This window comes from Pseudomonas sp. BMW13, assembly GCF_013357275.1.
GTDB lineage: Bacteria > Pseudomonadota > Gammaproteobacteria > Pseudomonadales > Pseudomonadaceae > Aquipseudomonas > Aquipseudomonas khazarica.
Window position 1 is genome coordinate 110301 of record NZ_SUKD01000013.1, and the last position, 55039, is coordinate 165339.

Here is a 55039-nt window from a genome sequence, read left to right on the forward strand (position 1 = left end):
TGGGCATCTACTTCGACATCCGCCAGTAGTTGCGCCTCGTACTCACGCCCGGGAATGGTCTGCATGACGCAGCCTTGGGCATTCAGCGCACCTTTCAGTACATTGCCTTCGGCAGGTTGCAGGCTGAACGGGATATTGGCATCGAGGCACTCGCCGTTGTCCCATACGAAACGGATACCAACCAGGCTGGTATTTGTCGCGCTCGTCGTTCCTTCAACCGTCCTTGCTGGCTGGGTATTGAAGTCGCCGTTGTAAGGCGGCGTTGGTGGTGGTTTGCGCTCGTCGCGATTATTGGGAACGTAACCGCTCATCGTCCGGTGCTCCATGCGATGGCCAGTGCGCAGGGTAGTGCTTGGCCTGATCCTTTTCAGCGTCTGATCTTAATCAACGGCCTATGTGCAAAGTCTTGCGCATCGCATAGTGGATGCTCGGTTTTGTGAGCGATGCACGTAAAAAAGCATCGCCAAAGACCAGGCGTAATCCAGTTCGCAGTGCCGTAGGGTGGATAAGGCCTTCTTCATCCACCGCTGCGGCGGATGGCCTGGCTATTTGCTATCGACAAGCAGCGGACGTTCAGCGTCGAGACGTAAATCCGCCTCCCTTCAGACCATTGCCGTTCAGCCCGCAAGCCCTTTTTCGGTTCGTGGCCTAAGCTTCTGCACGAAGCGAGCTGACTCGGCAGCTCAGCCCTCAAAGTACTGCTGCATATACGAGCCAAGGAAGTGCATATGCCTTATCTGTACCACGCGACGAACAAGGCCAATCTGGTAGGTATCCGCGACGTTGGGATGGCGCCTGCATCCAGGCGTCCGGCTTCCAGAGCCCTAGGCGCCACGCAGCAGAACCGGATCGACAAACGCGAAAGCAAGCTCCTGGCTGGCTTCAAGAAATTCCTGAAAAAGTTGGCGGAGCAGGGCTACGCCCACCACACGATCCTCCAAAGCACGGTGCGGGTAAGAATCGCGTTCTCCAACAGGGATTTTGCCGAAGTCGAAGAGGTCCCCTATGCCCCGGGCGCGGACATTCCAGAAAACAAGGGCCTCGTTGCAGCGGACGCCGACCTTGAAGAGATTCTTACTGCGTACATCGGCGCACTCCGACACGCTCGCGTGCCTTTTGACGATGACCTGATGGATGAGAGGCAGGCTAGGCTCGACGCGAGGGCAAAATTGGCAAACAAGAAGCAAAAGCCATTGCCCAAGGATCTACCCAACCTGAATAAGCTGGCGAGGGCGAAGCCCCTCCTGGATAACGAATATCGGCGTATCGACACCCTGGACTTGTCAAGGTACTACAGTCATTTCCTCAGTGAGCTCTCCTATGCTTATCAAGAACTGGTAGCGGATAACGAACAGGAGATAACCCGGCATCGTGTGTACCTATTTGCCGAGAGCCAGTTCAGAACAGAGTACTCCAGCTACGCGACCCATATTGCCAACGGCCAGTACGAAGCCCTGGCGATACTGCGGGTGGATCTCGCCCATGTCGTCAATCCGATGGTCGATGTGTCCCAGGGAAACGCCGCCACCACCAAAGAGACCATCAGCGCTGCTCATATCCAGTACAAGATCGGCGCGACCTTGGCATCGGTGCAAGATGGCAGCGCTTTTACGGAGGGCTGGAGCGAGCTGAGCGGCTATGTACCGCCCACCGCACCGCTCCAGCTAGGCCTCGAGTAGCCAGGGGAATGGCCTCGAAGGCGGCACGATTTAAGGCTCGCCCGAGCCGCTAGGTATAAGTGGATAGACCTCTGACTCCGACAGCTACAACCTCAATTCCGTCCGCAAGGCAAGGTGCCCGCCGCCTTGCGGCGAGCACAGGCGTTGTTGGATGCGGCTGAGAAAGCCCAGCTCGAAGGCATGGCGCTGTGCGCCCGGCGGGTACAGCTGCCGCTCCAGCAACAGATTGGCCCAGAGCCAGCCGCTGTTGGTGTCGTCCAGCCAGGCCTGGGCTGTTTGCACGCCGTGGCCGAAGCTCGCTTGGCAATCTGCATTCCAGCCAAATTCGGCAGGCGGTTGCCCATCATGGCCGGGCAGGTGGGTGAGGTAGCGTTGCAGCTCAATCATGCTCGGCCCTCCCGGCTGCCTGGGCGATGGCCCGGCGGTAGAGCACGATCAACTCGCTCAACAGCGCACTGGTGGTACTTGCCAACTCCGGCTCCGGCATCCGCCGCAACAGCTTGGTCAGCAACGCTGCTCGATACTCGGCTGCTGCCTGCAACGGACACTCGTCGGCCACATGGCTATGCAACGGATTGCGTGGCGTAGGGAAGGGGATAACGACGGATTCAGACTTGGCCATGTAGCACCTCCAGAATGGAAGTCGACACGACAGCCAGCAGCCCAGGGCGGAGCCCTTGGGTAAAAGGGGGATAGTGCATTTTCCTTATGCTCCTTCGTGGATTTAAGGAGCCGCGTTCCATTCGCTACCACACGAAATGGAGGCGGACCGTGCAAGGGTGGTAGACCGACCCACGAAGGACGCCGGCCAGGCCGAAGCCTGCCTCACACGGCCCGCCATAAATGCGCGAGAAAACAGCAGGCACAAAAAAAGCGCCTGCTCTCGACTATGGTGCTACCGCGCCTTCGTGTGAATCGGGCTACCACACCCGGTCACGGGATTGACCGTGACGGGGCGGACTGTAGCGCGGGGTGAGGGGAGAGGGCAAGGTGTGGAGGTGGCTGCTTTCGGCCAAAAGCGCTCGGGTAGCAATATTAATATCGTGGTCTGTCCCTGATTATTCGCTAGTTTTCGTTGAAGAAGCTTTTTAAACCTGCAATTATTTTGTCCACATCGTTTTTTTCGACAGATGGTAGGTTTATTGTTTGTCGAACTCTGGGTAGTCCACGGTGAGCAATTGTTCCTCTGGCTTCGCCAAACGCATTTAGCATTATTATTAATCCTTGGTCTAGCTCATCTAGTTCGTAACCTAGTATGAATGCTGCCAGTTTGAAGCTTTCGCCTTTGATTCCATTGTTTTTACTTAAGGCTTCTTCTGCTTTGGTAATTGCTTCTTCGATTTTTCCAAAGAAAACTGATTCGTTAAATTGATAGTCTTTCGGTAGGGTTATGTCGAAGTACGAGCAATGTCGATATACCCAATGTAGGCTTGAGATTTTGGGGCGAGGTTTTGTCTTTACTTGTGTTTTTAGAGTGTCTAAGTGAGCCCTTGCTTTGCGTTCTAAGTAGTCCTCAATTTCTGCGTGGACAAGGAATCTATATGCGGCTAGATATTCCGTGTCTGCAGTAAAGGATGCGAAATCTTTGAGCTCGTCATGAAGTTGTTGTGTTATGAATTTGGCTTCAAGAGAGGCGCAATTCTGGGCTAGGTCTTGGAAGTAAATACTGACTGGCATTTAGCGAATCCTTGCGCTAGCTTCCTCGTATTTGGCTCCCATTGCATCGGCTATTTTTTTGCCCCATAAGTGTATGCGAGCAAAAGTGGCTTCGCGCGTTTTGGTTGTTTTCTCGATGGCGCTTCTGAAGTCAGGGTCTAGGCAAACTTCTTCGTACAAAGTAATAACTTCTTGGGGGTTTTCTATAGCCCATTGGGATACATGTGGCTCCGAAAAACTTCTTGCTACAGAGTCGAAAATTGCCCGGTTAATGCGGCGCTCGTATCCTTTTTCACTGTATTTTTTAAATGCATTGCTTCCAAAGATGGTGTAAGAAGTTTCTAGTGCCAGGTTTAGGCGGTCAAATTTTTTGATGAGGTCTTGCGATAGTGCGCTCCAATTTGATTCATATTTTTTGGTGGCTTCGTCAAGGAAGTGCTTTAGGTTTCCATTGTAGTGTTCGATGTCTGAATCAAAAGCAATGAAGCGTAGTACTAACTCAGAGTCCCTCATTCTTTTGTCAAGCTTTTCGCCAAAGACTGACTTGAATGCATCGCTGTGGAAGATGTATTCGTCAATGGCATCTAGTAATTTCCCTCCTACAAGAGCTTTTCTTAGTTCTTGTGGTGATAGTTGTAGGCTTCCACTGTTGAGCCGATAAAACATTGCATAGAGGAAGTTCTCATCTTGCCAGTTTCTGACGATGGTGGCTCGAATGGTGCTGTTTTCAAAGTAGTCTCTATCTTGAAATGGTAAGCTTGAAAAATTTAATCCATTGAGGTCTTGTCTAAGGTCTAGGCCTCGCAATGTCAGGTTTCCAGACATAAATGTCATGACTGCAAGTAGTCGCTGCTTGCCATCAATCACCATGAAGTGGCCGCGATTTTCCTTCGCTTCTGCGAGAACGATATTCGGGATTGGTACGCCTACGATGATGGATTCAATAAGTCGACTCTTGCGAGTGTCGTCCCATGCTTCGCGTCGTTGGAATGTTGGATCAAGGACAATGTTCTCGCGAGAAACCTGTTGGTATATGGTGCCGATTGTCCAGTCGGCATTCATTACTACTGCGTTTCTATAATCAATGTTCTGGTCTAGATCGTTTTCATCTTCTTGTTGATCAGTTGGAGCAATGTCTTCAAAGGTAAAGTTCTCGTCATGTGTATTCATACAATGATCCATCTCTAATAGATGTAAAGGGCTAGCATTGCCTTCTTTTCAGAGAAGCACTAACAGCTAACGTATGTGTTGCAGCATGATACCTGCTTTGGCCGGCTTAGGCATTTCATGAAATGCTAGTCTGATGTTCAGATGCGGCACCTCCTGAAACTCACATCTTCCGATTATCTATCAATGCCCATCTACGCGATGCACCGTAATCTGCGACAATCCCGCCTTTGCCCTGATTGCCCCTGATCCAGATGACTGACATCGCCACCCTGCAGAACAATCTCGACCACGTCATGATCGCCGAGCGTCATCGCTTGCGCCGGCAGCTGCATGAGCTGCAGAAGCAGCCCGACGAGGCCAAGCTGGCGCAGTGGCTGGAGCGTTTTCAGGCGTCCAGCGATAAGGTGGCCGCGCGGCGCAGCAGCATCCCGGCGATGCGTTACGACGATGCGCTGCCGATTGCGGCCAAGCGCGACGAGATCAAGGCCGCGCTGGAAAAGAGCCAGGTGGTGGTGATCGCCGGCGAGACCGGTTCGGGCAAGACCACCCAGTTGCCGAAGATCTGCCTTGAGATCGGCCGGGGCGTGCATGGCCTGATCGGTCACACCCAGCCGCGCCGGCTGGCGGCGCGTAGTGTCGCTACCCGCGTGGCGGAAGAGATCGGCACGCCGCTGGGCGAGCTGGTCGGCTATCAGGTGCGCTTCGAGGATCAGAGCAAGGACGGCACGCTGATCAAACTGATGACCGACGGCATCCTGCTCGCCGAAACCCAGCATGACCGCTTTCTGGAAAAGTACGACACCCTCATCGTCGACGAGGCGCACGAACGCAGCCTCAACATCGACTTCCTGCTCGGCTACCTGAAGACCCTGCTGCCGCGTCGCCCGGATCTGAAGCTGATCATCACCTCGGCGACCATCGATCTGGAGCGCTTTTCCAAGCACTTCAACGATGCGCCGATCATCGAGGTGTCCGGTCGCACCTACCCGGTGGAAACCTGGTACCGGCCGCTGGCGGCCGAGGTGGACGAGGAGGGCGAGAGCCTGCTCGATGACCTCACCGTCGACCAGGGCATCCTCGCCGCGCTGGACGAGATTGCCGCGCACGAACAGAGCGTCGGCAAGCGCCCGGGCGACGTGCTGGTATTCCTGCCCGGCGAGCGTGAGATTCGCGAGGCCGCCGAGGTGCTGCGCAAGGCCAATCTGCGTTTTACCGAGGTGCTGCCTTTGTATGCGCGGCTGACGCCGGCCGAGCAGCAGAAGATCTTCGCGCCCATGCCGGGGCGCAAGGTGGTGCTGGCCACCAACGTCGCGGAGACCTCGCTGACGGTGCCGGGCATCCGTTACGTGATCGACTCCGGTACGGCGCGCATCAGCCGCTACAGCTACCGCGCCAAGGTCCAGCGCCTGCCCATCGAGGCGGTGTCGCAGGCCAGTGCCAACCAGCGCAAGGGCCGCTGCGGCCGGGTCGAACCGGGCATCTGCATCCGCCTGTACAGCGAGGAGGATTTCCTCGGCCGTCCCGAGTTCACCGACCCGGAGATCCTGCGTACCAACCTCGCTGCGGTGATCCTGCAGATGCTGCACCTGCGCCTGGGCAGCATCGAGGACTTCCCCTTCATCGAGCCGCCAGACGGCAAGGCCATCAGCGATGGCTTCAACCTGCTGCAGGAGCTGTCTGCGGTCAACCGCGAAAGCCAGCTGACCCCCATCGGCCGGCAACTGGCGCGCCTGCCCATCGACCCACGCCTGGGGCGCATGGTGCTGGAAGGCGCCAGGCAGGGCAGCCTGGAGGAAATCCTCATCGTCGCCGCCGCGCTGTCGGTGCAGGACCCGCGTGAGCGACCGATGGATCGTCAGCAGGCGGCCGATCAGGCGCACGCGCAATGGAAGGACGTGGATTCCGACTTCGCCGCGCTGATCAACCTGTGGCGCGGCTTCGAGGAAAAACGCCAGGAGCTGGGCAGCAACCCGCTACGCACCTGGTGCAAGAAGAACTTCCTCAATTACATGCGCCTGCGCGAATGGCGCGATGCGCATCGGCAGCTGGTGCTGATCGCCCGTGACCTGCAGTTGAGCGGCAAAGGCGCACGCAAGGCGGATAACGCGTCCACCAAGGTGGATGGCTCCGGCCATCCACCCTACGAAAAGGCTCAAAGCCTGACGCCGACCAGGGACACCCGCGTCAACGCCATCGCCCGCCAGCAGGCCGAGGCCAGCGAGGCGGCGGTACGGGCGAAGAACTACGCCGCCGTGCACAAGGCGATTCTCGCCGGCCTGCTCAGCCAGATCGGCCAGAAGACCGAAGAGGGCGACTACCTCGGTGCGCGTCAGCGGCGTTTCTGGATCCATCCGTCCAGCGTGATCGGGCGCAAGAAGCCCACCTGGGTGATGGCGGCCGAACTGGTGGAAACCACCAAGCTGTTCGCGCGCATGGTGGCGAAGATCGAGCCGGACTGGATCGAGCCGCTGGCGGCGCATCTGGTGAAGAAGAACCACCTGGAGCCGCACTGGGAGAAGAAGCGTGGCCAGGTGGTGGCCTACGAGCAGGTCACCCTCTACGGGCTGATCATCGTCGGTCGCCGGCCCGTGCACTACGGCCCCATCGATCCGCCGGTGGCACGCGAGATGTTCATTCGCGAGGGCCTGGTGCGTGGCGAGATCAACAGCCGCGTGCGCTGCCTGACCGCCAACCGGCAGTTGCTCGAACGCCTCGACGAGCTGGAAGCGAAGTCGCGTCGCCGTGACATCCTCGCTGACGAGGAGACCCTGTTCGGTTACTACGAGGCGCGCATCCCGCAGGATATCTACCAGGCCGCCAGTTTCGAGAGCTGGTACAAGAAGGGCAGCGCCAGCGATGCGCAGCTCCTGATCATGCGCGAGGAGGACGCCCTGGCCCGTGATGCCAGGGAGGTGACCGCTGCGCAGTACCCGGACACCTTGCACATCGGCGAGCTGCAGCTGCCGCTGTCCTATCACTTCGAGCCCAATCACCCGCGTGACGGCGTGACCCTGCGCGTACCGGCGCCGCTGCTGCCGCAATTGCAGCCCGAGCGCCTGGGTTGGCTGGTGCCAGGCCTGCTGGAGGCCAAGTGCGTGGCGCTGGTGCGTGGCCTGCCCAAGGCGCTGCGCAAGAACTTCGTGCCGGTGCCGGACTTCGTCGGTGCGGCGCTGGACAAGCTGCACTTCGGTCAGGGTTCGCTGCCGCACGCGCTGGGCGCCGAGCTGCTGCGCATGACCGGCGCGCGGGTCTCCGACGAGGCCTGGGCGGAAGCGGCCGACAGTCTGGAGAGTCACCTGAAGATGAACATCGAGGTGGTCGATGCGCGTGGCAAGTTCCTCGGCGAGGGCCGTGACCTGGCCGAGCTGACCGCGCGTTTCGCCGAGGCCAGCCAGGCCGCGCTGGCCATCCCGCAGCAGGACAAGGCGCCGAAGACGTTGGAGGCCAAGGCCTTCGCCGAAGTCGCCGAGAAGGCTCAGCAGAAGATTGCCGGTCTTTCCATGACGGTTTATCCGGCGCTAGTGGAAGAGGCCGGGGTGGTCAAGGAAGGGCGCTTCCCGACCCAGGCCGAGGCCGACTATCAGCATCGCCGTGCCCTGCAGCGTCTGTTGCTGCAGCAGCTGAGCGAGCAGGCCAAGTTCCTGCGCGGCAAGCTGCCGGGGCTGACCGAGCTGGGCTTGCTGTATCGCGAGCTGGGTCGGGTCGAGGCGCTGGTCGAGGACATTCTGCTGGCCAGCCTGGATGCCTGCATCCTCGACGGCGAGGTAACGCTGCCGCGCGACGGTGCGGCGCTGGCGCAACTGGCCGAGCGCAAGCGTGGTGACTGGACGGTGTATGCCGAACGCATCGCCCGCCTGGCGCTGGAGATCCTCAAGCTGCACCACGGTCTGCTCAAGCGCTTCAAGGGCAAGATCGATCTGGCCCAGGCCATGGCGCTCAACGATATCAAGCAGCAACTGGGCAACCTGGTCTACGCCGGCTTCGTGCGTGAAACGCCGGGCGAGTGGCTCAAGGAAGTGCCGCGTTACCTCAAGGCCATCGAGCAGCGCCTGGACAAGGTCGGCGCGCAGGTGCAGCGCGACCGCGTGTGGACCGGTGAGCTGAGCGGCTACTGGGAGCAGTACCAGGCGCGCACCGCCAAGCACCTCCAGGAAGGCAAGCGCGACCCGCAGCTGGTGCTGTACCGCTGGATGCTGGAGGAGTACCGCGTGTCGCTGTTCGCCCAGCAGCTGGGGACGAAGATGGCGGTTTCGGACAAGCGCCTGAACAAGCAGTGGATGCTGGTCGAGGGTTGAAAGTCGGTGCCGTTCGGCGATGTCCGCATCGCCGAACGGACAGGATGCATCCACTGTGAATTGGCAAAGAGAGAAGCATGAGCGTGAATGATGAAAACGTCGGACTGGGGCGCCGTGGCTGCCTCGGCCTGTTCCTGGCGGGTCTGCTGTTCGTCGTGCTGGTGTTCGTCGGTCTCATCTACATCATGACGCGTCCGCAGGATGGCGAGATCGAAGCCGCCGAGCGCGAGGCGATCGAAGCCTGCTGGAAGAGCGCCGATGCCACGGAGCGCAGCTTCACCGTTGAAAGCTGCCAGGAGATGGAAAAGCAGTTCCAGCGCAAGTTCGGCCATCAGCCATGAGCCTGCTGCAACGCCTGAGTTTCAAGCACTTCGTGGTGGGGTTCTGCGTGTTGGCGCTGGGGCTCGTGGTGCTGATCTGGTGGCTCAGCGGCGCCGCCTACCTGCGTCCCTATGCAGAGCAGACGGTGATCTTCAGCCAGGACGGCCTGAAGCTTCCCGCCTCGCTGGCAGGCCCGGGGCCCATTCGCGTGGTGCACTTCTGGGACCCTGACTGCCCCTGCAACGCGGAGACCGATGCGCACCTGCGTTACCTGATCGGTTTGCACCGCAATGCCGATGTCGAGTTCTACAGCGTGCAGAAACCTGGCAGCAAGGGTGAGATCGCGCCCTTCCTGCGTGGGCGGATGAAACCCTTGCCCGGCATCGAGGGCATGGAGTCGCTGCCGGCCAGCCCGGCCCTGGCGATCTGGGACCGCGACGGCAACCTGGCCTATGCCGGTCCCTACAGCGAGGGGCTGGTGTGCAATTCCAGCAACAGTTTCGTCGAGCCGGTGCTCGATGCGCTGACCCAGGGGCGCCATGTGTCGCTGGCCAGCGGTCTGGCCGTGGGCTGCTACTGCGCCTGGAAATAGCGGCGATGGCAGGCTGCGGGGGCCGGGAGTAGGGCGGTGGCTTGTGAATGGGCATCCTGAGGCTTGGGTGGCGTTCGGCTCCGGCCGTGAGGCTGGTCGCGGCTGAAGCCCCTCCCACAGAAGCCCCTCCCACAGGAGTCCCTCCTGCCAACTGCCATTGCGTAGCCCGGATGCAATCCGGGGCGGGCAGGGGGTCCGTACATGCTTTGCATGTGGGCTGGGCAGGTAGCGCTATCGCGGCTGAAGCCGCTCCTACAGGTGTGTGGTGGCGGCTGGGGCGTTCGGCTGCGTGCTCACCCGGTGCTGGGTGGTTGAGGCCATCCTCACAGAAGCGCCCCTGCCGGCTGTCATCGCGTAGCCCGGATGCAATCCGGGGCGGGCAGGGGGCGTCCTGCTTTGCATGCGGGTTCGGCAGATAGAGCTATCGCGGTTGAAGCCGCTTCTACAGGTGCTTGGCGGCTACAGGGGCATGCTCATGCGGTGGTTCGCGCCTGAAGCGGCGGCTGCAGGCGCTCAGCTGTCCCGTGGGAGCGGCTTCAGCCGCGATGCTTTTTGCCGACCGTGGTGGCCCCGGATTGCATCCGGGCTGCGCGCCAGTCGTCCCCGTCCCTCGATGCGAGCGCCTTTCCAGGCCCAGCTTTCTGCAGGGCTGACGCACCTCGCATGCGCACTCGAAAACTCCGAAATTTCCTCGATGTCAAGCGCTGTGGCGCCGTCAGCTGACGACATCTTGCATGTCAATGATTCCTGTCAATTTGCTGACAAACAGCTCTAAAACGCGGGTGTGATCATTTGTCGCACCCCTGCGCGTCTTTGCTGCGTTCTCGCAGCAAGGTGTTTCAAAACATTGCGTATTTGTTGCGAAACATGTCGGCAAGAGGCTGTCAGTTTGCTCATGAGTAGGTTGCTAATGAATTGTGCGGGCGCGCCCCAGCCCTCAAGATCGCCCGTCCCACGGTTTTACCGTTTCGCTTGCACGGATGCTCAAGCTCAGAGTTTCCGCTGCCGGCCTTTTGCTCGATGGGCCGCACGGCGACTGAAGCCGAATGTGGGACATCACTCAGTTGAAGGTCGTGACATGAAAGAAGAGAAATACCATCGTTGTGTGCGCTGGTTGCTGATGGCGATCGCCTGCTCAGCGCTCGGTGGATGTGACTGGGCACTGTTCAACTCGAAAGGGCAGATCGGTGTCGAGCAGGGCAATCTGATCCTGATCTCCATCGGACTCATGCTGATCGTGGTCGTACCCGTGATCATCATGACCTTCCTGTTTGGCTGGCGTTATCGCGAGTCGAACGAGAAGGCCACCTACATGCCCGACTGGGCACATTCGCACAAGATCGAACTGGTCGTCTGGGGTGTTCCACTGATCATCGTCGCGGTACTGGCGGTCATCATCTGGAAAACCTCGCACTCGCTCGACCCCTACCGCCCGATCGAATCGGACAAGCCGGCACTCAACATCGAGGTGGTCTCGCTCGACTGGAAGTGGCTGTTCATCTACCCGGATCAGGGCGTTGCCGTGGTCAACGAGCTGGTGATCCCGGAGAAGACTCCGGTGACCTTCCACATCACCTCCGACACGGTGATGAACGCGCTGTCGATCCCGCAGCTCGGCGGGATGATCTATGCCATGGGCGGCCAGCGCACGCAGCTCAACCTGATCGCCAACGAACAGGGCGAGTTCTTCGGCCAGTCCGGCAACTTCAGTGGCGAGGGCTTCTCGGCCATGCGCTTCACCACCCACTCGGTCAGCGATGAAGTCTTCGCGCAGTGGGTCGACAAGGTCAGGCAGTCGCCCGAGGTCATGGACTTCGCGGCGTTCAAGCAGGTGGGCGAGCCCGGCGAGATGGTCAACCACCGCTACCCGATCTACCCGATCCGCTACTTCGGCCAGGTCGAGCCGAACCTGTTCAACAAGGTGATCGGCCAGTACGTGACCCTGAAGGATTCCCACAGCACGGCCATGCGCGAAGCAGCGGAGGTGCAGGAGTGAATATGTTTGGAAAACTGACTCTGGATGCGGTGCCGTATCACGAGCCGATCATCATGATCACCCTCGCCATCGTCGCGCTGGGTGGTCTGGCAGTGTTCGCCGCGGTGACCTACTTCAAGAAGTGGGGCTACCTGTGGAGCGAGTGGCTCACCTCGGTGGACCACAAGAAAATCGGCGTGATGTACATCCTCGTTGCGCTGGTCATGCTGGTGCGTGGCTTTGCCGACGCGATCATGATGCGTACCCACCTGGCCATGGCCCACGGTGACGGGCAGGGCTACCTGCCGCCCGAGCACTACGACCAGATCTTCACCGCTCACGGCATCATCATGCTGATCTTCGTGGCCATGCCACTGGTCACCGGCCTGATGAACATCGTCGTGCCGCTGCAGATCGGCGCACGTGACGTGGCCTTCCCCTACCTGAACTCGCTGAGTTTCTGGCTGTTCGTCGGTGGCGCGCTGCTGATCAACCTGTCGCTGGGCCTGGGCGAGTTCGCCAAGACCGGCTGGGTGGCTTATCCACCGTTGTCAGGCATCCAGTACAGTCCGGGCGTGGGCATGGACTATTACATCTGGAGCATGCAGCTATCGGGACTGGGGACGACCCTGACCGGGGTCAACTTCATCGCCACCATCCTCAAGATGCGTGCCCCGGGCATGAGCCTGATGAAGATGCCGATCTTCACCTGGACCATCCTGATCACCTGCATCCTGATCTGCGGCGCCTTCCCTCCGCTGACCGCGACCCTGGCGATGCTGTCGCTCGACCGCTACCTGGATTTCCACTTCTTCACCAATGAACTGGGCGGCAACCCGATGATGTACGCCAACCTGTTCTGGATCTGGGGTCACCCGGAGGTGTACATCCTCATCCTGCCGGCGTTCGGCGTGTTCTCCGAAGTGGTGGCGACCTTCTCGCGCAAGACCCTGTTCGGCTATGCCTCAATGGTCTGGGCGACTGCGGCTATCGGCGTGCTGTCGTTCGTGGTGTGGCTGCACCACTTCTTCACCATGGGTTCCGGTGCCAGCGTCAATGCCTTCTTCGGCATCATGACCTCGATCATCGCCATCCCCACCGGGGTGAAGATCTTCACCTGGCTGTTCACCATCTTCCGTGGCCGTCTGCAACTCAACGCCATGACCTGGATGACCCTGGGCTTCCTGGTGACCTTCTCCATCGGCGGCATGACCGGCGTTCTGATGGCGGTGCCGGCGGCGGACTTCGTGCTGCACAACAGCCTGTTCCTGATCGCCCACTTCCACAACGTGATCATCGGTGGCGCGGTGTTCGGCTACCTGGCCGGCATCATCTACTGGTTCCCGAAAGCCTTCGGCTTCAAGCTGCTCGATCGCTTCGGCCGTTACTCCTTCTGGTGCTGGCTGATCGGTTTCTACTTCGCCTTCATGCCGCTGTACGTGCTCGGTTTCATGGGCATGACCCGTCGCCTGAACCACTTCGACAACCCGGCCTGGGTGCCGTGGGTGCAGGTGGCCGTGGTCGGTGCGGTGCTGATCGGCATCGGTATCGTCTTCACCGTGGTGCAGTTCGTCACCAGCTACATCAAGCGCAAGGACAACGTCGACGTCACGGGCGATCCGTGGGATGGCCGTACCCTGGAATGGGCAACGTCCTCGCCACCGCCGTTCTACAACTTCGCGGTCATCCCGACGGCGGACAAGATCGACGCCTTCTATGAGGCGAAGAAGAACGGCGTCGAGCTGATGCCAGCGCCCGAGCACTACGAGCCGATCCACATGCCGAAGAACACCGGCAACGGTCTGGTCGTGTCGGCGTTCGTCATCGCCTTCGGCTTCGCCATGATCTGGCACATCTGGTGGCTCGCCATCGTCGGTCTGGTCGGTGCCGTGGTCAGCTTCATCGTGCGTTCCTACGACGAGGACATCGACTACTACGTGCAGCCCGAAGAGATCGCGCGGATCGAGCAGGCGCACCATCAAACCAAAGCCAACGCAGTGGTACAGGCATAACCATGACCGCATACGAACCCCACTATCCACATGACACTCATGGCCACAGCCATGAGCACCACCACGACAGCAGTGGCATCAAGCTGTTCGGCTTCTGGGTCTACCTGATGACCGACCTGCTGATCTTCGCCACGGTGTTCGCCACCTTCGCGGTGCTGAGCAACGCCTTCGCCGGTGGCCCCACCGCCAAGGAGATGCTCCGTCCGGGCCTGCACCTGGTGCTGGTGGAAACCTTCGCGCTGCTGTTCTCCAGCATCACCTACGGCATGGCCATGCTCGCCACCTACCGGGGCGACAAGGCCGCGGTGCTGCGCTGGCTGGGCATCACCTTCCTGTTCGGGGTGAGCTTCATCAGCATCGAACTGTACGAGTTCCGCCACCTGATCCATGAAGGGGCCGGGCCGCAGACCAGCGCCTACTGGTCGGCCTTCTTCACCCTGGTCGGCACCCACGGTCTGCACGTCAGTGCCGGCCTGCTGTGGATGCTGGTGCTGATGCTGCAGGTCGGCAGCCGTGGCCTGACCGACACCAACAAGACGCGGGTCGGACTGCTCAGCCTGTTCTGGCACTTCCTCGACGTGGTGTGGATCTGCGTCTTCACCGTCGTCTACCTGATGGGAGTGCTGTAAATGGCTCATCAAGACAATCACGCGGCACACGCCGTGGGTTTCAAGGATTACCTGAGCGGTTTCATCCTCTCGGTGATCCTTACCGTGATCCCCTTCGCCCTGGTCATGCATCCTGAAGTGCTGGGCCTGAGCCGTGGCGCGACTCTGATCACCGTGGTGATCTTCGGCCTGGTGCAGGTTCTCGTCCACCTCGTGTACTTCCTGCACATGAAGACCGACGCGGAAGGCCGCTGGAACGTCGTATCGATGATCTTCACCGTGTTGATCATCGCGTTCGTCGTGGGCCTGTCGGTCTGGATCATGTGGAGCATGCACTATCACATGATGATCAACTGATGCTGGCGCTCCTGAAGCAGTACCTCAACCTCGCCAAGCCTGGCATCGTCTTCGGCAATCTGATTTCCGTGACGGGTGGGTTCTTCCTGGCTTCGCGTGGCGATGCCGACCTGACGCTGTTCCTCGCGACAGCGCTGGGGGTTGCGCTGGTGATCGCCTCAGGCTGCGTGTTCAACAACTACATCGACAGGGACATCGACCAGAAGATGGAGCGGACCCGCAACCGGGTCCTGGCGCAGGGGCTGGTGTCCCCTGCGCACGCCATCGTCTATGCCTGCGTGCTCGGCGTCGCTGGTGTGGCCGTGCTGTATGCCGCCAGCAACACCCTCGCGGTGATGCTGGTGCTGATGGGCTTCGTGGTCTACGTCGGCCTCTACAGCCTGTGGCTCAAGCGCGGCTCGGTGTACGGCACCCTGGTCGGCAGCCTGTCGGGGGCGGCTCCGCCCGTGGTGGGCTACTGCGCGGTCAGCAACGAGTTCGATGCTGGCGCGGCCATCCTGTTGTTGATCTTCAGCCTGTGGCAGATGCCGCATTCCTATGCCATCGCCATCTTCCGTTTCAATGACTACCAGGCCGCGAACATTCCGGTGCTGCCCGTCATCAAGGGGATCTCGGCTGCCAAGCGGCAGATCGTGCTGTACATCGCCGCCTTCGTGGTCGCGACCCTGATGCTGACGCTCAGCGGTTACGCCGGCTACAGCTACTTCGTGGTCGCCGCGCTGAGCGGTGCCTACTGGCTGTGGATGGGCGTATCGGGATACAAGGCCGTCGACGATACGGTGTGGGCGCGCAAGCTGTTCACCTTCTCCATCGTCACCATCACCATGCTCAGCGTGATGATGTCGGTGGACTTCATCTCCGCGCCGGAGCAGGTGCTGGTGACCTCCATCAACCACCTGTGCAGCCAGTTCGCCGCCAGCGCGCAGGGCATCTGCGCGGTGGTCGCCGGTATCTGATCGGGACGGGTAGGGCGGCATCTTCAGCTGCGGCCAGCCGGCAGGGTGGATGTCGCTCTTTGCATCCACCAGCCGGTGGATCGATGCAGCGCGATCCACCCTACGGCGGCATCTTCAGCTGCGGCCAGCCTGCAGGGTGGATGTCGCTCGTTGCATCCACCAGCCGGTGGACCGGTGAAGCGCGATCCACCCTACGGCAGTACCTTCAGTTGCGGCCAGGTGGCCAGCCAGTTCTTGCTGCGCAGTCGCGCCTGGTAGATCGGCTGTTCTCGTCCTTGAACCTTCCGGCCGGTCGCACGATGAGGCCGAACAGGTCCTCCAGGCCGTGTGGTGCGGTGACTTCAATCTCTCCCTGCTCATCCAGTCGCACGGCCACCGCCGTCGCCGTCTCCGGCCAATAGCGCATCGCGTCGCTAGCCGAGGCATAAGGTGCGTCGCCATTGCGCAGGTGCATGCGCGCCTGATTCTTCACCGACCACTGCAGTCCTTCGTCCCTGTGGCGCAGGAGCTTCTCCAGTTCGACATCGCGCGCAGCGGAGGCCTGGCTGCGTTCGAACCAGATCACGTCGATGTCCGCTGGCAGCGGCGCGTCGCTGCGCTGGTGCAGGTGATCCCAGACCGCGCTGCGCACGAAGCCGGCGGCCACCCAGCAGTCGGGCAGGTCGAGTTCGCGTACCAGCCGGAGGATGCGCAGGCGCTGCGGGTCGGCGCAGATGATCGCCTGGAGTCGGGTGGTCAGGTTCATCCGTGCAGCCTAGCAGCGCGGCCTGTCGCTGCTCCACACCCTGGGGCCGGCTTCTGCCGCCAGGTGCCTGCCATGCGCTTCAGATCTCGCGCTGGTTGACCCGCTGCATCAAGGCTTCGGCCGACTCCTTGCGCTCGGAGTAGCGGTCCACCAGCTCCGGGTGCTCGCGCAGCAGCAGGGTGAAGCGCATCAGCTCTTCCATCACGTCGACCAGGCGGTCGTAGTAGGGGGAGGGCTTCATGCGATCGTCGTCGCCGAATTCGAGAAAGGCCTTGGGCACCGACGACTGGTTGGGGATGGTGAACATGCGCATCCAGCGGCCGAGCACGCGCAGCTGATTGACCACGTTGAACGACTGCGAGCCGCCGCAGACCTGCATCACCGCCAGGGTCTTGCCCTGGGTCGGGCGTAGGGCGCCGAGGGCCAGCGGCACCCAGTCGATCTGCGCCTTGAACACCGCCGACATGGCGCCATGGCGCTCCGGTGAGCACCACACCTGGCCTTCCGACCACTGCATCAGATCGCGCAGCTCCTGCACCTTGGGGTGTTCCACCGGTGCGTCGTCGGGCAGTGGCAGGCCGGATGGGTCGAAGATGCGGGTCTCGGCGCCGAGGTGGTGCAGCAGGTGTGCGGCTTCCTGTACCAGCAGACGGCTGAACGAGCGCGGCCGGGTGGAACCGTACAGCAGCAGGATGCGCGGCGCCGGGGCTGAGTCGCTGCCTTGGGCCGGCAGCAGGTCGAGGTCGAGATTGGGCAGGTCGTCGCTCATGCGTGCGTCTTCACTCTTGGCCAATGCGGTTGATCGCCTGCTGCAGCTCGTCGCGACTCATGTCCGCCAGGGGCAGGGCGAGGAAGGCGCGGCAGCGCCGTTCGATATGCGCCAGGGTGGCCTGGAACGCGGCGTCGATGCTGGCCTCGTCGCCTTCCACGTGGGACGGATCTTCCAGGCCCCAGTGGGCTTTCAGCGCCGGGCCGAAGTACACCGGGCAGGCTTCGCCGGCGGCCTTGTCGCACACAGTGATGACGATGTCCGGTGGGCTGTCGACGAAGGCATCGTTGCCCTTGCTGCTCAGGCCCTCGGTGGCGATGCCGGCCTCGCGCAGGGTCAGCAGGGTGCGCGGCAGCACCTCGCCGCGCGGGAAGCTGCCGGAACTCACCGCCAGCTGTCCGGCGGGCGCCAGGTGGTTGAACTGCGCCTCGGAAAGGATGCTGCGGCAGCTGTTGGCCGTGCACATGAAGAGGATTTTCATCGGAAGGCTCCGCGAGGTCAGAGGCTCAGGCGCACGGCCAGAGCGGCAAGGGTGAGCAGCAGGATCGGCAGGGTGAGGACGATGCCCACCCGGAAGTAGTAGCCCCAGGTCACGCGGATGCCCTTGCGCGCCAGGACGTGCAGCCAGAGCAGGGTGGCCAGGCTGCCGATGGGGGTGATCTTCGGGCCCAGGTCGCAGCCGATCACGTTGGCGTAGATCATCGCCTCGCGCACGGCCCCGCTGGCCTGGCTGGCGTCGATGGCCAGGGCGCCGATCAGTACGCTGGGCATGTTGTTCATGATCGAGGAGAGCAGCGCGCTGAGCAGCCCGGTGCCCAGTGCCGCGCCCCACACGCCGTACTGCGCGAAGCGCTCGAGCAGCCCGGTGAGGCTGGCGGTCAGGCCGGCGTTGCTCAAGCCGTAGACCACCAGGTACATGCCCAGGGAGAAGATCACCACCTGCCAGGGCGCCTCGCGCAGGACCTTGCCGGTGGCGATATGGCGGCCGCGTGCGGCGATGGCGAACAGCACCGCCGCGCACACGGCGGCGATGGCGCTGATGGGCACGCCCAGCGGTTCCAGGGCGAACAGGCCGAGCAACAGCACCAGCAGGACGATCCAGCCGACGAAGAAGGTGCGTGGGTCGCGAATCGCCTCGCGGGGTGCCGGGAGGCTGTCCACCGCGTACTGCGCCGGGATGTCGCGGCGGAAGAACAGCCAGAGCATGCCCAGGGTGGCCGCCACGCTGACCAGGTTGACCGGCACCATCACCGCCGCATAGCGGGCGAAGCCCAGGTCGAAGTAGTCCGCCGAGACGATGTTGACCAGGTTCGACACCACCAGCGGCAGGCTGGCGGTGTCGGCGATGAAGCCGGCGGCCATGACGAACGCCAGGGTCGAGGCCGGCGAGAAACGCAGGGCCAGCAGCATGGAGATGACGATGGGGGTGAGGATCAGCGCCGCGCCGTCGTTGGCGAACAATGCCGAGACGCCGGCCCCAAGGAGGATGCTGAAGGCGAACAGGCGCGTGCCGCTGCCATTGGCCCAGCGCGCCACGTGCAACGCGGCCCAGGCGAAGAAGCCGGCCTCGTCCAGCAGCAGGCTGATGATGATCACGGCAATGAAGGTGGCCGTGGCGTTCCAGACGATCTGCCACACGGTCGGGATGTCGCCCGGGCTGACCACCCCGGCGAGCAGCGCCAGCAGCGCGCCCAGCGAGGCGCTCCAGCCGACGCCGAGGCCGCGTGGTTGCCAGATGACCAGAATCAGGGTGAAGACGAAGATGGCGGCGGCGATCAGCATGCAGGTATCTCAGCAGCAGGTGGCAAGGCGGGCAGGGCGCTCGCCCATGTTGGCGAGGCGCGTGCAGTCCTGCTCCAGCCAGCTGCGGTTGGCTGTCAGGGTGGCGGCGAGCACCTCACCTATCCACTGGGGCAGGTCCGGGGCGAGGCGGTAGTACACCCACTGCCCCTGGCGGCGGTCCTGCAGCAGCCCGCAGCTGCGCAGCTGTGCCAGGTGGCGGGAGATCTTCGGCTGGCTGTCGCCCAGTGCACAGACCAGTTCGCAGACGCACAACTCGCCCTGCTCGACGATCAGCAGCACGGCGCGCGCGCGGGTTTCGTCGGCCAGGGCCTTGAACAGTTCGGTTGGAGAGAGCGGGGCAGGCATGCGCGGCGTCTCGCATATATGGTTTTGCGAATATACGTAATTCCATATGTGGTAGGCAACCACGGTGGTGGCCGAGGCCGGCTTTGCTCTAAAGTCCGATGGGCCGGTCGCCGGGACGGATTTTCCCGGTTGGATACTTTCGAGGGAGGCGCCTCATGCGTTTACCGCGCATGCGTAACGTTATGGCCTGGACGCTGGTGGTGGTGCTGTTGATCGTGGTCGCTCTGCTCGGCGTGCGCATTGCCGGGTTGTCGTCATTGCCCGAGTTGCAACCCTGGCACCGTCTGGTGCCGCAGGAGCTGGATGTGGACCAGCTGGACGCTGCCGACTGGCAGGCCTACCTGGCCGCCGAGGCGGCGCTGTTCGAGCGCCTCGAGCGCGAGCTGGTCGAGCCGGTCACCCAGGCTGGGAACGCCCGCTACAGTCGTTATGCCAGTGACAGCCCGGTGTATCCCGGCAACCTGCCGCACGACTGGAACCGCTCCTTCATCCTGCAGCCGCAGGGCGAGGTGCGCGGTGTGGTGGTGCTGTTGCACGGTCTGACCGATTCGCCCTACAGCCTGCGCCATATCGCGCAGCACCTGAGCGAGCAGGGCCTGCTCGCCGTGGTGCCGCGCATGCCGGGCCACGGCAGCGTGCCGGCGGCGCTGACCGATGCCCGCTGGGAGCAGTGGCTGGCCGCCACACGGCTGGCGGTGCGCGAGGCGCGCCGTCAGGTGCCGGAGGCGCCGCTGTACCTGCTCGGCTACTCCAATGGCGGCGCGCTGGCGCTGCGCTACAGCCTGGCGGCGCTGGAGGACGAGCGCCTGGCCATGCCCCGGCAAGTGGTGCTGATCTCGCCGATGATTGGCGTCACCAGCTATGCCCGTTATGCCGGGCTGGCGGCCTTGCCGGCGGTGCTGCCGGCGTTCGCCAAGTCGGCATGGATGAACGTGCTGCCGGAGTTCAACCCGTTCAAGTACAACTCCTTTCCGGTGCAGGCGGCGCGGCAGACCTATGAGCTGACCAGCGAGGTGCAGCGTGCCTTCGACGCTGCCGAGACGTCCGGCCGCCTGCAGCGTCTGCCGCCGGTGCTGGCGTTCCAGTCGCTGGCCGACAGCACGGTGAGTACCCCGGCGGTGGTGCGTCAGCTGTTCGAACGCCTGCCGGACAACGGCAGTGAGCTGGTGGTGTTCGATATCAACCGTTCGCGTGCGGCCAGTTCGTTGCTGCGTGCGGACATGAGCGACCTGCTCGAGGCGCTGCTGCCCTCGGCCAGGCGCAACTACGACCTGACGGTGGTCGGCGTGGCCGCCGATCAGGGGCGCGAGGTCGAGGCGCGGCGCGTGGCCAGCGGCAGCCAGCAGGTCGAGCACCAGGCGCTGGGGGTCGAGTACCCGAGCCAGCTGTTCTCGCTGTCGCACGTGGCCCTGCCATTCCCGCCTGGCGACCCGCTGTACGGCAGCGACCCGGTCGCGGGCGAGTCCTATGGCGTTTCGCTCGGTACCCTGGCGCCGCGCGGTGAGCACGGCGTGCTGGTGGTGGGGCTGGACAGCCTGCAGCGGGCGACATCCAACCCCTTCTACGACTACCTGCAGCAGCGCATCGAGCAGCGCCTGCGTTAGGCCGGGAGGTGGACAGCGCCGGCTGTCCACCCGGCTGCAGGGTTACAGGCGGAAGCGACCGACCAGGCCGTCCAGCTGCGTGGACAGCGCCTGCAGGTCGCTGCTGGCCTGGCTCAGCTGGTCGGCGATATGGGTCGTGCCGACGGTCAGCTCGTTGATGTCGACGATGTTGCGGTTGATGTCTTCCACCACGCTGGACTGTTCCTCGGTGGCCGTGGCCACCTGGATGTTCTGATCGCTGATCTGGCCGATATGGCTGTTGATCTGCTCCAGCGCCGCCGAGGCCTTGCTCGCGTACTCGACCACCAGGGCGCTCTGGCGTCGGCCCTTGGCCATGGCCTCGACCGCCGAGCGTGATTCGTTCTGCAGGCGGTCGATGACCTGCTGGATCTCCTCGGTGGAGGCACCCGAACGGCTGGCCAGGGTGCGCACCTCGTCGGCCACCACGGCGAAGCCTCGGCCCTGTTCGCCGGCGCGGGCGGCCTCGATGGCGGCGTTGAGGGCGAGCAGGTTGGTCTGTTCGGAAATGCTGCGGATGGTGTTGAGCGTGGTGCTGATGGCCTCGGTCTGCGCGGCCAGCGCTTCGATCACCTGGGCGGCCTGTTCCAGCTCGCCGTTGAGGGCGTCGACCTGCTGCTGCGCCTGACCGACCACGGCACCACCGTCGCTGGCATGCTGGGTGGCCTCGCGGGCGACTTCCGCCGCGTTCTCGGCGTTGCGGGCGATCTCGTTGACGGTCGAGCCCAGCTCGTTGATGGCGGTGGCCACCTGCACCGTGCGGTCGCTCTGCGCAGTGCAGTTGCTCTGGGTCAGGCTGGCGCGTTCGGCCACGTCGCGGGCCATGCTCGACAGCTGGCGCGAGTTGTCGGCGAGCTCGCGCATGGCGCCGTGGACCTTGTCGATGAACTGGTTGAAGCTGCGTGCGATCTCGCTCAGCTCGTCCTGGCCGGGCAGGTCGATGCGGGTGTTCAGGGCCAGGTTGTCGGCGGCCTGGCCGAGGCTGTTCTGCAGCACCGCCACGCGGCGGCGCAGTTGGATGACGATCAGCCAGGAGATGATCATCGAGACCAGCAGGCCGATGGCGATGATGGCGATCTGGCGAGTCAGGCCGCTGTCGTAGCTGCGGGCGCTGTGCTGGTTCTGCTGCTCGGCCTGCTGCAGCAGTACGTCGAGCAACTGGTTGGCGCCCTGGCGCATCACGCCGTAGGTCTTGGCGTACTGGTCGCGATAGATCTGCTGGGCCTTGGCCATGTCGCCGGCATCGAAGGCTGCGAGCATCGGGTTCAGCTCGTTGCTGACCATGCTCTCGAACTGGTCGAGCAGCTGCTGCGCCTGGGCCTTGCGCTCCGGGTTGACCTGTGCGGCCACCGCCTGACGCATGGCTTCGCGCATTTCCGGAATGTCTTCGTTGCGCGCATCCTGGACGCGTGACTTCACCCCGCGCTCGTCACGCAGCGGCGTGTCCTGCAGCAGCATCATGTCGAGGCCGACGCGCATGCGCGGGATGCGTGAGGCCACTTCGGCCATGGCACGCATCGGGGCGGCGGTGTTCAGGTAGAGCACTTCCGTATCGCGGTGCATGCTGGACATGCTGTTGAGACTGGTCAGCGCCACCAGCAGCAGGGCGATGCAGGGGATGGCCACCGCCACGATCAGGCGGGTTTTCAGTGAGAGGGCGTCGAGACGCATGGGAAGGCTCCGGTCCGAGAACATATGCAGCGCAACAGCCGGTCACCATGACCGGCCAGTATTGCCGTTGTTGTATCGGCCGCGACGCCACAGAACATGAGGGCGGTTCGGGAGGTTTTGTTTGCCCGTTCGTGGCGGGCGACGGCAGGCGAGATCGGAACCTGCGCGGTGGCACGCGAGGGTGCACTCGCCGAGCCGGCGTGAGCGTGCGCCTGTGCAGCGGGGCAAGGCCGCGAGACGGAGATGCAGAATGCGCCGCAAGAGGGCTTGCGGCGCATTCCGGGTCAGGCCTGCAGCAGGGCATCCAGCTGGCCGGCGCGGTCCAGCGAGGCCAGGTCGTCGAAGCCGCCGACGTGGTGCTGGCCGATGAATATCTGCGGCACGCTGCGACGCTTGCTGCGTTGCAGCATCTCGGCCAGGCGCCCGGGGGAGCGGCCCACGTCGATCTCGTCGTAGCTCACCCCCTTGCGCTTCAGCAGCGCCTTGGCGTTGAGGCAGTAGGGGCAGTGATCGCTGGTATAGAGCGTTACGTTCTGCATGGTGCACCTCGGGGTGATCAGACCGCGACCGGAGGGAAGTCGACGTCGGTTTCGGCCAGGTTGTTGAGGTAGTTGGTCAGCGTCATCAGCGCGACGTTGGCCACCACTTCGACGATGGCCGCGTCGGCCAGTCCGGCCTGGCGCGCGGCCTGCAGCTGTGCGTCAGTGAGGCGGCCACGGTGGTCGATGACCTGCCGGGTGAGGCGCGCCACTGCATCCAGTTCGCCGTCGCGGGCACTGCGGATATCCGCGTCGCTGAGGCCGGCCTTGCTGCCGAACAGGGTGTGCGCCGCCAGGCAGTATTCGCAGCCGTTGACCTGCGAGCTCGCCAGCGCCACCACTTCGCGCGCCCTGGCATCGAGCGTGCCCTTGCCCAGGGCCTGCGACAGGGCGAGGTAGCCGCTCAGGGCGGCGGGCGCATGGGCCAGGGTGGCGAAGGTGTTGGGCACGAAGCCGAGCCCCTTGCGGATGCCTTCCAGTTGCGCCTGGGCGCTGGCGGCGGTCTGTTCGAACGGCAGTGCGGTGATGCGAGTCATGGTGATTCTCCAGTCTTGGTTGGGGGAGCCTGTGTTTCAAGCCTGGAGCCATGCTAGTGGAGCGCTCTGGCTTTTCGGATTCAGATCGTCTATCTTATGCGACAGATCGTCCAGAAATGCGAGGTGCCCGTGGATCGCCTGTCCAGCCTGCTGCATCACTTCAACCTGCATGCCAGTACCTTTCACCGCGGGGGTTTCTGCGGCACCAACAGCTATGGCGCCAACGAGGCGCATGGCCACATCCATCTGCTGCGGGCGGGGCGCCTGAGCTTTCGCGACAGCGACGGCCATGAGCTGCGTCTCGAGGAGCCGAGCCTGATGCTGGTGGCGCGGCCTCGTCTGCATCGGATGAGTGCCAGCGAGGCCGATGGCGCCGAGCTGGTCTGCGCGACCCTGGCCTTCGATGGTGGTTTCGACAACCCGCTGGCGCGGGCGTTGCCCGGCGCCATCGTCAAACCCCTGCGCGAGCTGCCGAGCCTGAACGGTTGCCTGGACTGGCTGTTCGCCGAGGCGGCAGGCGACGACTGCGGGCGCGAGCTGGTGCTCAACCGCCTGTTCGAACTGATGGTGATCCAGCTGCTGCGTCATCTGATGAACAGCCGCGAGCTGGCGTCCGGGATGATGGCGGGGCTGGCCGAGCCGCGCCTGGCACGCGCGCTCAATCAACTGCACGAGCGGCCGCAGCATGGCTGGTCGGTGGCCGAACTGGCGACGCTGGCGGGTATGTCGCGGGCCAGCTTCGCCGCGCACTTCCATCAGGTGGTCGGCGCCACTCCGGCGGATTATCTGGTCGGCTGGCGCGTCAGCCTGGCGCAGAAACGCCTGCGCGAAGGCCGGCCCATGGCATTGATCGCCGACGAGGTCGGTTATGAAAGCCCCTCGGCGCTGGCCCGTGCCTTTCGCCGCAAGGTCGGTCTCAGCCCCAGCGAGTGGCTGCGCCAGGGCGTTCAGTAGGCGAAGTGGTCGATGGCCTGCCTGACCTTGTCCAGAGCCGTCTGCAACTGCTCCAGGGGCAGCGAACCGAGGGCCAGGCGCAGGGCGTGCGGTACCTGCTCCGAGGTGCTGAACGGCTCGGCGCTCGATACCGCGACGCGCTCCTGCAGCAGGCGCGCAACCACCTGATCGGCGCGCACATCCTCCGCTAGCGGCAGCCAGAGAAAGTAGCCTGCCTCATGCCCCACCAGGTGCAAGCCGCCCAGCATGCGTCGAGCCAGCGCCTGGCGGCGTTGGGCGTCTCTACGTTTCTCGCTTTCCAGGCGGGCCAGCGTGCCGTCTTCGATCCAGGCGCAGACCAGTGCACTCATCACGCCGGGCGTGTTCCAGGTGGTCGCACGGATGTTGCGCTCCAGCGCGGCGACCCAGGCTTCGGGCGCGCTCAGGTAGCCCACCCGCAGGCCCGTGGCGATGTTCTTCGAGAAGCCGGACACATGCACCGTGCGTTCGGGCGCCAGCGCGGCCAGTGGCGGTGGTGCCGAGGAGGCCAGGAAGGCGTAGGCGGCGTCCTCGATGATCAGCAGGTCATGCTGCCGGGCAATCTTCACCAGGCGCTCGCGCTGCGCCAGGTCGAGCACCCAGCCCAGCGGGTTGTGCAGGGTCGGCATGCTGTAGATCGCCCGTACCCGACGCTTCTCGCAGAGCCGCGCCAGCGCCTCCAGGTCGGGGCCGCTGGCGCTGCAGGGAATGGCCAGCAGCTCCAGGCCGCGCGCTTCGGCCGCCGTCTTGAAACCGGGGTAGGTGAGGGCGTCCACCGCGACCACGTCGCCCGGCCTGAGCAGCGCCTGCACGGTCGTCGCCAGGCCATGCTGGGCACCACTGACGATCAGCACCTGCCGGGCGCTGACAGGCAGGCCCAGGCTGCTCAGGTGACGGGCCAGCAACGCCCGCTCATGAGGACGGCCGGCATGCGGCTGATAGCGCAGCAGCGCGTCCAGGTCACCGCACAACGCCAGCTGGCGCAAGGCCTGGCGCAGCAGGTCGGCCTGGCCGGGCAGCGTCGGGTAGTTGAAGTTGAGGTCGAGCAGGTCGCTGGCGGTCGCCTGCTGATCGATGCCGTGTCCGGGCGCCAGGGTCGTCTCGCGGACGAAGGTGCCGCGCCCGGTTTCGCCGCTGACCAGGCCCATGGCATGCAGCTCGGCGTAGACCCGCGAGGCGGTGACCAGTGCGATGCCGTGGTCTGCGGCCAGCTCGCGGTGGGTGGGCAGGCGCGTGCCGGGTGCCAGCACACCACGGCGAATGTCGTCGGCCAGGCGATCGACGATCTGTTTGTAGCGTGCCAGCGGCATGGCGGCTGTATCCATGACAATAATTTGATTGTCATGATTCGTGCGCCGAAGCTGGCTGGCAACCCACCTGCACTGACGGAGTCGCCATGCACATCGCCATTCTCACCTTCGACGCGTTCAACGAACTCGACTCGCTGATCGCCTTCGCCATCCTCAAGCGCATTCGTCAGCCGGACTGGCGTGTCAGCATCGCCAGCCCGGATGCGCGGGTGACATCGATGAACGGCCTGGTGATCGACGGCCAGATCGATCTGCAGCAGGCCAGCGCGGCCGACGCGGTGATCGTGGGCAGCGGCATGCGTACCCGCGATGTGGTCGCGGACCCGGCGCTGCTGGCCCAGCTGCGTCTCGATCCGGCGCGGCAACTGCTGGCCGCGCAGTGTTCCGGCGCGCTGATCCTGGCCCGGCTCGGGCTGCTCGACGACGTGCCGGCCTGCACCGACCTGACCAGCAAGCCCTGGGTGCAGGAGGCGGGGATCAGGGTGCTCGACCAGCCGTTCTTCGCCCGGGGGAACGTCGCCACGGCGGGCGGCTGCCTGGCGTCGGTCTATCTTGCGGCCTGGATCGCCGCGCGCCTGGCGGGTGTCGATCAGGCGCGCGAGGCGCTGCACTACATCGCGCCGGTGGGCGAGAAGGAGCAGTACCTGGCCACGGCCATGGCGGCCATCGGGCGCTACCTGCCGAACGCGACCTGAGGCGCCCGCGCTGCCTGCGGGATTCGTGTCGGCCGGGCAAGCTGTCGTACCATCGCGCCTCGCCCCAGTTTCATGAGCCCTCGCGCATGTTCGAAATCACCCCCATCAGTCCCGAGCACTACCGTCAGCAGACTCGCCGCAGTACCGCGCTGGTCGCGCTGATCTTCGTCGCGCTCGCCATGTTGCTGGCCACGCTCAGCGTGCAACTGTTCGGCGAGCCGGGCGCTGCCGACAATTTTCGCTGGAACCTGCTTGGCGTCGCGCTCGGTTTCGTCCTCACGGTGGTGCTGGTGCGCCAGCAGTTCTGGCACCGCGAGTGGATGGCGGCGGCGGTCTATGGCTGGCGGCTCAAGCGCAGCCTGATGCGCATCACCAACGTCATGCATCACGTCAGGGCAGGGGTGGCGCAGGAGGACGAAACCGCGATGAAACTGCTGCGCTTCTACCATCTGGGCGTGACCCAGATGCATCAGCTCGACGGCAACAGCAGCGAGCTGAGCCAGATGGTGCACGAGATCGACGCACATCGGGACGTCATGCAGCAGCGCGGGCTGGAGCTGGAGCAGACGCGACTCGACCCTGCATGGCTGGAGCAGGTGAAAGCCGTCAAGGCGTAGGGTGTGGCGCTGTTTCGACGGCGTTCGCCATGCGTTACCCATGACCTGGCCTTGCCAGTCACCCTGACGGTAGCGGGCGATTTCCAGGCAGTGCTCGCATGCACCACCCGACGACGCCCCGCGCCGGCCTGATCGCCTCCCTCCAGTCTGTGTCATCTCGGCTTCCGCTGGTGGGTCAGGATGACTCTTCTGCTGTCTCAATGACTCTATTCGCTTGTTGTCATTGAGATATCTTTATTCATATCTATTTGTTTTTATTAATAAAAATAAATGGCACGCAATCTGACTGTCTCCAGGCGCAATGCCCATTACAGGAGAACACAGATGAAACACATTGCCTTGCTTGCACTTTCCCTTGGCCTGCTGGCCGTCAGTAGCGCGCAGGCCGCCGAGGTGCTGGCCGAGCGCGCAGACAACTCGGTGGGCGCCGGTTTCGGTGGCTTGTCCGGCCTGATGCTGGGCGCTGCGGCGGGCGGTCCGGTCGGCGCCGTGGTCGGTGGCCTGCTCGGCGGCTGGTCCGGCGCCCAGGTGCAGGACGCCACGGGACACAGCGGGACGGCCTATGTGGTGCGTCACGAGGATGGTCGCGAGCAGTGGGTGCGCTCACCGAACGCACGTTTCGACGTCGGCCAGCAGGTGGACATGCACGGCATCCGTCTGCTGGCGCAGTAGGTCGATTGGCGCTGCGGCGGACTGGCACGGCGCTCACGCTCTTCTTTCTTCGGGGATCTTCATGAATACGAGTTTTCAGGGCCGCCTGGCGGTCGTCACGGGGGCGAGTTCGGGTATCGGGCTGGCGGTGTGTGAGTTGCTGTTGCAACGCGGCGCGCGGGTCATGGCGTTTTCGCGGAGCCTGGGAGGTCTGCCTGCATTGCAGGCGCAGTATCCCGAGCAGCTGCATTGGTACGCGGGCGATGTCACTGACATCGAGGCGCTGCATGGCCTGGCCGAGCGCGCCGGGCGCCTGGGCCCGGTCGACTGCCTGGTACCCAATGCCGGTATTGCCCGCCTGGCGCCCGGTTGCGATATGCAGGCGTTCGAGCAGCAGTGGCAGGTCAACGGTGCCGGCGCGATCAACACCTTCCAGGTGCTCAGGCCTCACCTGGCCAGGCCCGCCTCGGTGGTGTTCATCAGTACCTTCCTGCGCCAGCTCGGCTTTGCCGGGCTGGGCGGCTACATCGCCAGCAAGGCGGCGCTGTCGGCGCTGGTCCGCAGCCTGGCGCTGGAGCACGCCAGCGAAGGGTTGCGGCTCAATCTGGTGTCGCCAGGGCCGACCGCCACGCCGATCTGGGGCAGCCTGGGCCTGGCCGAGGATGCACTGGCCGGGGTGGCCGGCGAGGTTAACCGGCGCCTGGTCGATGGCGAGTTCCTCACGCCACGGGCCATTGCCGAGGTGGTGCTGTTCCAGCTGGGCAACGGCGCCAGCGGCGTGCATGGCCAGGACTGGGTGGTGGACAAGGGCTACACCCTGCAGTGAGCCGGCTTCGGGGCGCCCGCTGTGGCGCCTCGTCAGACGACATATCCACTGACATTTCCTCCTCTTCCGAGACGGCGCTTAAAGGTTGCTGAAAGGTTGCCGCCTTAGCCTCCGCCCGCGCCTTTGTCGTGCCTACAAGAAAAAGAGGAGAAGTGGTTTGTTGACCCTGATTGGCCTGTTGACCATCTGCAGCCTGGTTGTGCTGCTGCTTATCGGGCGCATGTCGCCTGTCCTGCCCCTGATCGTCGTGCCGCTGCTGGGAGCACTGGCTGCCGGCTTCGGCCCGGAGGCCATCTCCGGTTTCTTCACCGATGGCATCGGCCGCGTGACGGCGATCGCCACCATGTTCGTGTTCGCCATCACCTTCTTCGGCGTGCTGCAGGACACCGGTCTGTTCCGCCCGCTGATCGGCGGCATGGTGCGGCTGACGCGTGGCAACGTCATCGCGGTGACCGTGGCCACGGCGGTGATCGGCATGCTGGCGCACCTCGATGGCGCCGGCGCGACGACCTTCCTGCTGACCGTTCCCGCGCTGTTGCCGCTGTACAAGCAGCTGCGCATGAGCCCCTACCTGATGCTGCTGTTGCTGGCGCTGGGCGCCGGTATCTTCAACATGCTGCCCTGGGCCGGGCCGCTGGGACGCGCTTCGGCGGTGACCGGCATCGAAGTCACCGAGCTGTGGCGTCCGTTGATCAGCATCCAGGCCATCGGCGTGGTGCTGCTGATCACCCTGGCCGCGCTGCTGGGCTGGCGCGAGCAGCGCCGTATCGCAGCCGGGCAGTCGGCCGACGAAGGCGTGCTGGTGGAAACCAGCAGTGACCTGCACGAGCCGACAGCCGAGGAGCGCGAGCTGGAGCGGCCCCGCCTGCTGTGGGCCAACTCGGCGCTGTTCCTCGCGGTGCTGGTCGCGCTGTTCTCCGGCGTGCTGCCGGCGGGCTACATCTTCATGATCGGTCTGTGCCTGGCGCTGCTGGTCAACTACCCTGGCGGCAAGGCGCAGATGCAACGCATCGCGGCGCACGCCCCGGCGGCGTTGAGCATGGGCATGATCATCCTGGCGGCGGGCTCGATGCTCGGCATCCTCACCGGCACCGGCATGCTCACCTCCATAGCCCAGGATCTGGCGCAGGTGCTGCCGGCACCGCTGGTGGGGCAGATGCATATCGTGCTCGGCCTGTTCGGCCTGCCGATGGAGCTGATGCTCAGTACCGATGCCTACTACTTCGGGTTGCTGCCGGTGACGCTGGAAGTGGTCGGTGGCCAGGGCGTCGAGCCGGCGAGCGTGGTCTATGCGCTGACCATCGGCAATATCATCGGCACCTTCATCAGCCCGTTCTCGCCGGCGCTGTGGCTGGCGCTGGGCCTGGCCGGACTGGATCTCGGCCGCCACATCCGCTACTCGCTGTGGTGGATGTGGGGCTTCTCGCTGGTGCTGTTCGGCGCGGCCTGGGCACTGGGGCTGTTCTAGCCTCGTCGGATGCGTGCGTCACTCACGCCCGGGCTTGCCCGGGCGTGTTGCATCGGTCAGCCCTGTCCTCAGCTGATGTCCACCTGGTAGCGGAAGTTCTCCGCCGCCGCGCGTGACAGGCGGTATTCCAGTGGCGTGCGGTCGTAGCCGAGCGCGGTTCGCTCGATGGCCACGGCGGGGCTGCCGCAGGCGACGTCCAGCGTCGCGGCAAGCTCGTCGTCGGCGGCGGACACCGTCAGGGTCTCCTGGGCGGAGGCGATGCGCTGGCCGCAGTGCTGTTCGTAGAAGGGGTAGAGCAGTTGCGGGAAGTCGGCCGGCGCGACATTCAGCAGCGCCTCGAAGCGTGAGGCGGGCAGCCAGATGCGCTCGTGGAAGAGCGGGCGCCCGTCGATCAGGCGCAGACGCTGCAGGTGCACGCACTGTTCACCGTCGGCCAGCTTCAGGGCCTGGCTCGCGGCGGCATCGGCGGGGGCCAGTCGGCAGTCGAGAATGCGGCTCTCCGGTACCTGCGGCTGCCCGCTGGCGCTGACCTGGCGGAAGAAGCGAAACAGCGAGCCGTCGAAGTTCGGTCGACGCACGAAGGTACCGCGCCCCTGGGCGCGCAGCAGCAAGCCCTCGGCAACCAGGGTTTCCACGGCCTTGCGCACCGTTCCCACCGCCACGCCGTACTGGCGGGTCAGCTCCGCTTCGGTGGGGATGGCTTCGCCCGGCAGCCATTCGCCTGCGGCGATCTTCGCCAGCATCTCGTCACGCAGCCGCTGATACAGCGGCAGGCGTTCGTCGTGTCCCAGAGCCGTGCTGCTCATAAACCTCAAATCCGAATTTCAACCGGTCGTCACTTTACCACTGGGCCGTGCGTTGACAGCAGTCGATCTGTATCTATACAGTCATCTATTCATATATATGACTGAATGTCTGTATAAAAAGAGCTGCTACCAAGGTCGGCTCGAACAATAATCGACAGAGGTATCGCTTCGTGACGCCCATGCCCAATGCCGTCATCACCGGCATAGACACCCACGCGCACATCTTCCGGCGTGATCTGCCCATGGTTGCCGGTCGCCGCTACAGCCCCGACTACGACGCCACGGTGGAACAGTATCTGGCCCACCTGGATGCCTGCTGCCTGTCTCACGGGGTGCTGATCCAGCCGAGCTTTCTCGGCACCGACAATCACTACATGGTCGCGGCGCTGCAGCGCTTCCCCGAGCGCCTGCGCGGTGTCGCGGTGGTCGATGGGCAGATCAGCGACGGTGAACTGGATGAGCTGGCTGCCGCAGGCGTGGTCGGTATCCGCCTGAACCTGATCGGCAAGCTGCTGGAGGACTACACCGGCCCGGCCTGGAGCGGCCTGTTCCGGCGCCTGGCCCGGCGTGGCTGGCAGGTGGAGATCCAGCGCGGCTTCGCGGACCTGGCGCTGGTGGTACCGGCGATCCTGGAGTCCGGGGTGACCGTGGTGATCGACCATTTCGGCCTGCCCGCCGCGAGCGTGCAGCTGGATGAGCCGCAGCATGCGCCGTTCTTCGACCTGTTCGGCCAGGCGCCGGTCTGGATCAAGCTGTCGGCCGCCTACCGCAGCCAGTCCGATCTGGCCCGTGCGCGGGCCATCGAGGCGCGTCTGCGCGAGGCCTGCGGCGGCGTCGGCCGCTTCCTCTGGGGCAGCGACTGGCCGAATACCCAGTTCGAGGCGCAGACCCGCTACGATGAGCAGTTCGCGCTGCTCGAGGCCCTTCTGCCCGACCCCGAGGAGCGCCGTCGCGTTCTGGTGGACAACCCCGCAACGCTGTTCGGTTTCGCCCACGCGTAACCGCCTGCACCAGAACAACAAGGAGTCAAACCATGATGAGCCTGCTCGTCGTCGCCGCGATCGTTCTCGCTGTCGCGCTGGGTTACACCACCAAGATCAACATCGGCCTGTTCGCCATCGCCTTCGCCTACCTGCTGGGCTGTTTCGGCATGGGCATGAGCCCGGGCGAGATCATCGGCATGTGGCCGCTGAAGATCTTCTTCGTGATCTTCTCGGTCTGCCTGTTCTACAGCTTCGCCACGGTCAACGGCACCCTGGAGAAGCTCGCCGGGCATCTGCTCTATCGCTGCCGCGGCGTACCGCACCTGCTGCCGTATGCCATCTTCCTGACCTCGGGGCTGATCGCGGCCATGGGCGCGGGCTACTACACCGTGCTGGCCTTCATGGCACCGCTGACCTTGCTGCTGTGCCAGCGCACCGGCATGAGCCTGATCCTCGGCGGCATGGCGGTGAACTACGGTGCGCTGGGCGGGGCGAACTTCGTCTCCAGCCAGAGCGGTATCATCTTCCGTGGCCTGATGACCACCGCCGGCATGCCGGAGAGCGAGGCCTTCGTCAACGCACTGGCGATCTTCGCCAGCACGGCGGTGATCCCGCTGCTGGTGATCTCCGTGTTCGTCTTCCTCGGTGGCCATGGCCGCAACCTGAAGAATGCGGTGATCAATGCCGACCTGCCGGACGCCTTCAACCGAGAACAGAAACTGACCCTGCTGCTCACCGTGCTGATGATGGCGCTGGTGCTCGCCGCACCGCTGGCGCTGCTGGCCTTCCCGGACAACGCCACGGTCAGGTTCATCAACAGCAAGGTGGACATCGGCCTGATCGCCAGCGTGTTCTCGGTGATCGCGCTGCTGCTCAAGCTGGGTGACGAGCGCAAGGCCATCGCCTCGCTGCCCTGGGCCACGCTGATCATGATCTGCGGGGTGGGCATGCTGATCAGCGTGGCGATCAAGGCCGGCACCATCGATGCCCTGGCGTCCTGGATCGGCGGCAACATCCCGCCGGTACTGGTGCCGCTGGCCTTCGGCGTGGTGGCCGCGCTGATGTCGATCTTCGCCAGTACCCTCGGTGTGGTGACGCCGGCGCTGTTCCCCATGGTGCTGCCGCTGTCGGCGTCGATGTCGATCGATCCGATGATCATCTTCATCGCCATCGTGGTCGGTGCTCAGGCCACCTCCATCTCGCCGTTCTCCTCCGGCGGCAGCCTGCTGCTGGGCTCCTGCACCGACGAGAAGACGCGGGCCACGCTGTTCTCGCAACTGCTGCTGCGCGCCGCGCCCATCGGTTTCGTCGCTGCGATGCTGTTCAACCTGGCGCTGACCTTCCTGTTCTGACGCCGCCCCAACGGCGCCTGACCTCGCTCAGGCGCCGCGCTCCGCAGGCTCCGCCGCTAGGGCTGGCGCAGCCTAGTTCAGGCGGTAGCGCTTCAGTTCATCCTGGCTCAGCAGGCGCAGCTGGCCGGGGGCGACCTGGTAGATGTCCTCCGCCAGGCGCACATCGATCCCCATGTCACGCAAGTACCGGGCGGGGCTGAGTGGCTGGTTGCCATGGGCGGCCTGCGCCTGCGCCGAGTCACCGGCCGGGAAGGGCGGGCGACGCAGGGCGACGTAACCGTTGATGGTGCGTTTGCGGCCAGCGGCAAGCAGGTAGACGCAACTGCCCTGGCACAGGCCGGATGACGGCACCAGCGCGTCGAAACCGGTTTCCCGCAGCAGGCGACCCATGCGGATGGCCTCCGGTGCGCTGCCGCCAACGCTGTCGAGCAGGACCACCTTGCGCTTGTACTGGCCCGGATTGGCGCGCAAGCCCTTGAGCAGCTTCTCGTAGTCGCCCGGAGCGATCTCTTCGGAAATCTTCGCCGCCAGCATCCCGGCATTGGCTTCGACCTGCACCTGGGCCTGAGCCGTCAGGGCGCTGAGCAGGGCGGTGCCGAACAGGGTGGAACGCAGCAGTGGGGTCATCATCGGGCGGTACGGGATGGTGGGCGGGGGCTAGAAGATACCTGCCGGCTCAGCATCGTGCACCTCTCAGATGTGGCCGTCCTTCTGTTGTACCCGCCACGCCCAGACGAACAGTGCCAGGCCGCCGATGGCGGTGGCGGCGCCGATGTAGCCGGTGATGGTCCAGCCCATGCCGGCGCTGATGGCCAGGCCGCCGAGCCAGGGCCCGAGGGCATTGGCGACGTTGAACGCGGCATGGTTGGAGGCCGCGGCCAGTGTCTGTGCGCCGGTGGCGACATCCATCAGGTGGGTCTGCAGCGCCGGGCCGAGGGCGATCATGGTGCCGAGGGCGAAGATCGCCGGCAGTACCGTCCACAGGCTGTGTGCGGCGAAGGGGAAGACCAGCAGGACCAGGGTGCTCCAGGCCAGGATCCAGGCCACCGCGCGCAGGCGCAGGCGGTCGAACAGCCAGCCGCCGGCGCTGTTGCCGACGATGCAACCGGCACCGAACACCCCCATGGCCAGCGGAATCCAGCCGGGGCCGACGCCCGTCACGTGGAGCAGGGTCGGCGCCATGTAGCTGAACACGCAGAACATGCCGGCGAAGCCGATGGCGCCAATGCCCAGCGCCAGCCAGATCGGCGCGCGGTTGAAGGCGCGCAGTTCGCCCGAGGGGCTGCTGCGCTGCTCGTTCGGGTCGGTCGGCAGGAAGATCGCCAGCATGGCGATGGTGGTGATGGCGATCACCCCGACCAGGGCGAACGCGTAGCGCCAGCTCATGAACTGGCCGAGCCAGGTGGCCAGCGGGTTACCGATCAGAATCGCCACGGTCAGGCCGGCCAGCACCCGGCTCACCGCCTTGGCGCGCTTGTGCGGCGGGGCCATGGACGCGGCCACCAGCATGGCCACGCCGAAGTAGGCACCGTGCGGCAGGCCGGCGATGAAGCGGAAGATCAGCAGCGGCTCGTAGGTCGGTGCCAGGGCGCTGGCGAAGTTGCCCAGGGCGAAGCAGCCCATCAGCAGCAGAAGCAGGATGCGTCGTGGCAGACGAGCACCGAGCAGGGCCAGGACCGGCGCGCCGACCACCACGCCGAGGGCATAGGCGCTGATCACGTGGCCGACCTGCGGCTCGCTGACCCCCAGGTCCTGGGCGACGTTGGGCATCAGGCCCATGATGGCGAACTCGCCCGTACCGATGGCGAAGCCGCCGAGGGCCAGGGCAAGTTGAATGAGAAGGATCGCGCCCGGCGACAGGGCCGTCGCGGCGTCGGAGGAAGGCTTGTGCATGCGGAACCTGGGAGGGGAGGAAGCTGGGCCGGGATTATAATCTCCCAGCGCTCGACTTGGGTATTTGCAACCGCTCTATTTCGGGGCTTGGAGATGAGTGGTCGGGCATTTTTGCGGCTTTCGCCAGCGCGTGGCTCGTGCAGCCCGCACGCGGGCGCTCACGTCGTTGTGCAATCTTCCACGTGCGCGTGCGACGGGAGCCGTGGGGCCGGCTCCCGCAACCCTCAGCCGCGTGCCGGGATGCTCAGGCCACGCTGCACGGCCGGACGCGCGAGGAAGGCATCGAGTACGCGGCGCACGTTGGCAAAACGCTCGAACTGCACCAGTTCGCCTGCCTCGTAGAACCCCACCAGATTGCGAATCCAGGGGAACACGGCGATGTCGGCGATGCTGTACTCGCCGACGATCCAGTCGCGCCCTTGCAGGTGCTGGTCGAGCACGCCGAGCAGGCGCGCCGATTCGGCGACGTAGCGCTCGAGCGGGCGCTTGTCTTCGTACTGGCTGCCAGCGAACTTGTGGAAGAAACCGAGCTGGCCGAACATCGGGCCCAGGCCGCCCATCTGCCACATCAGCCACTGGATCGCCTGGTAGCGGGCAGCGGGGTCCTGCGGCAGCAACTGGCCGGTCTTCTCGGCCAGGTAGAGCATGATCGCCCCGGACTCGAACAGCGGCAGCGGGTGGCCGTTCGGCCCGTCCGGATCGAGGATGGCGGGAATCTTGTTGTTCGGTGACAGCGAGAGGAACTCGGGGCTGAGCTGATCGTTGCTGTCGAAACTGACCAGATGCGGCTCGTAGGGCAGGCCGATCTCCTCCAGCATGATCGAGACCTTGACGCCGTTGGGCGTGGGCAGCGAATAGAGCTGCAAGCGCTCGGGATGCTGGGCGGGCCACTTGCGGGTGATGTGGAATGGGCTGAGATCGGTCATGTGGGTTCCATGTCGGATGGGCCTGAAGAGGGGGGCGATCAGAACACGAGTGGCGACAGCGACTGAAATCGATGCGCCTGCTAGTAGTCATCGACTCGAGCGATCCTGCCCGGTTCCCTGTGTGCGAGCAAGGCGGTATGGTGCGAGCTTTCCTTCACCCGGAGCCCATTGGCATGAGCCTGCACGGTACCTACGACTCGCAGAACATCTTCGCCCAGATCATTCGCGGCGACCTGCCTTGCTACACGCTGTACGAGGACGACGATGTGCTGGCCTTCCTCGACCTGTTCCCGCAGTCCAGAGGCCACAGCCTGGTGATTCCCAAGCGCGCGGCGGCGCGCAACATCCTGGAGATCGACGAGGCCAGCCTGGCCAAGGTCATGGCCGTGGTGAAGAAGCTCGCCCAGGCCATCGTCGACGAGCTGCAGCCGGCGGGCGTGCAGGTGGCGCAGTTCAATGGCGCGCCTGCCGGGCAGACGGTGTTCCATATCCACATGCATGTGATCCCGCGCTTCGACGGTGAAGGGCTGGGCATTCACGCGGCCAGCAAGGCCGATCCGGCCGAACTCGAGGCGTTGCAGGCCCGTCTGGTCAAGCGTCTGCAAGGCTGAAACGGCCGCTGCCCCGGACGAGCGACTCGGCCGGGGCAGCGTGCGTGCAACAGGGGATCAGCCGTTCTGGTTGGTCTGGCCACCCCATTCCAGGAAGCGCACGGCGTGCACGTCGCCCTGGCTGTCACGGTAGACCATGACGCTGGGCACGACACCGCTCTCGCGGCTGTTGTCGGTGCGCTGCAGGACCTGGTCGATGTCCAGTTGCATGCCGTACTGGTATTGCTTCACGTCCACCCGGGCGCTGGACGGGGCCTTTTCGTTGGCGAAGGCGATGGGGGCGAATGCGGCGATGAGGGTGGCGGTGATGGCTGCGATTTTCATGCTGATGGTCTCCGGTCAGTGGCGCCGTCGAGGGTGGCGCTGGGGTCGGGAGCCATGAAAACACCGCGCCTTTCATTGCAGAAATCGATGCTTGTGCTACTGGACATCGTTGCCATCGATACCTTGCCCGCACGCGCGCCAACCCCAATACTCAGGCAGCACTCATTTGCCCATGGAGGGCTTCATGCGTTCGATGCTCATCGCTTTGCCGCTGCTGTTGCTGGCGGGTTGTTCGTCGTTTCGAGGTGACCCGGAAAACATTCGCCCGGTGCCGGAAGATCGTCTGCTGGCCTTTCAGGAGACGCAGGCCAGCGGTGGACAGATCGTGGTCACCCGCGATTTCGGGATGATGGGCGGTGGCTGCTACGTGGCCATCGAGGTCGATCGCCAGGTCGCCGCGCGTATCGGTGTCGGAGAGCGCGCGACCTTCCAGGTGCCGGCAGGTACGCGGGTGGTGGGTATCACCCCGGACCGGATGGACGACACGCTGTGCGGCATGGGCCGCCTGTTGCGCGAAGTGGCGGTGCCGGTGAAGGCCGGGGAAAGCCATGACCTGCGCATCCTCAGCGAAAACCGCGGTGGCTTCGATATCCGCACCGATACGCCCTGACTCGGCAGGCCTGATCCTGGCGGTTCAAGCCGCGTCGAGTTCCTCGGCCAGCAGCTGTTCCAGCCAGTTCATGAAGGCGCGCACCCGCCGTGGCAGATGACGCCCGTGCGGGTGCACTAGGTTCACCGGCATCGGCGCGGCGACCCAGTCATCCAGCAGGCGCAGCAGACGCCCCTCCCGCAGGTGCACGCGCATGCCGACCAGTGGCGCCTGGATGATGCCCAGGCCACCCAGGCAGGCCCCTTCGTAGGCATCGATGTTGTTCACCGTGACCCGGCCCGCCATGGCCAGCGAATGCAGCTTGCCGTCGCGCTGGAACTCGAAGCCGTCCGAGCGTGCGCCAAAGGCTGTCACGTAGTGAATCAGGCTGTGTCCGGCGAGGTCGTCCAGTTGCACGGGCATGCCGTGCGTGGCCAGGTAGGCCGGGCTGGCGCAGTTGACCATGGACAGATGCCCCAGCGGCCGGGCGACCAGGCTGTCGTCCGCGTTGACGCCGACGCGCAGCACGCAATCGAAGCCCTCGCGCAGCGGATCGACCCGCCTGTCGCTGCACCCCAGTTCGATCTCCAGCGCCGGGTGCCGGGCGAGAAACTCATCGAGGCGCGGTGCCACCAGGCGCCGGGCGATCGCCGTGGGCATGTCCACGCGCAGTCGTCCACTCAGGGCATGGGCGTCCTGGCGAAACAGGTTCTCCAGTTCGTCCATCTGCGCCAGCAGCTCGCGGGCGCGTTCGTACAGCATCTGGCCATCCTGCGTCGGGCGTACCCGGCGTGTGGTGCGGTGCAACAGGCGCGCATCGACCAGGCGTTCCAGGTCGCGGACCTGCTCCGATACCGTGGAGCGAGGTAGGCCGAGGCTGTCGGCGGCCTGGGTGAAGCTGCTCAGTTCGGTGACGCGCTGAAAGGTGCGCAACAACTCCAGCTTGTTCATGGTGGCAATCCCGATTGTTCGCTGACGGCGATCAGTATTTCCTATTTTTCTGGATTTATCAGTATTTGTACGAGCAATAACCTGTGATCAACCTTCATCACCTGTCACAGGAGATTCACCATGACGCGCAAGATCGCACTCATCACCGGCGCCAGCCGTGGTCTCGGCCGCAGTGCCGCCAAGCACCTGGCGGCGCAGGGCGTGGACATCATCGGCACCTACCGCAGCCAGGCCGAGGAAGCGCAGCAACTGGTCGGCGAGATCGAGGCGCAGGGCGGGCGGGCCCTGATGCTGCAACTGGATGTCAGTGACAGCAGCAGCTTCGCCGACTTCGCCCAGCGCGTGGCGCAGGGCCTGCACGAGACTTTCGCTGCCGAGCGTTTCGATTTTCTGGTCAACAACGCCGGTATCGGCATCCATGCCGCACTCGCTGAAATCAGCGAAGCGCAGTTCGACGAGTTGCTGAAGGTCCAGCTCAAGGGGCCGTTCTTTCTCACCCAGCGCCTGTTGCCGCTGATGGCCGATGGCGGTCGGATTCTCAACGTATCCTCCGGCCTGGCCCGTTTCACCCTGCCTGGCTACGGCGCCTATGCGGCGATGAAGGGCGGCATCGAAGTGTGGACGCGCTACCTGGCCAAGGAGCTTGGCCCACGCGGCATCAGCGCCAACGTGCTGGCCCCCGGTGCCATCGAGACCGACTTCGGTCACGGCGCGGTGCGCGACAACTCCGAGCTCAATGCCTTCGTCGCCGGCAATACCGCACTGGGCCGGGCCGGCCTGCCCGATGACATCGGCGCCGCCGTCGCCGCGCTGCTCGGCGATGGCGGCCGCTGGATCAACGGCCAGCGCATCGAGGCATCGGGCGGCATGTTCCTCTGAACCATCTCGCTTGCGTGGCAGTTCCCGCCAGCAGGCGCTCGCGGCGGTTAGAATCTCCCGGCCAGAACAGGGAGAACAGCCTTGAAGGGACTACCGATCGCAATCGTGGGGGCCGGCACCGCCGGCCTCGCCACGGCCATTTTTCTCGCCCGCCAGGGCTTCGCCGTGCGCCTGCTGGAGCGGGTCGAGCACCTGCAGCCGGTGGGCGCCGGCATCCTGCTGCAGCCTTCCGGCATGGCGGTGCTGCAGCGGCTCGGGCTGCTGGCCGAGTGCACCGCATTGGGCGCGCCTGTCAGCCGTCTGTACGGCACCAGTTGCAAGGGGCGGGTGATACTCGATACCCGCTATGACGACTGGCAGCCAGGCAGCTTCGGCCTTGGCATTCACCGTGGCGTATTGATGACGGCCCTGCTCAAGGCCGCGCAGCGTGCCGGCGTGCAGATGGAAACCGGCGTGAGCGTCAGCCGCTTCGAGCAGGCGGCCGGGCATGTTCGACTCGTGCGGCAGGATGAGCAGGGCGCCGAGCAGCCCCTGGGCGATTGCGCTGCACTGATCCTCGCCGATGGCACGCGTTCGAGCCTGCGCGCGCAGATGCAGGTGCGCCAATGGGCGCGCCCTTATCCCTGGGGTGCGCTGTGGAGCATGCTGCCGACTGCTGCGTCCGGCGAGTCCGGGGAGTTGCGCCAGTGGTACCGCGGTTGCCGCGAGATGTTCGGCCTGATGCCGACGGGGGCGACGCACCAGGCGCCTGGCCGCGCCCTGACCAGCCTGTTCTGGAGCCTGCCGCTGAGCGAGCACCAGGGATGGCTTCAGCACGGCCTGGAGGCCTGGAAACGCCGCGTATGCAGCCTGGCCGGCGAGGCCGCGCACGGCTATCTGCAGCAGATCGACGATCCCGCGCAACTGACGCTGGCCGCCTACGCGGACGTGCGCATGCAGCGCTGGCACGACGCTCGCGTGCTCGCCATCGGCGATTGTGCGCATGCCATGAGTCCGCAGCTGGGGCAGGGCGCGAACATGGCGCTGGTCGATGCCGCCGCCCTGGCCGATGCCCTGGGTGACGCTGCCGATGCGGCCCAGGAGACGCTCGACTGGAACGCGCTGTTCGCTGGCTACGGCGATGCCCGTCGCGATCACCTGCGGTATTACCGTCAGGCCAGCCGCCTGCTGACGCCGCTGTTCCAGTCCAACAGCGGTACCTTGGCCGTGCTGCGCGATATCGCCCTGATGCTGGCGCGGCACAATCGCTTCGGTCGCCAGCACGCGGTCAGCACCCTGGTGGGCGCACGCAATGGCTGGCTGTGGCAGGGGACGCAACAACGGGCGCTGCATGCCTGGAAGGGCGAGCGGGAGGCGTGGGAGTAGCCAGCAGCGCGGCGCCAGAGAAGCGCTTGCGCTGATCAGCTATCGGGGTAGGTTTCCTGGAACCAGTCGATGGCGTCTTTTATGCGGTGGGCTTTTTCAGCGTCCAGATGCCGGATGGTTTCTTTCAGTATCTTCGCCGCTTCGAGAACTTCAGGGTGCTCCGCTGCGATGCCGGAGTCTACGGTCGTGCATTCGATCATCGCGCTCAGGGTGGCGCTGTTCAAATGCTCCGGCGGGTGCCTGATCAGTTCGATCCCTTTGTGAAGGTTCATTGAATACAGGGTCTCGAAAGCCGAAGCCTGGAGATGCTCGTCGCCCTTGTCATGGTGAACGATATCCAGTGCCATCTGCTCGGCGAGCTGTTTGTTCAGCCGCCCCAACTGACTCAGGGCCTCTGCGGCTTCGTCATAGTCACTGAGTTCGAGAACCGTCATCGACAGTGCGTTTTCGAGGGATGTCATGAGCCAGTCACGGGTGGTCCGGGCAGCAGGGTGAGCGTCTTTCAGACAGTGAGCAGAATCTTCCGGGCATACGGTTTCACCGCGATCCCATCTTCGACGTCGATGGTGTCGACTGCATACAGTTGCTTGTCCATCGTCGCCAGGCACCAGGTGTAGCCATCAGGCAGAGCCAGGTGTTCAGGTTCCAGCAGGACCTCAGTGGACAGGGCATTGGCCAGCTGGATGGCCAGTTGCACGTCGTCAAGCCTCAGCTCATCCGACGCCCAGGAGAGCCCCAGGCTCTGCTGGAACTCGGCCTCGTGGTCAGCGTATTGAAGGAAGATGGCCGCATGCTCCCTGGGATAGTCGAGCGACTCGACCCCATCGGGGATCCCTTGGTTGAGTAGTGTGATTATTTGCTGCTCGGGAACTGCGTTTCTAATGAATAAGTCAATCGACTTGCTCATTTGATACCTCGTGTTTGCATGATGTCGAGTAGTTGTGACGTGCGCGCCTTTTGTTCAGCGGTGAATATCCCTTTCTGAGTCATGATATCCAGCGTTTTTCTGGCGTTCTCCAAGCCTTTCTTCTTGGCGCTTATCAAGACGTTGTATTCGGCCGAGGTGATATTTACAGTGCCTGGCCCGCTAACTGGATGTATTGAGTTTTCATGCAGGCCGTACACCCGGCCTGAGGACGTATGAAAGAACTCTCCCTGGCGGATGGATTCACCGTTCATGTGAATCTCTCGTAAATCCTTCGCTACTTCCTCCGGCGAAACTGTATACATGGTATTTCCAGTTTTCTTGGGGATTGTCACCCTGTGAGGAAAGTGCCTCTCACTCAGCGTTAGATGTGCCCAGCTCCGTACGGTTGGTGCAGCGAGTGCTTCAGGTCGAATGGCTTCCGGGCGTTTCACCTCAACCGTTCGCGCCCCGGTCCCTGTCCCCCTCGTTTTGCCCCCGCGTCTGATTCTTGCGCGCTTCAACGCGGCGCTCAGGCGCTTCAGGGCATTGCCCAGGCGGGTCAGCTTGTCCACATAGCTTACCGACGCCGCGCCGCGTGCAGCCAGGCCGACGCCGGCGGTGAAGACGATCAGCAGGGCGGAGAGGACGATTTCGAACAGCACGCCACCACTGAACTCGGCCACTTCCTCGGCGTTCTGCGCCTGTGCATAGTCCACGGCGAAGCGGCCCAGCATGGCTTTGCTGGGATCGTCCTCGTAGATGAAGCAGGCCAGCTCGTAGGCTTCGGCCAGCTGTTCGCGGGTGATGCTGCTGGGGTCGAAGCCCAGGGCTTCGACCAGCTCACGGTGCTGCTCCGCACTGAACTGGCGGTTGTAGGCGGCCAGCCAGGATTCTCCCTCGCTGGCGCGTGCCTGCCAGGCACTGCGCAGGGTGTTGCTGAAGATGGTGAACGGGTTGACCAGGTCGGAGTATTCCTTGACGGTTTTCAGCAGTCCCCAGGCGCCAAGGAAGAATCCCTTTCCTGCTGCGAGTCGTCGATGCAGGTAGTTGGATACCGCGCTGCGCTGATCCTGAATGGCTTGCAGGCGAGCGGCTTCGGCGCGCTCCGCCGCGAGGATCTCGTCGAGCACGGCCTGCAGCTCGGCGCGAGCGCTGCTGATATCGCTGTCGACGTCGCTATCGGCCAGCAACTGGGCTTCGTATTCGCCGGCAGGGAGGCTCTGGACCAGCCCGCCTCTGGCATCCAGGCTGCCTCTTACGGCGCCGCCGCTGCTGGGCGTGAGGCTATAGGGCAGGTTGGCGCCGATGCATTCGCCGTTGTCCCAGACGAAACGCAGCCCGACCAGGCAGCGGTTGGCTTGGGCGGCAGCGCCTTCGAGCTGCCTTGCAGGCTGGCGGTCGAAGTCGCCGTTGTAGGGCTCCGGTGCCGGAGCCGGACGTTCGTTGCGATTATTGGGGACGTAGCCGCTCATCCTGTGGCATCCATGCTGCGGCCGGCATCTGCCGGCAGGTTCCTTCGTCAACGGCAGATGCTAACCAATGACCCATGCGCAAAGTCTTGCGCAACGGCGCGCGACGTCCGTTTTTTGTGAACGATGCACGCAAATAATGGCGAGCCGTTCAGTCGCGTTGCAGCTCGAGCAGTGCCTTGCGGCTGAGCTCCAGCCACTCCTGGTGCAGGGTCCGGTAGTGGCGGGCGGAACGGCGCGCGTGGGTCTGGATCTGCTCCAGCAGTTCGACGGCTTCGCGCTCGCGGCCGACCCGGCGCAGCAGCAGGGCGTAGCGATAGTTCGCCTCGGGGCTGGTGCAGTAGCTGCCGAGCACCCGGTATTCCTCTTCGGCCTTGAGGTCGTTGCCCTGGGCCTCCAGGGCGCGGGCATACAGCATGTGGCCGTCGGCCGAGCGGAAGTCGGGGTTCTGCGCGATCAGCTGGTCGAGACTGGCCTGGCAGCCGGCGAAATCGCCCAGGGCGAAGCGGGCCCTGGCCAGGCCGAGGAGGATGTCCGGGGCGTCGCTGTGAATGCCGCGCAAGGCTTGCTGATAGTGCTGGGCGGCCTCTTGCGCCTGCCCCATGCGCAGCAGTTCGTCGGCCAGGTTCACGCGGGTGTCGCGGGTGTCGCGAATCTCCAGTTCATCGCGCAGGGCCCGCAGGTGGCGCTGCGGATCGATGCTGTCGTGCAGTTTGCCGAGCGCGCGGCGGCCACGGCGGCTGCCGAGCAGCTCCGGCAGCATGATGCCGAGAAAGTAGATCAGGCAGCCGATGCCGGGCAGGGCGATGATCAGGTACAGCCAGTAGCGATCCTGGCCGCTGCGTACCACGTGGAGGCCGCAGGTGACTTGGCAGGCGATGATCAGCAGGGCGAGCAGGGGCATGGTGCGGTCCAGTCCTTTGGAGTGCGGAGGAGCGGCTATCAGAGCATGGATCGCCATGGTTGTCAGGTGATCCATGCACGGCTGTGGGGTACGTCACGTGATAGGCTGCGCGGCTGATTCGCTGCCGTTGAGGATGCGTGCATGCCGTCGTCGCTGGAGATCTTCGCCAACCTGTTCTACCTGCTCTCGGTGTTGCTGGCTGCACGCAATTCGGTGCATACCTGGGCCGTGGGGTTGGTCGGCTGCGTGCTGTTCGGCTGGCTGTTCTTCAGCGTGCAGCTGTACGCGGACGTCACCCTGCAGCTGTTCTTCATCGCCACCAGCCTGCTGGGCTGGTGGAGCTGGCTGTACGGGCGCAGCGGGACGGCGCTGCCCATCGTTCGCTCATCCTGGAAAGAATTGTGCCTGGCGCTGTCGCTCGCGGTGGTCGTCGCCCTGGCCTATGGCGCGCTGCTGCATCACTTCACCGATGCCTACGCGCCCTTCATCGACTCGCTGGTGCTGACCTTCAGCGTGTTGGCGCAGCTGCTGCTGATGCGCCGCAAGCTGGAGACCTGGTACGGCTGGCTGCTGGTGAACACCCTGGCGGTGCCGCTGTTCGTCTCGCGTGAGCTGTACCTGACGGCCTTCATCTACGTGCTGTTCTGGTTCAACGCCTGGTACGGCCTGTACTGCTGGCGCCGTGAACTGGCGGCCGAGGCGCAGGCGGCCTGACATGCGCCAGCGATTCGCCTGTGGCCTAGTGGTGGGCAAGTTCGCGCCGCTGCACCTGGGCCACGAGTGGCTGATCCGCCAGGCGCAGATGCAGTGCCAGCACCTGGTGCTGCTCAGCTGGTCGAACCCGGAGTTGCCCGGCTGCGCGCCGCAGCGGCGCGCGCGCTGGTTGCAGGCGCGCTTTCCGCACCTGCGCAGCTGGGTGATGACAGCCGACTGGGTCGACGAGCAGCGTGCCCGAGGCGTGGCGCTGGCGGAGCTTCCCCATGAATCGGCACCCGCTGCGGCGCAGCGCCAGTTCGTCGCCGATTTCTGCCTGGCCGTGCTCGGCCGGCCGGTGGATGCGGTGTTCACCAGCGAAGCCTATGGCGATGGTTTCGCTGCGCATCTGGCCAGGTGCTTCGGGCGGCCGGTGCAGCATGTCGAGATCGACCGTGCACGTGTCACGGTGCCGGTGTCCGGTACGCGTCTGCGCGCCGATGTCCATGGTTTGCGCGAGTACCTGGCGCCACAGGTCTACGCGGACTTCGTCGAGCGCATCGCCTTGCTCGGCGGCGAGTCCACCGGCAAGAGCAGCCTCGGCCTGGCGCTGGCCGAGGCGCTGGGTACGCGCCATGCCGCCGAGTACGGTCGGGAGTTGTGGGAGCAGCAGGGCGGTGTGCTGGGCTACGACGACCTGCTGCGGATCGGCCGCACCCAGGTCGCGCGGGAGCGGGAACTGGCCGGGCACTGTCAGCGCTACCTGGTCTGCGACACCACGCCACTGACCACGCTGTTCTATTGCCGTGAGCTGTTCGGGCGCGCCGAGGCCGAGCTGGAGCAGCTTGCCCGGCGGCATTATCACCACGTGTTCCTGTGCGCCGATGACTTCCCCTTCGTGCAGGACGGCACGCGCCAGGACGAGACGTTCCGGCGACGCCAGAACCAGTGGTACGAACAGGCGCTGCAGCAGCGCGGCTTGGCGTTCACGCGTCTTGCCGGCAGCCTGGCGCAGCGCGTCGAGCAGGTGCTGCAGGTGCTGGCCGACGCCTAGCGGTAGCGGGCGAGGATGGCGTCGAACTCGCCGTCCTGCTTCATCTGCACCAGGGCGCGCAGGAGTGCTTGCGTCGGTACGTCCGGCTCGTCACGAACGATGCAGGAGACCAGGTCGCTGCTGATTTCGCCGAGCACGTGCAACTGCTCGGCTTTGCTCCGATGGCGGTTGAACCAGGCCAGGGACAGGCTGTTGCTGAGCGCATAGCGGTAGCGACCGGCCTCGAGTTTCTCCAGCGCCAGGGCCTGGGTGCGGGCGTCCTCACGGTGAATCCGGGCACTGTCGAACAGCGCCTGCAGGCTGGGGTAGCTGAAACCCAGGACCGTCCCCAGGCGCTGGCCGCTAAGCTTCTCCAGCGCGAAGTCGGGCTCGGCGCTGCGTCCCACGATCAGGTCGTGCTGGACCATGAAGGGCAGACTCCAGATGTACTGGTGGTGTGACTCCTGGAGCCAGGACGGGTTGACGTAGCAGCGTACGTCGATTTCGCCTCGAACCAGCGTGCGTTGCACACGCAGGCGTGGCATCACCAGCAGCTCGGCGGTGCGGCCAACCTTCTGTGCCAGGCGCATCTGCAGGTCATAGAGAATGCCGGTGGTCGCCTGGCCGTCGACGATCTGCATCATCGGCATGGCCCAGCTCTCGGTGACGGCGAACCGCAGCGGGCGCTGCTCCTGCGCGAAGGCGGCAACGCCGACCGCCAGCAGCAGGGCGCCGAGCAGGCGCAGGGGCGTCAGTGCCGGGCGGCGTTGGTGTCGGTGCAGTGGCTGCTCGGGCATGCTGTCGCTCAGGCCAGCGCGGGTTCGAAGCTGTCCGCCCGCGCCATGTTCCACATGCGTTCGTAGAACTCGCCGCTGATCTTGCCACTGACCAGCTCGCCCGCTGCGAGGAAGACGTGCTGCTGGGCGAACAGCTTGATCTCGGTGGCGGACATGCGCTGCACCAGATGCTTGGCATCGATCTGTGCGGGGTGGTCGAGGCCGGCGGCGGCGAGCATCTCGGCCAGCGCCTTGAGCGTGTTGCGGTGGAAGTTGTGCACACGCTGGGCCTTGTCCTCGACCACCAGGGCGCGCTGGCGCAGCGGGTCCTGGGTGGCGACGCCGGTCGGGCACTTGTTGGTGTGGCAGGACTGCGACTGGATGCAGCCGATGGCGAACATGAAGCCGCGCGCCGAGTTGGCCCAGTCGGCGCCGATGGCCAGCACGCGGGCGATGTCGAAGGCGCTGACGATCTTGCCGCTGGCGCCGAGCTTGATCTTGTCGCGTAGGTTGCTGCCGACCAGGGTGTTGTGCACGAACAGCAGGCCTTCGCGCAGTGGCACGCCGAGGTGGTCGGTGAACTCCAGCGGCGCGGCACCGGTGCCGCCCTCCTTGCCGTCGACGACGATGAAGTCCGGCAGGATGCCGGTCTCCAGCATGGCCTTGACGATACCCATGAACTCCCAGGGGTGACCCAGGCAGAACTTGAAGCCCACCGGCTTGCCGCCCGACAGCTCGCGCAGCTGGGCAATGAACTGCAGCAGCTCGGTCGGCGTGGAGAATGCGCTGTGGCGCGACGGGGACACGCAATCCTCGCCCATCGGGATGCCGCGCGTGCTGGCGATTTCCGCGGTGATCTTGTGCTTGGGCAGGATGCCGCCATGGCCAGGCTTGGCGCCCTGACTGAGCTTGATCTCGATCATCTTCACCTGCGGGGTGCAGGCCTGGGCAGCGAAGCGTTCGGCATCGAAGCGGCCGTCCGAGGTGCGGCAGCCGAAATAGCCGCTGCCCAGCTCCCACACCAGATCACCGCCATGCTCGCGATGATAGGGGCTGATGCTGCCTTCGCCGGTGTCGTGGTAGAAGTCGCCGAGCTTCGCACCTTCGTTGAGGGCACGAATGGCATTGGCGCTCAGCGAGCCGAAGCTCATCGCCGAGATGTTGAACAGGGAGGCCGAGTAAGGCTGGCGGCATTGCGGCCCGCCGATCTCCACGCGGAAGCTGCAGGGGTCGGTCAGCGGCGCCGGGCGCATGGAGTGGCTGATGAACTCGAAGCCGCTCTGGTAGACGTCGCTGAGGGTGCCGAAGGGCTTGTCGGCGCCTTCGTTCTTCGCCCGGGAGTAGACCAGCGAGCGTTGCGAGCGCGAGAAGGGCAGCTGTTCGGCGTCGCCTTCGAGCAGGTACTGGCGAATTTCCGGGCGGATGCCCTCGACCAGGTAGCGGATATTGCCGAGGATCGGATAGTTGCGGCGCACCGCATGGCGCTTCTGCAGCAGGTCGCCGATGCCGATCAGGCTGAGTAAGGCGCCAAGCAGGGTGAAGGGCCACAGCCACTCGTGATCGAGGAAGGGCAGGCTGCCCAGGGTAAACAGCACGCAGAAGGCGAAGAAAGCGTAGCGGCTGAGCAAGGACAGGTTCATGCGGTCTCCCGTGACGTGGAACAAAACCAGACTTTAGACCAAATGGCTATATATGGTCATGTTTTGTCCGTATAGACACTCTCAAGGGCTGAGGACGAATGGCCACGCCCTGTGGCACACTCAGTGGCCCGGAGCCAACCATCGCCAGAGCTTGGCCCTTATCCCCCGTTTTTTTGGTCTGCGCAATCGTCGCAGTCCTACTGCCTGAGGCCGTCCTTGGCGGCCAAGAAGAGGAATGACCGTGCATAACGTCGTGATCAGTGGTACCGGCCTCTATACCCCGGCCAACAGCATTTCCAACGACGAACTGGTGGCATCCTTCAATGCCTACGTGCAGCAGTTCAACGCCGATAACGCCGAGGCCATCGCCCGTGGCGAGGTCGAGGCGCTGAGCGAGTCCAGCAGTGGTTTCATCGAGAAGGCGTCGGGCATCAAGAGTCGCTTCGTCATCGACAAGGACGGCATTCTCGACCCGCAGCGCATGGTGCCGCGCATCCCCGAGCGCTCCAACGAGCAATGGGGCATCCTCTGCGAGATGGCCGTGGGCGCTGCCAAGCAGGCGCTGGAGCGTGCCGGCAAGACCGTCGCCGACATCGACGGGGTGATCGTCGCCTGTTCGAACCTGCAGCGCGCCTACCCGGCGGTGGCCATCGAAGTGCAGGCGGCCCTGGGCATCGAGGGCTGGGGGTATGACATGAACGTGGCCTGCTCGTCGGCCACCTTCGGCATCCAGGCCGCGACCACCGCGATCCAGACCGGCCAGGCCCGCGCCATTCTCATGGTCAACCCGGAAATCTGCACCGGCCACCTGAACTTCCGTGACCGGGACAGCCACTTCATCTTCGGTGATGCCGCCACGGCGGTGATCATCGAGCGTGCCGACCAGGCCACCTCCAGGCATCAGTTCGACGTGGTCGGCACCAAGCTGCTGACCCAGTTCTCCAACAACATCCGCAACAACTTCGGTTTCCTCAACCGTGCGGCGGAGGAGGGCGTGGGCACTCGCGACAAGCTGTTCGTGCAGGAAGGCCGCAAGGTGTTCAAGGACGTCTGCCCGATGGTCGCCGAGCTGATCGCCGCACACCTGGCGGAAAACCAGCTCAACGTCAGCGACGTCAAGCGCTTCTGGCTGCACCAGGCCAACCTCAACATGAACCTGCTGATCGCTCGCAAGCTGCTGGGCCGTGATGCCGAGCCGCATGAGGCGCCGGTGATTCTCGACACCTACGCCAACACCAGTTCGGCCGGTTCGGTGATCGCCCTGCACAAGAACCAGGACGATCTGCCCGCAGGCAGCCTGGGTGTTCTAAGCTCCTTCGGTGCCGGTTATTCGATCGGCAGTGTAATTTTGCGCAAGCGTTGAACTCTCTTTAAGAATGCCTGACGCGCGCGGGGCGTTCATGCGTGCGCTCAGGCTTCATCCTAGGGAGTTCTATGTCCGATTCCGAACTGCTGGATCGTCTGCTCGCCGGTGAGCAGAAGGCTTATCGCGAGCTGGTCGCTCGCTATCAGGGCGCGATGCGGGCGGTGGCCTACGCCATCGTCGGCAGCCGCCACGCCGACGAGGTGGTGCAGGACGCGTGGCTCGCGGTGGTGCGCAGTCTCAGCGGCTTCGAGGGGCGTGCCAGCCTGAAGACCTGGCTGTTGACCATCACCGCCAATACCGCCAAGACCCGTCTCAAGCAGAATCGCCGCGAGGTGCTGCTCGACGACCTGCCAGCGCCCCACGGCACCATCGGCGAGGAGCGCTTCGCCGACGATGGCCACTGGCTGCTGGCGCCCCACGCCTGGCATCAGGACAGCCCCGAGGCGTTGCTGACCGAGGACGAGCTGCGCGAGTGCCTGGAGCATACGCTGACCAGCCTGTCGGAGTTGCAGAGCAGCGTCCTGATATTGCGCGAGCGGCAGGGGCTGGAGTTGGAGGCGATCTGTAATCTTCTCGACATCTCGCTCTCCAATGCGCGTGTGCTGCTGCATCGAGCACGCCTGAAAGTCTTCGCCACTCTGGAACATTTCGAGGAGACAGGCCAATGCTGACCTGCAAGGAACTGGTCGCTCACTCAAGCGATTTTCTCGACGGCCAACTGACCCTGCGCCAGCGTATCGCGGTGCGCGCGCACCTGGCCATGTGCGGTAACTGCCGGCGTTTCATCCGGCAGATGAAGTTGACCCAGGCGGTGATCCGACAGATGCCAGAGGGCGAGCTGCCCGAACTCGAGGCTCTGTCCGAGCGTCTGGCGCAGACGCGCCGCGACGACGATTGAAGCGAACCCGGAGTGATCCGGGTTTTTCTTTTCTCCCGTTCACCACCATTCATCCCCCGCGTCGCCGCTGTGGGAGGGGCTTCAGCCGCGACCGCCTGGATAGCCGGTAACCGACAGTCGCGCACCTGCTCAATGCGCATTGCCTCCCGGCCAGGGAAAAGTTTTCACCCTCCGCTGTAACGTCCGCACCTGTGCCTCGTCCATTGCTGCGAGGGCGCCAATCCGGCCCCGTCAATCGAATCGATGGAGATGCACCATGAAACAACTCAATACCCTGACTGCCACCCTGGGCGCTGCACTGCTGACTTCCGTGGCGTTCACCGCGCACGCTGCGAGCAACCCGTTCGCCGCGCAGGAACTGGCCAGCGGCTACAGCCTGGCAGCTGCCGAGAAGGCCCAGGAAGGTTCCTGTGGCGAAGGCAAGTGCGGTGGCGAGATGAAGGCCGATCAGGAAGGCAAGTGCGGCGAGGGCAAGTGCGGTGCCGAGAAGAAGGCCGACGCCGAAGGCAAATGCGGCGAAGGCAAGTGCGGCGGCGAGAAGAGCGAGTAAGGGCGAGGGACGGATCATGCAACTCGCACCTCTCAGCGGCGCCGGGCTTGGCCTGCGCCGCGGCCTGCTGGCCGAGCTGAGCGCCGATGCCGCCAGCGGCGCCGACTTCCTGGAGGTCGCGCCGGAGAACTGGATCGGCGTCGGCGGGCGCCTGGGCAAGCAGCTGCGGGCCCTGAGCGAGCGCCGGCCGCTGTTGTGCCATGGTCTTTCCCTCAACCTGGGTGGCTTCGCACCGCTGGACCTGGACCTGCTGCACGCCATCAAGGGTTTTCTCGATGCGCACGGCGTGCTGGCCTACAGCGAGCACCTGTCGGCCTGTGCCGACGAGGGCCAGCTCTACGACCTGATGCCGCTGCCGTTCTCCGAGGAGTCGGTGCTGCGCATCGCCGAGCGCGTGCGCATCGTCCAGGACGTGCTGGAACGGCCGCTGATCATCGAGAACGTCTCGGCCTATGCGCGCCTGCCGGGTGAGCTGGAGGAGGCAGAGTTCGTCTGCGCGGTGCTGGAGCGAGCCGACTGCCAGCTGCTGCTGGACGTCAACAACGTCTACGTCAACAGCCTGAATTTCGGCTTCGATGCCGATGCCTACATCGCGGCGATGCCCCGCGAGCGCATCGCCTACCTGCATGTGGCCGGTCACTACGACCAGGCCGACGACCTGAAGATCGATACCCACGGAGCCGCGGTGATCGACCCGGTCTGGGCCCTGCTGCGTGCCACCTACGCGCGGCATGGCGTGCGACCGACGCTGCTGGAGCGCGACTTCAACTTCCCGCCGCTGGCCGAACTCTATGCCGAGCTGGCGCATATCCGTGCGTTGCAGCAGGCCGCGGCACCTCTCGACAGGTACGGCACATGAAGGGGATCGAGCTGCAGCGCGATTTCGCCGCGCGCATCCGTCAGCCCGATGCGCACGGGCTGCTGCCGGGGATCGCCGCCGAGCGCATGGCGATCTACGAGGAGCTGTTCTTCAACAATGTCGCCAGCCTGGTGAGCGGTGCCTTTCCGGTGCTGCGCGGTGTGCTCGGTGCCGAGCGCTGGCAACGCCTGGTGCGCGGCTTTCTCGCCGAGCACCGTGCCGCTACCCCCTATTTCCTGGAAATCAGTCAGGAGTTCATCGCCTGGTTGCAGCAGGGCTACCGCCCTGAGCCTGACGACCCGCCGTTCATGCTGGAGCTGGCGCACTACGAATGGGTGGAGCTGGCGCTGGATGTCAGCGAGGCGCAGCTGCCGCAACGCGGCTGGTCGCCGCTGGCCTGGCCGCTGGCCTATGTGTGGCCGGTCCAGCGCATCGGTGCTGAACATCGCCCTGCGCTGCCGCCTGACGAGCCGACCTGCCTGCTGGTCTGGCGGGATGGCAAGGATCAGGTGCGCTTCATGCAGCTGACGCCCTTCGCCTACCAGCTGGCGCTGCGCCTGCAGACCGGCGAACCACCGTTGCAGGCGCAGCTGGCCCTGGCCACGGCTGCAGGCTTGGCCGCCGACCGCAGCTATTTCGCTAACGCCCGTGCGCTGCTGGAAGACTGGCAGGCGCGCGACATCTGGTTTCCCTATACCGAGGACTGACCGTCATGATCGCTTTGCTCAATCGTTTCCAGGATGCGCTGGAGTATTCCCGGCGCCTGGATTTCCTCGGCCCGCTGCTGCTGCGCCTGTACCTGGTGCCGGTGTTCTGGATGGCCGGTACGCAGAAACTGGCCGATATCGGCGCCACGGCGGCCTGGTTCGGTAACCCGGACTGGGGGCTTGGCCTGCCATTCCCCGAGCTGCTGGCCTGGGCCGCGGCGCTGAGCGAGGCCGGTGGCGCCATTCTGCTGCTGTTCGGCCTTGCAGTGCGCTGGATCAGCATTCCGCTGATCGTCACCATGCTGGTGGCGATCTGTGCCGTGCACTGGCCCTACGGCTGGCAGGCGATCGCCGACCCTTCCGCGCCCTTCGCCAACGAACGCGTGCTGGCGGCAGCGCAGAAGCTGGAACGGGCACGCGCCATCCTGCGCGAACACGGCAACTATGACTGGCTGACGAGCAGCGGCAAGTTCGTGGTGCTGAACAACGGCATCGAGTTCGCCGTCACCTACCTGGTGATGCTGGTTGCGCTGTTCTTCAGTGGGGCGGGGCGCTGGTTCAGTCTGGATTACTGGCTGGCGCGGCAGTGGCGCACGCCGCGTGCGTCCGCCTAGGCGAGCGGGTTGTCACGGCGCCGGTTCTCGCGAAACTCCCCCGGCGTCAGCCCGGTCCAGCTCTTGAAACTGCGGTGGAAGGAGCGTGACTCGGTGAAACCCAGGTAGCAGGCAATGTCCTGGATCGCCAGGTCACTGCGCAGCAGGTAGTGCTCGGCCAGTTCCTGACGCAGCTCGTCGAGTATCTGCTGGTAGCTGGTGCCGGCCTGCTGCAGATGGCGCTGCAGGGTGCGCACCGTCATGTCGAACTTCTCGGCCACCCGTTCCTTGCGTGGCAGACCATCCTTGAGCAGCAGGCGCAGGGCATTCTTCACCCGTCGCGGTAGCGGCTCGTCATCGTCCAGGCCGGCCATCAGGGTCAGGGCGTGTTCTTCCAGCGTGCGCAGCAGGTTGGCGTCGGCCTGGCGCAACGCGACGCCCAGGTAGTCCAGCGGCACCAGCAGCGCATTGCATGGCTGCTCGAACAGCACCGGGCAGCCGAACAGCTGCTGGTAGTCGTCTAGCGTGGTGCCGGCCGGTTGCGCGTGCTCGAACCACACCTCGCGTGGCGAGTGCTCGGAGTCGGCGATCCAGCGTGCGTACAGCAGCCAGGAGGCGAGCACGTTCTCCACCATGTGTCGCCGCACCTCGGGGCCCTGATGACGGCAGCTCCAGATCAGACGTACATGGTCCTCGGCCGCTTCGATACGGCTGGTGCCCATGTCACCCACCAGTTTCTCGTAGGGCACGATGCGGCTCATGGCTTCGCCCAGGGTGGCGCAGTTCATGGCGATGTAACCGAGCACGCTCCAGGAACCCGGCTGCACGAAGCGCGCCGCGTGCAGGCCGAACAGCGGGTCGGCGGAAACGCTCATCAGGTGTTCCAGCAGGCGTTCATGCACCTCGCTGGGCATGCGCTTGCCGTTGTCGGCCAGGTCGCGCGCATCGATGCCGGCCGCCGCCAGCGCGCGATCGATGTCCAGGCCGAGGTGCTCGGCCTGGCGCAGGTACTTGAGCAGGGCGGGAACCGAGGTGTAGCCGAGGTTTTCCATGGGTTCTTCTTGTTCTGGGTGAAAGGGTGCTCTGCCTGTCTTGATTGGCGACAGCGCCTGTCACAATCCGACAGTGACGGCGGACGACGGCTGGCTAGTATAGGCAGCCATCAGTGCTGATCGGAATGGGGAACGCAATGCGACGCTGGAACGGATGGGGTGACGAGTCGACCGAAGTGGAACTGCCGGCACATGGCGAGGCGTTTCTCGCCGAGCTGATCGGGCCAGGGCAGCGTCTGGCCGATGCCAGCCTGGCACAGGTACTGGCCAGTGTGCCGCCGTCGCGCCTGGCGCCGCACCCGTCGATCAGCCAGGACGCCGAGATGCGCGTGCGCCACGCCCGTGGGCAGAGCCTGCCGGATTGGCTGGCTATGCGCTCCGGGGATTTCGGCCTGTTTCCCGATGGCGTCGCCTGCCCGGAAAGCGCCGAGCAGATCCGCGAGCTGCTGGCCTGGGCGCAGCAGCACGACGTCACGCTGATTCCCTATGGCGGCGGTACCTCGGTGGCCGGGCACATCAATCCGCAAGCCGGCGAGCGCCCCGTGCTGACCCTGTCGCTGGAGCGCATGACGCGTCTGCTCGACATCGACGAAGATAGCCTCATCGCCACCTTCGGCCCCGGCGCCAATGGCCCGCAGGTCGAGAGCCAGTTGCGCGCACGCGGCTACACCCTGGGGCACTTCCCGCAGTCCTGGGAGCTGTCGACCCTCGGCGGCTGGGTGG

At 64.5% G+C, this 55039-nt stretch carries 58 protein-coding genes and 1 pseudogene (2 of these 59 only partly in view); 32 read left to right on the plus strand and 27 right to left on the minus strand.

From position 1 onward, the window contains the following. On the minus strand, window positions 1-311 hold the 5' end (the start) of the coding sequence (locus E4487_RS11125) for a hypothetical protein (RefSeq protein ID WP_175253353.1). It extends 1105 nt beyond the left edge of the window; the window shows 311 of its 1416 coding nt (coding positions 1-311); its start codon is at window positions 309-311; its stop codon lies beyond the left edge, outside the window. A gap of 417 nt (window positions 312-728) precedes the next feature. On the opposite strand from E4487_RS11125, the gene E4487_RS11130 reads away from it, so the two are divergent. Continuing rightward, window positions 729-1679, plus strand: coding sequence for a hypothetical protein (locus E4487_RS11130; protein WP_175253354.1), 951 nt, complete (start codon window positions 729-731; stop codon window positions 1677-1679). Between the two features lie 84 nt (window positions 1680-1763). Here the strand turns inward: E4487_RS11130 and E4487_RS11135 are convergent, their stop codons facing one another. The 4 genes from E4487_RS11135 to E4487_RS11150 all read right to left on the minus strand — a co-directional run bounded on the left by E4487_RS11135 (window position 1764) and on the right by E4487_RS11150 (window position 4505). Next, a complete protein-coding gene (locus E4487_RS11135) occupies window positions 1764-2066 on the minus strand; it encodes a LasR-specific antiactivator QslA (RefSeq protein ID WP_175253355.1) in 303 nt (100 codons plus the stop codon). After that, entirely contained in the window at window positions 2059-2301 is a 243-nt protein-coding gene (locus E4487_RS11140) for a hypothetical protein (protein WP_175253356.1), read from the minus strand. Before E4487_RS11140 ends, E4487_RS11135 begins: the two co-directional genes overlap by 8 nt. Window positions 2302-2744: 443 nt before the next feature. Continuing rightward, window positions 2745-3356 carry a hypothetical protein gene (locus tag E4487_RS11145; RefSeq protein ID WP_175253357.1) on the minus strand — a complete coding sequence of 204 codons (612 nt, stop codon included), beginning with the start codon at window positions 3354-3356 and terminating at the stop codon, window positions 2745-2747. Then, on the minus strand, window positions 3357-4505 hold the full coding sequence (locus tag E4487_RS11150) for a DUF262 domain-containing protein (RefSeq protein WP_175253358.1): 1149 nt from the start codon (window positions 4503-4505) through the stop codon (window positions 3357-3359). Window positions 4506-4756: 251 nt separating this feature from the next. On the opposite strand from E4487_RS11150, the gene hrpA reads away from it, so the two are divergent. The 8 genes from hrpA to cyoE all read left to right on the plus strand — a co-directional run bounded on the left by hrpA (window position 4757) and on the right by cyoE (window position 15621). Continuing rightward, window positions 4757-8800 (plus strand): ATP-dependent RNA helicase HrpA, encoded by a 4044-nt coding sequence (gene hrpA / locus E4487_RS11155; RefSeq protein ID WP_175253359.1) that lies wholly within the window; start codon window positions 4757-4759, stop codon window positions 8798-8800. 77 nt (window positions 8801-8877) lie between these two features. Then, a complete protein-coding gene (locus E4487_RS11160) occupies window positions 8878-9141 on the plus strand; it encodes a hypothetical protein (protein ID WP_047586290.1) in 264 nt (87 codons plus the stop codon). After that, entirely contained in the window at window positions 9138-9713 is a 576-nt protein-coding gene (locus tag E4487_RS11165; protein WP_037048830.1) for a DUF6436 domain-containing protein, read from the plus strand. Before E4487_RS11160 ends, E4487_RS11165 begins: the two co-directional genes overlap by 4 nt. 1078 nt (window positions 9714-10791) lie before the next feature. Beyond that, a complete protein-coding gene (gene cyoA / locus E4487_RS11170; protein WP_175253360.1) occupies window positions 10792-11709 on the plus strand; it encodes a ubiquinol oxidase subunit II in 918 nt (305 codons plus the stop codon). A gap of 2 nt (window positions 11710-11711) precedes the next feature. Beyond that, window positions 11712-13700 carry a cytochrome o ubiquinol oxidase subunit I gene (cyoB, locus tag E4487_RS11175; RefSeq protein ID WP_037048823.1) on the plus strand — a complete coding sequence of 663 codons (1989 nt, stop codon included), beginning with the start codon at window positions 11712-11714 and terminating at the stop codon, window positions 13698-13700. A 2-nt stretch (window positions 13701-13702) separates the two neighbouring features. Then, the gene (gene cyoC / locus E4487_RS11180; RefSeq protein WP_175253361.1) at window positions 13703-14329 is read left to right on the plus strand and encodes a cytochrome o ubiquinol oxidase subunit III; all 627 of its coding nucleotides are present in this window, start codon (window positions 13703-13705) and stop codon (window positions 14327-14329) included. After that, window positions 14330-14665, plus strand: coding sequence for a cytochrome o ubiquinol oxidase subunit IV (gene cyoD / locus E4487_RS11185; protein ID WP_037048819.1), 336 nt, complete (start codon window positions 14330-14332; stop codon window positions 14663-14665). After that, on the plus strand, window positions 14665-15621 hold the full coding sequence (gene cyoE / locus E4487_RS11190) for a heme o synthase (protein ID WP_047585551.1): 957 nt from the start codon (window positions 14665-14667) through the stop codon (window positions 15619-15621). The genes cyoD and cyoE overlap by 1 nt, the downstream gene beginning before the upstream one ends. A gap of 191 nt (window positions 15622-15812) precedes the next feature. On the opposite strand, the pseudogene E4487_RS11195 reads toward cyoE, so the two are convergent. From E4487_RS11195 to E4487_RS11215, 5 genes and pseudogenes are all read right to left on the minus strand, one after another. Next, window positions 15813-16366: pseudogene (locus E4487_RS11195) on the minus strand (nucleotidyltransferase family protein). Window positions 16367-16445: 79 nt separating this feature from the next. Beyond that, complete coding sequence (gene arsH / locus E4487_RS11200) at window positions 16446-17135, minus strand: arsenical resistance protein ArsH (RefSeq protein WP_175253362.1); 690 nt, start codon at window positions 17133-17135, stop codon at window positions 16446-16448. Between the two features lie 10 nt (window positions 17136-17145). After that, window positions 17146-17616, minus strand: a complete 471-nt coding sequence (locus E4487_RS11205; RefSeq protein WP_047585555.1) for an arsenate reductase ArsC — start codon at window positions 17614-17616, stop codon at window positions 17146-17148. Window positions 17617-17633: 17 nt separating this feature from the next. Then, complete coding sequence (locus tag E4487_RS11210; protein ID WP_175253363.1) at window positions 17634-18917, minus strand: arsenic transporter; 1284 nt, start codon at window positions 18915-18917, stop codon at window positions 17634-17636. A 9-nt stretch (window positions 18918-18926) separates the two neighbouring features. Beyond that, entirely contained in the window at window positions 18927-19283 is a 357-nt protein-coding gene (locus tag E4487_RS11215) for a metalloregulator ArsR/SmtB family transcription factor (RefSeq protein ID WP_037048789.1), read from the minus strand. 155 nt (window positions 19284-19438) lie between these two features. On the opposite strand from E4487_RS11215, the gene E4487_RS11220 reads away from it, so the two are divergent. Next, window positions 19439-20887 (plus strand): carboxylesterase, encoded by a 1449-nt coding sequence (locus tag E4487_RS11220; protein ID WP_175253364.1) that lies wholly within the window; start codon window positions 19439-19441, stop codon window positions 20885-20887. A 42-nt stretch (window positions 20888-20929) separates the two neighbouring features. Here the strand turns inward: E4487_RS11220 and E4487_RS11225 are convergent, their stop codons facing one another. The 3 genes from E4487_RS11225 to E4487_RS11235 form a co-directional block, all read right to left on the minus strand. Next, window positions 20930-22576 (minus strand): methyl-accepting chemotaxis protein, encoded by a 1647-nt coding sequence (locus E4487_RS11225; RefSeq protein WP_037048785.1) that lies wholly within the window; start codon window positions 22574-22576, stop codon window positions 20930-20932. Window positions 22577-22860: 284 nt separating this feature from the next. Beyond that, window positions 22861-23115: a glutaredoxin 3 gene (gene grxC / locus E4487_RS11230; protein ID WP_175253365.1), complete on the minus strand. Its 255-nt coding sequence runs from the start codon at window positions 23113-23115 to the stop codon at window positions 22861-22863. Window positions 23116-23132: 17 nt separating this feature from the next. Then, a complete protein-coding gene (locus E4487_RS11235; protein WP_037048781.1) occupies window positions 23133-23651 on the minus strand; it encodes a carboxymuconolactone decarboxylase family protein in 519 nt (172 codons plus the stop codon). A gap of 96 nt (window positions 23652-23747) precedes the next feature. Between E4487_RS11235 and E4487_RS11240 the strand changes: the two genes are divergently transcribed. After that, complete coding sequence (locus tag E4487_RS11240) at window positions 23748-24605, plus strand: AraC family transcriptional regulator (protein WP_218875747.1); 858 nt, start codon at window positions 23748-23750, stop codon at window positions 24603-24605. Here the strand turns inward: E4487_RS11240 and E4487_RS11245 are convergent. Next, the gene (locus tag E4487_RS11245) at window positions 24599-25933 is read right to left on the minus strand and encodes a PLP-dependent aminotransferase family protein (RefSeq protein ID WP_175253366.1); all 1335 of its coding nucleotides are present in this window, start codon (window positions 25931-25933) and stop codon (window positions 24599-24601) included. The two genes, E4487_RS11240 and E4487_RS11245, sit on opposite strands and share 7 nt — an antisense overlap. Before the next feature lie 86 nt (window positions 25934-26019). Here E4487_RS11245 and E4487_RS11250 point away from each other — a divergent pair, with 86 nt between their 5' ends. From E4487_RS11250 to E4487_RS11270, 5 genes are all read left to right on the plus strand, one after another. Then, complete coding sequence (locus tag E4487_RS11250; protein ID WP_175253367.1) at window positions 26020-26628, plus strand: DJ-1/PfpI family protein; 609 nt, start codon at window positions 26020-26022, stop codon at window positions 26626-26628. Window positions 26629-26714: 86 nt separating this feature from the next. Beyond that, window positions 26715-27245, plus strand: coding sequence for a DUF3087 domain-containing protein (locus E4487_RS11255; protein ID WP_175253368.1), 531 nt, complete (start codon window positions 26715-26717; stop codon window positions 27243-27245). Between the two features lie 324 nt (window positions 27246-27569). Beyond that, window positions 27570-27917 carry a hypothetical protein gene (locus E4487_RS11260; protein ID WP_150608805.1) on the plus strand — a complete coding sequence of 116 codons (348 nt, stop codon included), beginning with the start codon at window positions 27570-27572 and terminating at the stop codon, window positions 27915-27917. A gap of 61 nt (window positions 27918-27978) precedes the next feature. After that, on the plus strand, window positions 27979-28722 hold the full coding sequence (locus tag E4487_RS11265; RefSeq protein WP_175253369.1) for an SDR family NAD(P)-dependent oxidoreductase: 744 nt from the start codon (window positions 27979-27981) through the stop codon (window positions 28720-28722). 157 nt (window positions 28723-28879) lie between these two features. After that, window positions 28880-30190: a CitMHS family transporter gene (locus E4487_RS11270; protein WP_175253370.1), complete on the plus strand. Its 1311-nt coding sequence runs from the start codon at window positions 28880-28882 to the stop codon at window positions 30188-30190. Between the two features lie 68 nt (window positions 30191-30258). Here E4487_RS11270 and E4487_RS11275 read toward each other — a convergent pair whose 3' ends face one another. Beyond that, complete coding sequence (locus E4487_RS11275; protein ID WP_175253371.1) at window positions 30259-30996, minus strand: GntR family transcriptional regulator; 738 nt, start codon at window positions 30994-30996, stop codon at window positions 30259-30261. 179 nt (window positions 30997-31175) lie between these two features. Between E4487_RS11275 and E4487_RS11280 the strand changes: the two genes are divergently transcribed. Continuing rightward, window positions 31176-31997 (plus strand): amidohydrolase, encoded by an 822-nt coding sequence (locus E4487_RS11280; RefSeq protein ID WP_175253372.1) that lies wholly within the window; start codon window positions 31176-31178, stop codon window positions 31995-31997. A 32-nt stretch (window positions 31998-32029) separates the two neighbouring features. Further along, entirely contained in the window at window positions 32030-33331 is a 1302-nt protein-coding gene (locus E4487_RS11285) for an SLC13 family permease (RefSeq protein ID WP_047585022.1), read from the plus strand. A gap of 72 nt (window positions 33332-33403) precedes the next feature. Here the strand turns inward: E4487_RS11285 and E4487_RS11290 are convergent, their stop codons facing one another. The 3 genes from E4487_RS11290 to E4487_RS11300 all read right to left on the minus strand — a co-directional run bounded on the left by E4487_RS11290 (window position 33404) and on the right by E4487_RS11300 (window position 36150). Next, entirely contained in the window at window positions 33404-33961 is a 558-nt protein-coding gene (locus E4487_RS11290; RefSeq protein WP_150608813.1) for a hypothetical protein, read from the minus strand. 63 nt (window positions 33962-34024) lie between these two features. Then, window positions 34025-35224 carry an MFS transporter gene (locus E4487_RS11295; protein ID WP_150608815.1) on the minus strand — a complete coding sequence of 400 codons (1200 nt, stop codon included), beginning with the start codon at window positions 35222-35224 and terminating at the stop codon, window positions 34025-34027. 224 nt (window positions 35225-35448) lie between these two features. After that, on the minus strand, window positions 35449-36150 hold the full coding sequence (locus tag E4487_RS11300) for a glutathione S-transferase N-terminal domain-containing protein (RefSeq protein WP_037048750.1): 702 nt from the start codon (window positions 36148-36150) through the stop codon (window positions 35449-35451). Window positions 36151-36323: 173 nt separating this feature from the next. Between E4487_RS11300 and E4487_RS11305 the strand changes: the two genes are divergently transcribed. Continuing rightward, window positions 36324-36761: an HIT family protein gene (locus E4487_RS11305; protein ID WP_134676266.1), complete on the plus strand. Its 438-nt coding sequence runs from the start codon at window positions 36324-36326 to the stop codon at window positions 36759-36761. Window positions 36762-36818: 57 nt separating this feature from the next. Here the strand turns inward: E4487_RS11305 and E4487_RS11310 are convergent, their stop codons facing one another. Beyond that, window positions 36819-37085 carry a DUF2790 domain-containing protein gene (locus E4487_RS11310; RefSeq protein ID WP_134676265.1) on the minus strand — a complete coding sequence of 89 codons (267 nt, stop codon included), beginning with the start codon at window positions 37083-37085 and terminating at the stop codon, window positions 36819-36821. A gap of 184 nt (window positions 37086-37269) precedes the next feature. Here E4487_RS11310 and E4487_RS11315 point away from each other — a divergent pair, with 184 nt between their 5' ends. After that, a complete protein-coding gene (locus tag E4487_RS11315; RefSeq protein WP_037048744.1) occupies window positions 37270-37695 on the plus strand; it encodes a hypothetical protein in 426 nt (141 codons plus the stop codon). 24 nt (window positions 37696-37719) lie between these two features. Here E4487_RS11315 and E4487_RS11320 read toward each other — a convergent pair whose 3' ends face one another. Beyond that, window positions 37720-38625: a LysR family transcriptional regulator gene (locus E4487_RS11320; protein WP_175253373.1), complete on the minus strand. Its 906-nt coding sequence runs from the start codon at window positions 38623-38625 to the stop codon at window positions 37720-37722. 120 nt (window positions 38626-38745) lie between these two features. On the opposite strand from E4487_RS11320, the gene E4487_RS11325 reads away from it, so the two are divergent. Both E4487_RS11325 and E4487_RS11330 read left to right on the plus strand, forming a co-directional pair. Next, complete coding sequence (locus E4487_RS11325) at window positions 38746-39504, plus strand: SDR family NAD(P)-dependent oxidoreductase (RefSeq protein ID WP_134676263.1); 759 nt, start codon at window positions 38746-38748, stop codon at window positions 39502-39504. Between the two features lie 81 nt (window positions 39505-39585). Further along, complete coding sequence (locus E4487_RS11330; protein ID WP_175253374.1) at window positions 39586-40869, plus strand: NAD(P)/FAD-dependent oxidoreductase; 1284 nt, start codon at window positions 39586-39588, stop codon at window positions 40867-40869. A 35-nt stretch (window positions 40870-40904) separates the two neighbouring features. Here the strand turns inward: E4487_RS11330 and E4487_RS11335 are convergent, their stop codons facing one another. From E4487_RS11335 to E4487_RS11350, 4 genes are all read right to left on the minus strand, one after another. Then, on the minus strand, window positions 40905-41330 hold the full coding sequence (locus E4487_RS11335; protein WP_175253375.1) for a hypothetical protein: 426 nt from the start codon (window positions 41328-41330) through the stop codon (window positions 40905-40907). A gap of 41 nt (window positions 41331-41371) precedes the next feature. Then, window positions 41372-41776: a hypothetical protein gene (locus E4487_RS11340; RefSeq protein ID WP_175253376.1), complete on the minus strand. Its 405-nt coding sequence runs from the start codon at window positions 41774-41776 to the stop codon at window positions 41372-41374. Then, on the minus strand, window positions 41773-43248 hold the full coding sequence (locus E4487_RS11345; RefSeq protein ID WP_231499294.1) for a hypothetical protein: 1476 nt from the start codon (window positions 43246-43248) through the stop codon (window positions 41773-41775). The genes E4487_RS11340 and E4487_RS11345 overlap by 4 nt, the downstream gene beginning before the upstream one ends. Window positions 43249-43396: 148 nt before the next feature. Further along, complete coding sequence (locus E4487_RS11350; protein WP_175253377.1) at window positions 43397-44149, minus strand: tetratricopeptide repeat protein; 753 nt, start codon at window positions 44147-44149, stop codon at window positions 43397-43399. Window positions 44150-44290: 141 nt separating this feature from the next. On the opposite strand from E4487_RS11350, the gene pnuC reads away from it, so the two are divergent. After that, on the plus strand, window positions 44291-44863 hold the full coding sequence (pnuC, locus tag E4487_RS11355; protein WP_175253378.1) for a nicotinamide riboside transporter PnuC: 573 nt from the start codon (window positions 44291-44293) through the stop codon (window positions 44861-44863). A gap of 1 nt (window position 44864) precedes the next feature. Further along, entirely contained in the window at window positions 44865-45896 is a 1032-nt protein-coding gene (locus tag E4487_RS11360) for an AAA family ATPase (protein ID WP_175253379.1), read from the plus strand. Here E4487_RS11360 and E4487_RS11365 read toward each other — a convergent pair. Together E4487_RS11365 and E4487_RS11370 are read right to left on the minus strand one after the other, a co-directional pair. Beyond that, window positions 45893-46672 (minus strand): ABC transporter substrate-binding protein, encoded by a 780-nt coding sequence (locus E4487_RS11365; protein WP_175253380.1) that lies wholly within the window; start codon window positions 46670-46672, stop codon window positions 45893-45895. The genes E4487_RS11360 and E4487_RS11365 overlap by 4 nt on opposite strands. Before the next feature lie 8 nt (window positions 46673-46680). Continuing rightward, window positions 46681-48291, minus strand: coding sequence for an FMN-binding glutamate synthase family protein (locus E4487_RS11370; protein ID WP_175253381.1), 1611 nt, complete (start codon window positions 48289-48291; stop codon window positions 46681-46683). 241 nt (window positions 48292-48532) lie between these two features. Here E4487_RS11370 and E4487_RS11375 point away from each other — a divergent pair, with 241 nt between their 5' ends. The 7 genes from E4487_RS11375 (at window position 48533) to E4487_RS11405 (ending at window position 53285) form a co-directional block, all read left to right on the plus strand. After that, window positions 48533-49654, plus strand: coding sequence for a beta-ketoacyl-ACP synthase III (locus E4487_RS11375; protein ID WP_134676354.1), 1122 nt, complete (start codon window positions 48533-48535; stop codon window positions 49652-49654). A gap of 71 nt (window positions 49655-49725) precedes the next feature. Then, complete coding sequence (locus E4487_RS11380; RefSeq protein ID WP_037048720.1) at window positions 49726-50328, plus strand: RNA polymerase sigma factor; 603 nt, start codon at window positions 49726-49728, stop codon at window positions 50326-50328. Then, on the plus strand, window positions 50322-50555 hold the full coding sequence (locus tag E4487_RS11385) for an anti-sigma factor (RefSeq protein ID WP_037048717.1): 234 nt from the start codon (window positions 50322-50324) through the stop codon (window positions 50553-50555). The genes E4487_RS11380 and E4487_RS11385 overlap by 7 nt, the downstream gene beginning before the upstream one ends. Window positions 50556-50811: 256 nt before the next feature. Next, complete coding sequence (locus E4487_RS11390; protein ID WP_037048714.1) at window positions 50812-51105, plus strand: hypothetical protein; 294 nt, start codon at window positions 50812-50814, stop codon at window positions 51103-51105. Window positions 51106-51121: 16 nt separating this feature from the next. Beyond that, window positions 51122-51964, plus strand: a complete 843-nt coding sequence (locus tag E4487_RS11395; protein WP_175253383.1) for a DUF692 domain-containing protein — start codon at window positions 51122-51124, stop codon at window positions 51962-51964. Then, window positions 51961-52671: a DUF2063 domain-containing protein gene (locus E4487_RS11400; protein WP_175253384.1), complete on the plus strand. Its 711-nt coding sequence runs from the start codon at window positions 51961-51963 to the stop codon at window positions 52669-52671. Before E4487_RS11395 ends, E4487_RS11400 begins: the two co-directional genes overlap by 4 nt. Before the next feature lie 5 nt (window positions 52672-52676). Next, window positions 52677-53285 carry a DoxX family protein gene (locus tag E4487_RS11405; protein WP_037048706.1) on the plus strand — a complete coding sequence of 203 codons (609 nt, stop codon included), beginning with the start codon at window positions 52677-52679 and terminating at the stop codon, window positions 53283-53285. On the opposite strand, the gene E4487_RS11410 is transcribed toward E4487_RS11405, so the two are convergent. Next, window positions 53282-54316: an AraC family transcriptional regulator gene (locus tag E4487_RS11410; RefSeq protein WP_175253385.1), complete on the minus strand. Its 1035-nt coding sequence runs from the start codon at window positions 54314-54316 to the stop codon at window positions 53282-53284. The two genes, E4487_RS11405 and E4487_RS11410, sit on opposite strands and share 4 nt — an antisense overlap. Before the next feature lie 137 nt (window positions 54317-54453). Here E4487_RS11410 and E4487_RS11415 point away from each other — a divergent pair, with 137 nt between their 5' ends. After that, a protein-coding gene (locus E4487_RS11415) for an FAD-binding oxidoreductase (protein WP_175253386.1) crosses the window boundary here: on the plus strand, window positions 54454-55039 show its start. Its footprint extends 1010 nt past the window's final position; only the first 586 of its 1596 coding nucleotides appear in the window; it begins with the start codon at window positions 54454-54456; its stop codon lies off the right edge, out of view.

Coding starts and splice junctions, on each gene's coding strand:
- pnuC (WP_175253378.1), top strand. CDS start 44,291: ATGCCGTCGTCGCTGGAGATCTTCGCCAACCTGTTCTACCTGCTCTCG.
- E4487_RS11325 (WP_134676263.1), top strand. CDS start 38,746: ATGACGCGCAAGATCGCACTCATCACCGGCGCCAGCCGTGGTCTCGGC.
- E4487_RS11160 (WP_047586290.1), top strand. CDS start 8,878: ATGAGCGTGAATGATGAAAACGTCGGACTGGGGCGCCGTGGCTGCCTC.
- E4487_RS11365 (WP_175253380.1), bottom strand. CDS start 46,672: ATGCCCGAGCAGCCACTGCACCGACACCAACGCCGCCCGGCACTGACG.
- E4487_RS11345 (WP_231499294.1), bottom strand. CDS start 43,248: ATGAGCGGCTACGTCCCCAATAATCGCAACGAACGTCCGGCTCCGGCA.
- E4487_RS11300 (WP_037048750.1), bottom strand. CDS start 36,150: ATGACCGATCTCAGCCCATTCCACATCACCCGCAAGTGGCCCGCCCAG.
- E4487_RS11350 (WP_175253377.1), bottom strand. CDS start 44,149: ATGCCCCTGCTCGCCCTGCTGATCATCGCCTGCCAAGTCACCTGCGGC.
- E4487_RS11245 (WP_175253366.1), bottom strand. CDS start 25,933: ATGCCGCTGGCACGCTACAAACAGATCGTCGATCGCCTGGCCGACGAC.
- cyoE (WP_047585551.1), top strand. CDS start 14,665: ATGCTGGCGCTCCTGAAGCAGTACCTCAACCTCGCCAAGCCTGGCATC.
- E4487_RS11145 (WP_175253357.1), bottom strand. CDS start 3,356: ATGCCAGTCAGTATTTACTTCCAAGACCTAGCCCAGAATTGCGCCTCT.
- E4487_RS11315 (WP_037048744.1), top strand. CDS start 37,270: ATGCGTTCGATGCTCATCGCTTTGCCGCTGCTGTTGCTGGCGGGTTGT.
- E4487_RS11235 (WP_037048781.1), bottom strand. CDS start 23,651: ATGACTCGCATCACCGCACTGCCGTTCGAACAGACCGCCGCCAGCGCC.
- E4487_RS11285 (WP_047585022.1), top strand. CDS start 32,030: ATGATGAGCCTGCTCGTCGTCGCCGCGATCGTTCTCGCTGTCGCGCTG.
- E4487_RS11215 (WP_037048789.1), bottom strand. CDS start 19,283: ATGCCTGCCCCGCTCTCTCCAACCGAACTGTTCAAGGCCCTGGCCGAC.
- E4487_RS11295 (WP_150608815.1), bottom strand. CDS start 35,224: ATGCACAAGCCTTCCTCCGACGCCGCGACGGCCCTGTCGCCGGGCGCG.
- E4487_RS11250 (WP_175253367.1), top strand. CDS start 26,020: ATGCACATCGCCATTCTCACCTTCGACGCGTTCAACGAACTCGACTCG.
- E4487_RS11140 (WP_175253356.1), bottom strand. CDS start 2,301: ATGGCCAAGTCTGAATCCGTCGTTATCCCCTTCCCTACGCCACGCAAT.
- E4487_RS11360 (WP_175253379.1), top strand. CDS start 44,865: ATGCGCCAGCGATTCGCCTGTGGCCTAGTGGTGGGCAAGTTCGCGCCG.
- E4487_RS11320 (WP_175253373.1), bottom strand. CDS start 38,625: ATGAACAAGCTGGAGTTGTTGCGCACCTTTCAGCGCGTCACCGAACTG.
- E4487_RS11165 (WP_037048830.1), top strand. CDS start 9,138: ATGAGCCTGCTGCAACGCCTGAGTTTCAAGCACTTCGTGGTGGGGTTC.
- E4487_RS11385 (WP_037048717.1), top strand. CDS start 50,322: ATGCTGACCTGCAAGGAACTGGTCGCTCACTCAAGCGATTTTCTCGAC.
- hrpA (WP_175253359.1), top strand. CDS start 4,757: ATGACTGACATCGCCACCCTGCAGAACAATCTCGACCACGTCATGATC.
- cyoB (WP_037048823.1), top strand. CDS start 11,712: ATGTTTGGAAAACTGACTCTGGATGCGGTGCCGTATCACGAGCCGATC.
- grxC (WP_175253365.1), bottom strand. CDS start 23,115: ATGCAGAACGTAACGCTCTATACCAGCGATCACTGCCCCTACTGCCTC.
- E4487_RS11255 (WP_175253368.1), top strand. CDS start 26,715: ATGTTCGAAATCACCCCCATCAGTCCCGAGCACTACCGTCAGCAGACT.
- E4487_RS11225 (WP_037048785.1), bottom strand. CDS start 22,576: ATGCGTCTCGACGCCCTCTCACTGAAAACCCGCCTGATCGTGGCGGTG.
- E4487_RS11280 (WP_175253372.1), top strand. CDS start 31,176: ATGCCCAATGCCGTCATCACCGGCATAGACACCCACGCGCACATCTTC.
- cyoC (WP_175253361.1), top strand. CDS start 13,703: ATGACCGCATACGAACCCCACTATCCACATGACACTCATGGCCACAGC.
- E4487_RS11275 (WP_175253371.1), bottom strand. CDS start 30,996: ATGAGCAGCACGGCTCTGGGACACGACGAACGCCTGCCGCTGTATCAG.
- E4487_RS11390 (WP_037048714.1), top strand. CDS start 50,812: ATGAAACAACTCAATACCCTGACTGCCACCCTGGGCGCTGCACTGCTG.
- E4487_RS11310 (WP_134676265.1), bottom strand. CDS start 37,085: ATGAAAATCGCAGCCATCACCGCCACCCTCATCGCCGCATTCGCCCCC.
- E4487_RS11395 (WP_175253383.1), top strand. CDS start 51,122: ATGCAACTCGCACCTCTCAGCGGCGCCGGGCTTGGCCTGCGCCGCGGC.
- E4487_RS11400 (WP_175253384.1), top strand. CDS start 51,961: ATGAAGGGGATCGAGCTGCAGCGCGATTTCGCCGCGCGCATCCGTCAG.
- E4487_RS11305 (WP_134676266.1), top strand. CDS start 36,324: ATGAGCCTGCACGGTACCTACGACTCGCAGAACATCTTCGCCCAGATC.
- E4487_RS11260 (WP_150608805.1), top strand. CDS start 27,570: ATGAAACACATTGCCTTGCTTGCACTTTCCCTTGGCCTGCTGGCCGTC.
- E4487_RS11210 (WP_175253363.1), bottom strand. CDS start 18,917: ATGCTGATCGCCGCCGCCATCTTCGTCTTCACCCTGATTCTGGTCATC.
- E4487_RS11405 (WP_037048706.1), top strand. CDS start 52,677: ATGATCGCTTTGCTCAATCGTTTCCAGGATGCGCTGGAGTATTCCCGG.
- arsH (WP_175253362.1), bottom strand. CDS start 17,135: ATGAGCGACGACCTGCCCAATCTCGACCTCGACCTGCTGCCGGCCCAA.
- E4487_RS11265 (WP_175253369.1), top strand. CDS start 27,979: ATGAATACGAGTTTTCAGGGCCGCCTGGCGGTCGTCACGGGGGCGAGT.
- cyoD (WP_037048819.1), top strand. CDS start 14,330: ATGGCTCATCAAGACAATCACGCGGCACACGCCGTGGGTTTCAAGGAT.
- E4487_RS11410 (WP_175253385.1), bottom strand. CDS start 54,316: ATGGAAAACCTCGGCTACACCTCGGTTCCCGCCCTGCTCAAGTACCTG.
- E4487_RS11340 (WP_175253376.1), bottom strand. CDS start 41,776: ATGAGCAAGTCGATTGACTTATTCATTAGAAACGCAGTTCCCGAGCAG.
- cyoA (WP_175253360.1), top strand. CDS start 10,792: ATGAAAGAAGAGAAATACCATCGTTGTGTGCGCTGGTTGCTGATGGCG.
- E4487_RS11240 (WP_218875747.1), top strand. CDS start 23,748: ATGCGACAGATCGTCCAGAAATGCGAGGTGCCCGTGGATCGCCTGTCC.
- E4487_RS11205 (WP_047585555.1), bottom strand. CDS start 17,616: ATGAAAATCCTCTTCATGTGCACGGCCAACAGCTGCCGCAGCATCCTT.
- E4487_RS11290 (WP_150608813.1), bottom strand. CDS start 33,961: ATGATGACCCCACTGCTGCGTTCCACCCTGTTCGGCACCGCCCTGCTC.
- E4487_RS11135 (WP_175253355.1), bottom strand. CDS start 2,066: ATGATTGAGCTGCAACGCTACCTCACCCACCTGCCCGGCCATGATGGG.
- E4487_RS11370 (WP_175253381.1), bottom strand. CDS start 48,291: ATGAACCTGTCCTTGCTCAGCCGCTACGCTTTCTTCGCCTTCTGCGTG.
- E4487_RS11150 (WP_175253358.1), bottom strand. CDS start 4,505: ATGAATACACATGACGAGAACTTTACCTTTGAAGACATTGCTCCAACT.
- E4487_RS11130 (WP_175253354.1), top strand. CDS start 729: ATGCCTTATCTGTACCACGCGACGAACAAGGCCAATCTGGTAGGTATC.
- E4487_RS11335 (WP_175253375.1), bottom strand. CDS start 41,330: ATGACATCCCTCGAAAACGCACTGTCGATGACGGTTCTCGAACTCAGT.
- E4487_RS11380 (WP_037048720.1), top strand. CDS start 49,726: ATGTCCGATTCCGAACTGCTGGATCGTCTGCTCGCCGGTGAGCAGAAG.
- E4487_RS11220 (WP_175253364.1), top strand. CDS start 19,439: ATGCGTTTACCGCGCATGCGTAACGTTATGGCCTGGACGCTGGTGGTG.